The organism is Neisseria subflava, assembly GCF_003044645.1.
Taxonomy (GTDB): domain Bacteria; phylum Pseudomonadota; class Gammaproteobacteria; order Burkholderiales; family Neisseriaceae; genus Neisseria; species Neisseria subflava_B.
This window is the reverse complement of sequence record NZ_POXL01000005.1, coordinates 172,593-215,850: the sequence shown is the minus strand read 5'-3', so window position 1 is coordinate 215,850 and position 43,258 is coordinate 172,593. Positions and strand designations below refer to the sequence as shown.

The 43,258-nt window shown below is 49.4% G+C and carries 43 protein-coding genes, 2 tRNA genes and 1 riboswitch; of the genes, 12 read left to right on the top strand and 33 right to left on the bottom strand.

Annotated elements, in window-relative coordinates; genetic code table 11:
- The 15 genes from DBY97_RS07350 to DBY97_RS07290 form a co-directional block, all read right to left on the bottom strand.
- The coding region (locus tag DBY97_RS07350) for an ESPR-type extended signal peptide-containing protein (protein WP_283120753.1) at positions 1-2,854 on the bottom strand (2,854 nt) is incomplete at its 3' end.
- A 765-nt stretch (positions 2,855-3,619) separates the two neighbouring features.
- A complete protein-coding gene (locus DBY97_RS11560) occupies positions 3,620-3,748 on the bottom strand; it encodes a hypothetical protein (protein ID WP_263340635.1) in 129 nt (42 codons plus the stop codon).
- Between the two features lie 24 nt (positions 3,749-3,772).
- Positions 3,773-3,901 carry a hypothetical protein gene (locus tag DBY97_RS11555; RefSeq protein ID WP_263340632.1) on the bottom strand — a complete coding sequence of 43 codons (129 nt, stop codon included), beginning with the start codon at positions 3,899-3,901 and terminating at the stop codon, positions 3,773-3,775.
- Positions 3,902-3,993: 92 nt separating this feature from the next.
- Positions 3,994-4,509 carry an SMI1/KNR4 family protein gene (locus DBY97_RS07345; protein WP_107857951.1) on the bottom strand — a complete coding sequence of 172 codons (516 nt, stop codon included), beginning with the start codon at positions 4,507-4,509 and terminating at the stop codon, positions 3,994-3,996.
- A gap of 73 nt (positions 4,510-4,582) precedes the next feature.
- Complete coding sequence (gene purH, locus DBY97_RS07340; protein WP_107857950.1) at positions 4,583-6,163, bottom strand: bifunctional phosphoribosylaminoimidazolecarboxamide formyltransferase/IMP cyclohydrolase; 1,581 nt, start codon at positions 6,161-6,163, stop codon at positions 4,583-4,585.
- Between the two features lie 163 nt (positions 6,164-6,326).
- Positions 6,327-7,496 (bottom strand): chloride channel protein, encoded by a 1,170-nt coding sequence (locus tag DBY97_RS07335; RefSeq protein ID WP_199900747.1) that lies wholly within the window; start codon positions 7,494-7,496, stop codon positions 6,327-6,329.
- Between the two features lie 108 nt (positions 7,497-7,604).
- A complete protein-coding gene (locus tag DBY97_RS07330; RefSeq protein ID WP_107857949.1) occupies positions 7,605-8,423 on the bottom strand; it encodes a hypothetical protein in 819 nt (272 codons plus the stop codon).
- A gap of 65 nt (positions 8,424-8,488) precedes the next feature.
- A complete protein-coding gene (locus DBY97_RS07325) occupies positions 8,489-9,364 on the bottom strand; it encodes a DMT family transporter (protein ID WP_036491959.1) in 876 nt (291 codons plus the stop codon).
- Positions 9,365-9,440: 76 nt separating this feature from the next.
- Entirely contained in the window at positions 9,441-10,175 is a 735-nt protein-coding gene (locus tag DBY97_RS07320) for a glutamine amidotransferase-related protein (protein ID WP_107857948.1), read from the bottom strand.
- A gap of 43 nt (positions 10,176-10,218) precedes the next feature.
- Complete coding sequence (locus DBY97_RS07315; protein ID WP_003684241.1) at positions 10,219-10,458, bottom strand: Fis family transcriptional regulator; 240 nt, start codon at positions 10,456-10,458, stop codon at positions 10,219-10,221.
- 274 nt (positions 10,459-10,732) lie between these two features.
- Complete coding sequence (locus tag DBY97_RS07310) at positions 10,733-11,104, bottom strand: toxin (RefSeq protein WP_107857963.1); 372 nt, start codon at positions 11,102-11,104, stop codon at positions 10,733-10,735.
- Between the two features lie 43 nt (positions 11,105-11,147).
- Entirely contained in the window at positions 11,148-12,152 is a 1,005-nt protein-coding gene (dusB, locus tag DBY97_RS07305) for a tRNA dihydrouridine synthase DusB (RefSeq protein WP_107857947.1), read from the bottom strand.
- A 131-nt stretch (positions 12,153-12,283) separates the two neighbouring features.
- On the bottom strand, positions 12,284-12,934 hold the full coding sequence (locus tag DBY97_RS07300) for a site-2 protease family protein (protein WP_107857946.1): 651 nt from the start codon (positions 12,932-12,934) through the stop codon (positions 12,284-12,286).
- Between the two features lie 375 nt (positions 12,935-13,309).
- Entirely contained in the window at positions 13,310-14,728 is a 1,419-nt protein-coding gene (gene glnA, locus DBY97_RS07295; RefSeq protein WP_070608563.1) for a type I glutamate--ammonia ligase, read from the bottom strand.
- 238 nt (positions 14,729-14,966) lie between these two features.
- Positions 14,967-15,356, bottom strand: a complete 390-nt coding sequence (locus tag DBY97_RS07290; RefSeq protein WP_107857962.1) for a surface-adhesin E family protein — start codon at positions 15,354-15,356, stop codon at positions 14,967-14,969.
- A gap of 170 nt (positions 15,357-15,526) precedes the next feature.
- Here DBY97_RS07290 and aroE point away from each other — a divergent pair, with 170 nt between their 5' ends.
- Together aroE and mtgA are read left to right on the top strand one after the other, a co-directional pair.
- Positions 15,527-16,336: a shikimate dehydrogenase gene (gene aroE, locus DBY97_RS07280; protein ID WP_107857945.1), complete on the top strand. Its 810-nt coding sequence runs from the start codon at positions 15,527-15,529 to the stop codon at positions 16,334-16,336.
- A gap of 2 nt (positions 16,337-16,338) precedes the next feature.
- Entirely contained in the window at positions 16,339-17,040 is a 702-nt protein-coding gene (mtgA, locus tag DBY97_RS07275; RefSeq protein WP_003684244.1) for a monofunctional biosynthetic peptidoglycan transglycosylase, read from the top strand.
- A 39-nt stretch (positions 17,041-17,079) separates the two neighbouring features.
- Here the strand turns inward: mtgA and pncB are convergent, their stop codons facing one another.
- Both pncB and DBY97_RS07265 read right to left on the bottom strand, forming a co-directional pair.
- A complete protein-coding gene (gene pncB / locus DBY97_RS07270) occupies positions 17,080-18,300 on the bottom strand; it encodes a nicotinate phosphoribosyltransferase (protein WP_070712162.1) in 1,221 nt (406 codons plus the stop codon).
- Between the two features lie 92 nt (positions 18,301-18,392).
- The gene (locus tag DBY97_RS07265) at positions 18,393-19,688 is read right to left on the bottom strand and encodes a M23 family metallopeptidase (protein WP_107723691.1); all 1,296 of its coding nucleotides are present in this window, start codon (positions 19,686-19,688) and stop codon (positions 18,393-18,395) included.
- Between the two features lie 362 nt (positions 19,689-20,050).
- Here DBY97_RS07265 and DBY97_RS07260 point away from each other — a divergent pair, with 362 nt between their 5' ends.
- Positions 20,051-21,031 (top strand): hypothetical protein, encoded by a 981-nt coding sequence (locus DBY97_RS07260; protein WP_107857944.1) that lies wholly within the window; start codon positions 20,051-20,053, stop codon positions 21,029-21,031.
- 6 nt (positions 21,032-21,037) lie between these two features.
- Here DBY97_RS07260 and rfaQ read toward each other — a convergent pair whose 3' ends face one another.
- Positions 21,038-22,120, bottom strand: a complete 1,083-nt coding sequence (rfaQ, locus tag DBY97_RS07255; protein WP_107857943.1) for a putative lipopolysaccharide heptosyltransferase III — start codon at positions 22,118-22,120, stop codon at positions 21,038-21,040.
- 147 nt (positions 22,121-22,267) lie between these two features.
- Positions 22,268-22,312: riboswitch (PreQ1 riboswitch) on the top strand.
- A 3-nt stretch (positions 22,313-22,315) separates the two neighbouring features.
- Here rfaQ and queF point away from each other — a divergent pair.
- A complete protein-coding gene (gene queF / locus DBY97_RS07250) occupies positions 22,316-22,789 on the top strand; it encodes a preQ(1) synthase (RefSeq protein ID WP_003748427.1) in 474 nt (157 codons plus the stop codon).
- 100 nt (positions 22,790-22,889) lie between these two features.
- Positions 22,890-23,567, top strand: a complete 678-nt coding sequence (locus DBY97_RS07245) for a 7-cyano-7-deazaguanine/7-aminomethyl-7-deazaguanine transporter (RefSeq protein WP_107857942.1) — start codon at positions 22,890-22,892, stop codon at positions 23,565-23,567.
- A 68-nt stretch (positions 23,568-23,635) separates the two neighbouring features.
- Here the strand turns inward: DBY97_RS07245 and ubiM are convergent, their stop codons facing one another.
- The 3 genes from ubiM to rplU all read right to left on the bottom strand — a co-directional run bounded on the left by ubiM (position 23,636) and on the right by rplU (position 25,704).
- Positions 23,636-24,820, bottom strand: a complete 1,185-nt coding sequence (gene ubiM / locus DBY97_RS07240) for a 5-demethoxyubiquinol-8 5-hydroxylase UbiM (RefSeq protein ID WP_107857941.1) — start codon at positions 24,818-24,820, stop codon at positions 23,636-23,638.
- Between the two features lie 275 nt (positions 24,821-25,095).
- Complete coding sequence (gene rpmA, locus DBY97_RS07235) at positions 25,096-25,368, bottom strand: 50S ribosomal protein L27 (RefSeq protein WP_002212328.1); 273 nt, start codon at positions 25,366-25,368, stop codon at positions 25,096-25,098.
- 27 nt (positions 25,369-25,395) lie between these two features.
- Positions 25,396-25,704, bottom strand: a complete 309-nt coding sequence (gene rplU, locus DBY97_RS07230) for a 50S ribosomal protein L21 (protein ID WP_002216394.1) — start codon at positions 25,702-25,704, stop codon at positions 25,396-25,398.
- Between the two features lie 263 nt (positions 25,705-25,967).
- On the opposite strand from rplU, the gene ispB reads away from it, so the two are divergent.
- From ispB to DBY97_RS07215, 3 genes are all read left to right on the top strand, one after another.
- Positions 25,968-26,942 carry an octaprenyl diphosphate synthase gene (gene ispB, locus DBY97_RS07225; protein ID WP_107857940.1) on the top strand — a complete coding sequence of 325 codons (975 nt, stop codon included), beginning with the start codon at positions 25,968-25,970 and terminating at the stop codon, positions 26,940-26,942.
- Positions 26,943-26,946: 4 nt separating this feature from the next.
- Positions 26,947-27,393, top strand: coding sequence for a DUF441 domain-containing protein (locus tag DBY97_RS07220; protein WP_107857939.1), 447 nt, complete (start codon positions 26,947-26,949; stop codon positions 27,391-27,393).
- 18 nt (positions 27,394-27,411) lie between these two features.
- Positions 27,412-27,486 (top strand) — tRNA-Arg (locus DBY97_RS07215).
- A gap of 102 nt (positions 27,487-27,588) precedes the next feature.
- Here the strand turns inward: DBY97_RS07215 and DBY97_RS07210 are convergent.
- The gene (locus DBY97_RS07210) at positions 27,589-28,746 is read right to left on the bottom strand and encodes an NnrS family protein (protein WP_107857938.1); all 1,158 of its coding nucleotides are present in this window, start codon (positions 28,744-28,746) and stop codon (positions 27,589-27,591) included.
- A gap of 86 nt (positions 28,747-28,832) precedes the next feature.
- Complete coding sequence (locus DBY97_RS07205; RefSeq protein WP_049321982.1) at positions 28,833-29,213, bottom strand: hemerythrin domain-containing protein; 381 nt, start codon at positions 29,211-29,213, stop codon at positions 28,833-28,835.
- A 146-nt stretch (positions 29,214-29,359) separates the two neighbouring features.
- On the opposite strand from DBY97_RS07205, the gene DBY97_RS07200 reads away from it, so the two are divergent.
- Positions 29,360-29,818: an RrF2 family transcriptional regulator gene (locus tag DBY97_RS07200; RefSeq protein ID WP_004518811.1), complete on the top strand. Its 459-nt coding sequence runs from the start codon at positions 29,360-29,362 to the stop codon at positions 29,816-29,818.
- Between the two features lie 598 nt (positions 29,819-30,416).
- On the opposite strand, the gene DBY97_RS07190 is transcribed toward DBY97_RS07200, so the two are convergent.
- The 8 genes from DBY97_RS07190 to DBY97_RS07155 all read right to left on the bottom strand — a co-directional run bounded on the left by DBY97_RS07190 (position 30,417) and on the right by DBY97_RS07155 (position 37,132).
- Positions 30,417-30,492, bottom strand: a tRNA-Ile gene (locus DBY97_RS07190).
- A gap of 93 nt (positions 30,493-30,585) precedes the next feature.
- Entirely contained in the window at positions 30,586-31,440 is an 855-nt protein-coding gene (folP, locus tag DBY97_RS07185; protein ID WP_107857936.1) for a dihydropteroate synthase, read from the bottom strand.
- A gap of 83 nt (positions 31,441-31,523) precedes the next feature.
- Positions 31,524-33,185 carry an electron transfer flavoprotein-ubiquinone oxidoreductase gene (locus tag DBY97_RS07180; protein ID WP_107857935.1) on the bottom strand — a complete coding sequence of 554 codons (1,662 nt, stop codon included), beginning with the start codon at positions 33,183-33,185 and terminating at the stop codon, positions 31,524-31,526.
- 132 nt (positions 33,186-33,317) lie between these two features.
- Positions 33,318-33,755: an ExbD/TolR family protein gene (locus DBY97_RS07175; protein WP_003686804.1), complete on the bottom strand. Its 438-nt coding sequence runs from the start codon at positions 33,753-33,755 to the stop codon at positions 33,318-33,320.
- Between the two features lie 3 nt (positions 33,756-33,758).
- Positions 33,759-34,418, bottom strand: a complete 660-nt coding sequence (locus tag DBY97_RS07170) for a MotA/TolQ/ExbB proton channel family protein (protein ID WP_049332314.1) — start codon at positions 34,416-34,418, stop codon at positions 33,759-33,761.
- A gap of 106 nt (positions 34,419-34,524) precedes the next feature.
- On the bottom strand, positions 34,525-35,454 hold the full coding sequence (locus DBY97_RS07165; protein WP_107857934.1) for an energy transducer TonB: 930 nt from the start codon (positions 35,452-35,454) through the stop codon (positions 34,525-34,527).
- A gap of 351 nt (positions 35,455-35,805) precedes the next feature.
- On the bottom strand, positions 35,806-36,702 hold the full coding sequence (locus DBY97_RS07160; protein WP_107857933.1) for a tyrosine recombinase XerC: 897 nt from the start codon (positions 36,700-36,702) through the stop codon (positions 35,806-35,808).
- Between the two features lies 1 nt (position 36,703).
- Positions 36,704-37,132, bottom strand: coding sequence for an acyl-CoA thioesterase (locus DBY97_RS07155; protein ID WP_107857932.1), 429 nt, complete (start codon positions 37,130-37,132; stop codon positions 36,704-36,706).
- Between the two features lie 150 nt (positions 37,133-37,282).
- Between DBY97_RS07155 and fba the strand changes: the two genes are divergently transcribed.
- Together fba and DBY97_RS07145 are read left to right on the top strand one after the other, a co-directional pair.
- A complete protein-coding gene (fba, locus tag DBY97_RS07150) occupies positions 37,283-38,347 on the top strand; it encodes a class II fructose-bisphosphate aldolase (RefSeq protein ID WP_003686828.1) in 1,065 nt (354 codons plus the stop codon).
- Between the two features lie 128 nt (positions 38,348-38,475).
- A complete protein-coding gene (locus DBY97_RS07145; RefSeq protein WP_107857931.1) occupies positions 38,476-39,405 on the top strand; it encodes a glycosyltransferase family 2 protein in 930 nt (309 codons plus the stop codon).
- A gap of 64 nt (positions 39,406-39,469) precedes the next feature.
- Here the strand turns inward: DBY97_RS07145 and DBY97_RS07140 are convergent, their stop codons facing one another.
- Entirely contained in the window at positions 39,470-41,146 is a 1,677-nt protein-coding gene (locus tag DBY97_RS07140) for a formate--tetrahydrofolate ligase (protein ID WP_070829886.1), read from the bottom strand.
- Between the two features lie 178 nt (positions 41,147-41,324).
- Here DBY97_RS07140 and DBY97_RS07130 point away from each other — a divergent pair, with 178 nt between their 5' ends.
- Positions 41,325-41,756: an EamA family transporter gene (locus DBY97_RS07130; protein WP_003680126.1), complete on the top strand. Its 432-nt coding sequence runs from the start codon at positions 41,325-41,327 to the stop codon at positions 41,754-41,756.
- 71 nt (positions 41,757-41,827) lie between these two features.
- On the opposite strand, the gene DBY97_RS07125 is transcribed toward DBY97_RS07130, so the two are convergent.
- Entirely contained in the window at positions 41,828-42,970 is a 1,143-nt protein-coding gene (locus tag DBY97_RS07125) for an extracellular solute-binding protein (RefSeq protein ID WP_049321971.1), read from the bottom strand.
- Between the last annotated feature and the right edge of the window lie 288 nt (positions 42,971-43,258).

The window sequence follows — 43,258 nt, the reverse complement described above, 5'->3', positions numbered from 1 at the left end:
TAGCGCCGGCTGCACCAGTATCACCTTTGTCGCCTTTAGCGCCGGCTGCACCAGTATCACCTTTGTCGCCTTTAGCGCCGGCTACACCAGTATCACCTTTGTCGCCTTTAGCGCCGGCTGCACCAGTGTCACCTTTATCGCCTTTAGCGCCGGCTGCACCAGTGTCACCTTTATCGCCTTTGTCGCCTTTAGCACCGGCTGCGCCAGTGTCACCTTTGTCGCCTTTAGCGCCGGCTGCACCAGTATCACCTTTGTCGCCTTTAGCGCCGGCTGCACCAGTATCACCTTTGTCGCCTTTAGCGCCGGCTGCACCAGTATCACCTTTGTCGCCTTTAGCGCCGGCTACACCAGTATCACCTTTGTCGCCTTTAGCGCCGGCTGCACCAGTATCACCTTTGTCGCCTTTAGCGCCGGCTGCACCAGTATCGCCTTTGTCGCCTTTAGCGCCGGCTGCACCAGTATCACCTTTGTCGCCTTTAGCGCCGGCTGCGCCAGTAGCACCGTCTTTACCATCTTTACCGTTTTTACCGTCTTTAACGATGGTAGTAGTCACTGAGCCTTCATTTTGATCAGTAATAGTGATGGTATGGGTACCGTTTTCGTCATCATCTTCAACTTCAATAGTGTAGTTGCTGCCGTTTTGGCCAGCAGGACCGGTATCGCCTTTAGCACCAGTTGCACCAGTATCGCCTTTAGGACCGGTTGCACCAGTATCGCCTTTAGGGCCAGTCGCACCAGTTGCGCCGGAAGCACCAGTAGAACCGCCACCGATTACGCTCAGGGTGTACTCGTTAGTGCCGTTTGAGGTCATTGTCAAACCGTTACCAGCGATCAGTTTCAGAGTGTTATTGGCATTTGATTTAGGATCGTATTTGTAAGTACCTTCAGCTGGTGAGCTACCGCTGCCATTGTGGCCTGTGAATACAAACGGATTCAGGTTTTCGATGCGGTTTGCTACGGCAAACAATTGAGAGCCGTTGATTGCATCGGTAGAAGTTGAAGAGATACGACCTGCAGCAACGTTTTGAATTTGACGTTCGTTACCTGCAGAGCCTACAGACAATACTGCGCCGTTATTTAAACCGCTGGTTGCGCCTGCGAAGCCGCCGTAAGTGTAGTTGCCAACAGTAGCGCTGTTAGTAGGTGCGAATGCGCTGGTTGTAGAGCCGTTACCCAGGGCTACGCTGTTTTCGATAGTAGATTTAGCTTCTGTGCCCAAAGCCAGAGTGTTTTGAGCTGTTGCTTGAGCGTTGTTACCCAAAGCAGTTGCAAACTTGCCGTTGGCTTGAGAAAGGCGACCCAATGCGATTGCTTGTTCGGAGGTAGCTTGGCTTTGTACACCCAAAGCTACTGCGTATTTGCCAGTTGCTTGAGCAGCAGGACCGAATGCAGAAGCAGAAGTACCATTGGCTACAGAGCCACGACCGATTGCTACGTCAGAACCTTGTTTGGCTTGAGCGTCGCCACCCAATGCTACCGCGCCGTTTGCCAGAGCTTGAGAACGTTGGCCGATGGCAGTTGCCACGATACCGGTTGCTTGAGCTTCAGTACCGATTGCCATTGCTGAACCGGCGTTGTTTACTGTACCTTCAGCATTAGCACCAGTAGAAGTACCATTGGCTGTCGCACCATAACCTACTGCAACGTCAGCAGTTTTAGAAGCATTTGATTTAGAACCTACTGCAATAGAGTTATTACCATTGGCTTTAGCAGCAGTACCTGCTTTATTACCAAAATTACCATCCATCGCACCGCCAATAGCTACAGAATTTTCACCTGTTGCTTGAGCAGATGCACCACCGGCAAATGAGCCTGCGCCATTCGCTTGAGACAACACGCCGATAGCGGTACTACGTGCAGCAGTTGATTCAGCATAAGCACCGATACCAATTGCATTATCGCCTCTAGAAGCTGTTTTTGTACCGACAGCAATGGAGTTATTGTTAGCCGCAGTAGCAGTTTGACCCACGGCAATAGAGTTAGACTCAGCAGCAGTAGCGTTAGAACCTACAGCAACTGCAGCTTCTTTATTGGCTTGCGCATATGGACCAACCGCAACTGTCAGATTACCTTCTGCTTTTGTATATGAACCAACGCCGATAGCTTGAATACCTGACGCATTTGCGCTAGTACCTGCTGCAATCGCGTGGTCTTGTTTTGCTACGCTATCTTTACCGACAGCAATCGCATTGGTCCAAGCGCCATGAGCGTTATTACCAATCGCGATAGAATCTTGATGTGAAGCATCTGCATGCGTACCCACTGCAACAGCCGCAGCACTTGCATGAGAATTATCACCGATAGCGGTTGCAAATTGTGCGTCAGCAGTTGCACGGTTACCGTATGCACTTGCGGAGTCTTGAGTAGCAGTCGCACGGTTACCTACTGCAGTCGCACGAATTTGAGTTGCTTGGGCTACGTTACCAATTGCAATAGAAGCTTCACCACTTGCAATAGAGCTTACACCGATTGCAGTTGAAGCACCTTTGGTTGCTTGGTTGTTGTTACCTACAGCCAATGCAGAGTTTGCGGTCGCAGTATTATTAGCACCGATCGCAGTTGTACCCCACTCATTATTAGTTGTGTTTTGATAGCCTACAACAATAGAGTTTTGGCCAACGTTGTTACTTCCGTTATAAGTGCCATTTGGAGAAATATTAACTGCAGAATTTCCAAGATCCACTCCAGCTTGAGCAGCGCCTGAAGCCATCAAGGCATCTGCCGCTGCAACTGCAGCAGCTACGGCTTTACGCTTATCGGAAGCGGATTTTTTGCCGTGTGCATGGCTGATTTCGGAAACCGCGGTCCATGTCTGGGTCGCGTGATTCCAAATAACTTTAAAGACTTTATTCATATCGATTTTCCTGTAAGGGGTTTGATTTCTTTTGGGACGTGTTGCTCGGCTGTAAACCGCCTGTCCACACATTTGCCGCATTTCAGAGTTTCCCCTTTATGCGGTTTCATGCCGTAATCTCCTGTATGCAATTCCCGTGCCAAAAGTCCACACTCGGCCGAATAACAGCTAAAAGCCTGTTTTATGGGATTTTATGCTGATACATTTTGGGAAGCTTGTGAAGTTTGGGAAACGATGTGCCGTTTTTTGTCAGCTTGTTTCTTAACAAGTCACTTTTTGTCAGCTTCTTTCAATGCATTCGGAATCCTTGTCCAAATTTTATATGCGTTTGGTTTCGTAAATCAACTCTTCCGATAAAGTGTTACTTTTTCGGCCTCAACGGTCATGCCCGTTAAATTTACTTGTTGCTTTTTTTAAACGGCTTTTCTAGCTATTTGATTTTACTTTTTTATTCTCAAACAATAATGATTACTAAATAATATATGATTTGAATAGTTTCTCTAGTGATAGATTTAAATATGGGCTTTTATTTAGAGAATTAATGAAATTTGTATTGAAGATCGGCTTGAAACGTGTAACGGGTTTGTATCGCCTGTTTCAGACGGCCTTTGACGTTTCCTAACATATAAATAGTGAACAAATGATACGAATTTATGCGCTATTAAGCCGATGGACAGCGTTAAAAAGGCAAGTGTAAAACTTGCCTTTACGTTTGGGAGTTGTTTGTTCTCTATTGTAGAAAACTGTGTTGTTTTTCAGACGGCCTTACCAACGGAATGTTTGGGTTACGCCTGCGGAAGCGCCGTTGTTGCCGGCATAGCCATAGCCGCCGGTATGGCTGGAGGCGCAGGCGGTGAGTGTGGCGAGGGTAATGATGAGGAGAATGTGTTTCATGTTCTTTCTCTGAATGGGTTGGCTTTAGACTTGAGCGGCGTTGTGTTGCTGCATGAATCGGACGAGCTGGGGCTTGGTTGCTTTGTCCTGATTTGCAGTTAGGCCGCTAAATTGTTTGATGATTAAAGAAGGCCGTCTGAAAACGGGTTTCATGATATTGAAACTTTGTTTTCAGACGGCCTTTATTTTATATCAGCTTATCGGTAACAGGAATATTTGAAATCCTAACTACTTATCCGCTCTACTTACTCGTCTGCAGTCAAACGACGGACAAAATCAGCAAAGCTGTCGGCAATATATTCTTCATGAAAATTATCCAAATAAATATTGATAACCGATGGCTCACCATCGGCATTTATGTTGCGGTAATCCAGCGCAAAAAATCCGTGCCCGCTATCTTCTTCGGCAAAGTAAACGCCAATATGCGGCAATGCGTGATTTTTGGAATCCTCCAAAAAACGGCTACCCATTTGACCGCACAAGGCATTATTATTCGCAAAACCAATACCATATATACCACGAACGATTAGCTCGCATTCATATCCATCCATATCGGTATAACGAAAAAAACAACGTTTCAAACTACCGCCGTTTTTCTGGCGCATCAAAGCGATATAGTCGATGGGCAGAGAATAGCCCAGCTCCTCTTCCACGCGTGCAATAATCTCATCCGTAAGCGGCGTATCCCCTTCAAAACCTTCGTCATAGTTAACAAAAAGATTAGCAGCAAAATCTGCCAACTCAGCTTGGCTAAAAGACATGACTTATCCCATTTATTAAAACTTAGGCCGTCTGAAATCGGTTTTCAGACGGCCCTTATTTTATATCAGCTTATCAGTGGCGGAAATGGCGGATGCCGGTTACGACCATGGCGATGCCGTGTTCGTCCGCTGCGTCAAAGACTTCTTGGTCGCGCATGGAGCCTGCGGGATGGATGATGGCTTTGATGCCCTGTTCGGCAATGACATCTACGCCGTCGCGGAATGGGAAGAAGGCATCGGAAGCGGCACATGCGCCGTTGAGGTCGAGATTGGCATCTTGCGCTTTGCGGGCGGCGATGCGGGTGCTGTCCACGCGGCTCATTTGGCCTGCGCCGATGCCGTAGGTTTGACCGCCTTTGCCGAAGACGATGGCGTTGGATTTGACGTATTTGGCGACGTTCCAAACAAACATCAGGTCGTTCCATTCTTGCTCGGTCGGTTGGCGTTTGGAGACGACTTTCAAATCGGCGCGGTTGAGGCGGTGGATGTCGGGGGTTTGTACCAACAGTCCGCCGCCGACGCGTTTGAGTTCAAAGCGGTTGGCTCCTGCTTCGAGCGGCACTTCCAATACGCGCACGTTTTTCTTGGCGGCGGCGATTTCGAGTGCTTCGGCGGTGAACTTCGGCGCCATGAGGACTTCCATAAATTGGTTGTCGGTAATTTGTTTGACGGTTTCGCCGTCCACTTCGCGGTTGAAGGCGATGATGCCGCCGAATGCGCTGGTGGTATCGGTGGAGTAGGCAAGTTTGTAGGCATCCAAGGTATTGGATGCGATGGCTACGCCGCACGGATTGGCGTGTTTCACGATCACGCAGGCCGGCGCGTCAAAGGATTTGACGGCTTCCCATGCGGCATCGGCATCGGCGATGTTGTTGTACGACAATTCTTTGCCTTGCAGCTGTTTGTAGGCGGAAAGGCTGCCTGCGGCGGGGTAAATATCGCGGTAGAACGCGGCGCGTTGGTGCGGATTCTCACCGTAGCGCATGTCTTGCACTTTAATCCAGCTTTGGTTGAACTGGCTTGGAAATTCGCCGATTTGGGGCTGACCGCTTAAGACGTCGTCTGAAAGCGAGGTCAGGTAGTTGGAAATCATACCGTCGTATTGGGCGGTATGGCTGAATGCTTTGCGTGAGAGATTGAAACGGGTTTTGTCGCTCAATGCGCCGTTGTTGGCTTCGAGTTCGGCGGCGATGGCCGGGAAATCGGCGGTGTCGGTAACGATGGCGACGTGTTTCCAGTTTTTCGCGGCAGAACGCACCATGGTCGGGCCGCCGATGTCGATGTTTTCAATCGCGTCTTCCAGTGTGCAGTTTGGTTTGGCGATGGTGGCGGCGAAGGGGTAGAGGTTGACGCACACTAAATCGATATTGCCGATGTCGTGTTCTTCCATCTTGGCGACGTGTTCGTCCAAATCGCGACGGCCGAGGATGCCGCCGTGGATTTTCGGATGCAGGGTTTTCACGCGGCCATCGAGCATTTCGGGAAAACCGGTATAGTCGGCAACTTCGATAACGGGAACGCCTGCATCAGCCAAGAGTTTTGCTGTACCGCCAGTAGAGAGGATTTCAACACCGAGCTTGGTCAGGGTTTGGGCAAATTCGACTGCGCCTGTTTTGTCGGATAGGCTGATCAGGGCGCGTTTGATGGAAGACATTTGGATTTCCTTTGTTGAAGGTTTAATCAGTATGGGATGAATTTTCAGGGCGGTATTATCCGCTATTTTCGCCTTTTTGGCAGTAGGTTTTTATAGACATTGTTGACAATTTTATTGTAAAAGGCCGTCTGAAACTTGGTTTCAGACGGCCTGATGCTTTTGCCTATTTAAATCCCATTTTCTTTGCTACCCATACTGCGCCCGCCATGCCTGTACATAATGGCATGAGTAAGGCAACGGGGGCGTAGGTTAGCTCCAAAATAAAGGCTATGGCTGTCAGGGGCATTTTGAGGGAAACGCCGAGGAAAACGGCGGCGCCGACAACGGCCGCGCTTTCGGAGGACATTTCTGGGAAAACGCTGTTCCACGCGGCGGCAGCTGCAAAGGCAATGGTACTGCCGAGCATCATGGACGGGGTAATCAGGCCGCCGTATGCGCCTGCCGCCAGCGCCATCAAGACGACCAGCCATTTGACGGCGGTCAGCTCAAGGCTGTGTTGCCAGTCGGTCAATCCGCCAAAGGTCAGTTGGTTGCCTGCTTTGCCGTTGCCCAAAATTTCGGGAAACCAAACGGCAATCGCGCCGATGAGTGCAAACATACAGACGGCCAAGGGAATGATTTTGATGTTGTCGCGCTTGATGAAGGGGAATTTTTGGGCGGTGCGCTGGAAAAAGACGGCAGTTGCGCCCAGTATCGGGCCGATGATGGCGGAAAACCAAAGTAATGATGTGTTGATGGAAAGGTTGGTCGGATGATATTGCTGCACGTCGCCCAAGCCGATGCGCGCGACGGCGGTGGCGATGACTGAAGTCAGCAATGCGGCGGCGACGGCTTGCTGCGTCCACAAGCCAAGCATGGCTTCGAGGATGAAAAGTGTGGAGGCGAGCGGCACGTTATACACGGCTGCCAAACCTGCACCCGAGGCGCACGCGATGACCAGCCTTGCGTCGTCTTCGCTCAACCCGAAACGGTTGACGCCTACTGAAGCAAAGGCAGCAGTCATTTCGCGTGGTGCAACTTCGCGGCCGAGCGGCGAGCCCAGCCCGACAGTAATGATTTGCAACAGGGCATGGCTGACGGTTTCAAAAAATGGAAAACCGGCAAGCGGATTTTTAACCACGGCTTTGATACTCGGTTGCGTCCTACCGTAGCGTTTGAGCAACCACCACCCCAAGCCGACCACCACGCCGCAAAAGGCCATTACGCCGATACGCCGCACAGGACTTGCCTGCGCTACGCCCTCTCGGAATGAAACGTATAGGCCGTCTGAACCGTAACCGTAGGCAAGATGTTGAATTGTGTGCATGATTTCGGTTAATACAATGCCGACCATGCCGCCGATAATGCCGGTAATGATGAGGGCGGCCCAGAGTTTATGCGTTTCTTTCACGGGATTTGACTTGAGGTAGTAGTGGTTTGATCAAAGCGTTTTTCGAGGGAACTATTGTCCGCCTAAGGGATAGTTTTTGGGGGCAACGTGGGTTTTGCCGTTATAAGGGAAAATATATTTCTGATTTTTATAATTTTTCTTTCCTGATACGCCGCTGAGTTTTGCAGTCAACGCCCATACGCCGGATACGGCAGGACGGCTTTTGTCAAAAGCAATTTTGGCTTCCAGGCTGGTATATCTGTCTTTGCAGTTTCGTTTTTCACGCCCTTTCAATTCATCGCAATCGCCAAAATATGCGCCGTTATCGTTACCGTTGATAATTAAGCTTTTACGGACACGGTTGCTATTATCGGTAAACAGGAAATTTTCTCCGGTTGTCGTTTCACCCTGACCTGTATAACCTGATTCGACAGTGTAGCCCCAGTTTTGCTCACCCATCTGGACAAACCGCCAATCCTTATTCTCCGGCACATCCCCCCATGCGCCAATTTCATCGCTTCCATGTTGTTTGATTGCCCACTTTCCGTCTGTTTTTTCCAAAACAAACAATTCCGCCAAACCCGAAGAAGCATGCGCATCCTGTTTGACTTTAAGCTTCATATCGTAGGCAAAACCCGTGTACAGCACATAGCGCGTGGCTTTACCGTTGCGCGTTACGGTATGATCGGCAACGGGGTTCATGCAATACATGATATTGTCAGATGCTGTCTCACTGTCTTTCGGCGGCTTGGCGAGCTGGCATTTGTGCGCGGCAAGCGGTCGGTTGTAATACTTGGCAATGACGGCCTGTACGGCGGCTTTATCGTTATCGGGTGCAGCCGACGCCAAGATAGGGCAGGCAAGCAAAAGCAGGGAGATAATGTGTTTCATAGAAATTTTCCCAAAATGTTTTATTGAAAAAAGTACTGCTTACTTCAGGCCGTCTGAAACCGTTTTCAGACGGCCTTTTTGTGTTTGTTGCTGACACGCGCCAACATACCGGCGACAAAAGTGGACGCAATAACGACGGTAATACCCATCGCAGACATAGCACTTAAATGTTCGCCCAAAATTAGCACCGCCATGATAACGCCAATGACAGGCTCAAGCGAAATCAGCAGGCCGGAGACGTTGGCAGGGACTTTGTTCATACCTTTGTTCCACAACAGATAGGCAAGCCAGCTGCAACCGATCCCCATATACAAAATCGACAGCGTACCGCCCCATGACCAGTTGATTTGATAACTGTCTGCCAACACCAGCGAAAACGGCAGACACAACACCGCCGCCACCGCCATGGAAGCCACGGTAAATGCAGGCGCACCGATGCGGGCAATCATCTGCTGGCTCGGTCGTATCACGCCTGCAAAACCCAATCCCGCAAGCAAAATCAGCAAACAGCCGAACCAATCAATCGTACCGCCTTCTTCTGCACCGCCCATTACCATCATGCCCACGCCGGCAAACGCTGCCGCACCGCAAATCCAGTGGTAAATTTTCGCTTTGTCGTTGAAAAAGAAATGACCGACAAAAACCACCAGCAAGGGTTCCAGCCCGACCATGGTAACCGCGCTGGCGGCAGATGTATATTTCAAACCGATAAACTGAAGCATCAAAACGACAACGTAGTTGACAAAGGAAATCCACAACAACGGCTTCCACTCGCTCCGCGGAATCCTACCCAAATGACGGCGGCACGACGGCAGTACCATCAACGCGGCAATCAACAACCGTGCCTCAACCATCAACGCAGGGTCGATCATCTCGTAAGAATACTTGGCAGCGATAAAAGAGCTGCCCCAAATCAGCAGGGCAAGTATTTGATAGAACATGGTCCGACCTTTTAAAAAGGGTTAATCGTTTCTTCTCTATATTTATTATTCAGACGGCCTGGAGAGTAAGCCTTTTTTATTTTGTCTTCGTCAGCGAATCCAAAAAGTCGAAGAGTTTGACATTCATTTCACTGAAATCCGCCGCTTCGATTTTATCCAGATGCTGGACATAAGTTTGGGCTTGGCTTTGTTCGGCCACATTTTCGCGTCCGTCCGCCGCAATCAGCAGCCCGACGGCTTCACGGTCAAACTCCAAATGGGTCTGGAAGGCATAATGTTTGGGCGCAAAACGGATAATCTGGCGCGGACAGCCTTTGCTGGTTGCCAACACAACCGCCTTATCCGTCAAACCGGGCATATCGCCGTGCCAATGGCCGGTATTCAGGGTTTTGCCCAACAGGGAAACATGGGCATCCGCCAAACCTTCCGCCGTCAGCTCAATCGGATAAATGCCGATTTCACGCTCAGGGCTGCGTGTGTGGCGCGCGCCGTAGGCAACGGATAAAAGCTGCGCACCCAAACACACGCCGACAATATATTTATCCGCCGCCATCGCCTGACGCATCAGGCGCAGCTCGGATTCGGGGTCGTAATACGGGAATGCCTGCCTGTCTTCATCAGGCGATTGCGGCCCGCCCATCACAATCAAAAAATCTATATCGTCCACATTGTCAGGCAGGGCTTCACATTCGTACACTTTGGTTGTACTGATGTTATGTCCGCGCCATTGCGCCCATTTCAAATATGCTCCCGGCACTTCAAATACCTCGTGCAAGATGAAATGGATATTTAATTTATTCGGATTTTGCATTGTTATTTCTCCTTCGACCGTCAGGACGGATTGCCCTGCCGTATTACAGCATACCGTGCTGTTGTAATTTTTTACGCAGGGTATTGCGGTTCAAACCCAAAATGACCGCCGCTTTAGACTGGTTGCCGCCGCATTGCTCCATCACGCAGGCAAGCATCGGCTTTTCCACTTGATGCAATACCATATCATACACACCGCAAGGTTCTGTACCATCCAAGTCTTTGAAGTATTGTCGTAAGTTTTGTTCAATACATTGCGCAATGTCAGTCGTCGTTTGATTCATCGTCATGTCTTTCTTTGGATTTGTTTTTAAATGATGAGGCCGTCTGAACATTCAGACGACGTTTATTTGATTTGATTGAATTTACCCTATCCGATTTATATTTATTTTTGATTAACTATCGATTTATTTTGAAATAGATTTCTTTAACTCCTGTTCCCAATCCACATGTTCGAAACGATTGCGCGGAAACATGGAATCAGCTTGATGCTTTTTGACAAACAATTGTTTTAACAACTTAAACATAGGGCTTCCTGAAACCATCTCCTCACGCAACCTACTCCCCAAAGCAGGTAATCTTGCCAACCTTTTCTCCGTCCGGTTCGATTTCCGCTACATGATCTCCATATTTATCATCCCAAAAGAAACGCCCGTTTTCCTCATACCAAGGCTTACCCAGTACATACCAAGCCTTGTCTAAACTGTCACCGGGGCGGATGGTTTCGCATGTTGCTCTACTCTTAAACGCACTCATCACGCAAGCATCATGTTGACGGCAATCGGGATTCATGCACCTGCCTTTGTCTTCATTCCAATAGCGATTCATTAATTTACAAGCTATCAGATTGTAGTCATAAGCGTAAATGCTGAATCCTGTCAGCAACAGCGCGGCTATGCCGAAGCGTTTGAGACGTGGGGTCAATTTCATATTTACTTTCAAAAAGAAAAGGTCGTCTGAAATTCGAAACTCTTTAGCCTTCCCGATAGTGGCATACCCAGCGGTCGGTTTTTTCTGAAAGCGCCTCAAGATAGGCGGCAAGGGTATCGTATTGTGCCGCGGCGCTGTCCAAGCGGTTGATTTCCCAGCGTGTTTGTTCGCCGTCGGGCATTTCGTCGATATACCAGCCTATGTGTTTTCGGGCAATGCGTACGCCGGCAATTTCTCCATAAAATTCATGCATGGCGCGGATGTGGTTCAAAATGGTGAGGTTGCATTCTGCCAAGCTTAAGGCCGGAGGCAAAACGCCGTGTTCGGCGTAATGTTTTAAATCACGGAAAAGCCACGGTCTGCCTTGTGCGCCGCGCCCTATCATGATGCCGTCGGCAGCAGTTTGTTTCAGGACAGCGGCGGCTTTTTGCGGCGAAGTAATATCGCCGTTGACCCAAACGGGGATGTTCAGACGGCCTTTGGTTTCGGCAATCAGTTCGTAACGCGCTTCGCCTTTGTACATCTGCGTACGGGTGCGGCCGTGGATGGCAAGGGCTGCGATGCCTGATTCTTCGGCAATTTTGGCGATGGTCGGCAAGTTTTGATGTTCGTCATGCCAGCCCAAACGGGTTTTGAGGGTAACGGGTACGTCCACCGCGTTGACAACGGCTGCCAAGATTTCGGCAACCAACGGCTCGTTTTGCATCAATGCGCTGCCTGCCTGCACATTGCAGACTTTTTTGGCCGGGCAGCCCATATTGATGTCAATCACCTGCGCGCCCAGGCCGACGTTGTAACGCGCAGCTTCCGCCATCTGTTGCGGATCGCTGCCTGCAATCTGCACGGCTACAACTCCGCCCTCGCCTTCAAAATCGCTGCGGCGCAAGGTTTTTTTGGTATGGCGCAAGCTCGGATCGCTGGTCAGCATTTCGCATACCGCCCACCCTGCGCCAAACTTGCGGCAAATCCGGCGGAACGGTTTGTCCGTAATGCCTGCCATAGGGGCAAGTGCGATGGGGTTGTCAATGAAATAGCCGCCGATGTGCATGATGTGTGCGCCAAATTGAAAGGGCTGAAATTGTACAATTTTTAAGCAACTTTTCCAATCGTATTTACATGTTGCACAATGAAAAAGGCCGTCTGAAACTGAGTTTCAGACGGCCTTTTCAGCCACAACATTTAAATAAACAGCATGACCACCATCTGCACTGCGGCCTGAATCATTTCGATAATCGGCCAAATCAGTTTGGCCAGCAGGCCGGTAAACAACAGGATCAGGATAATCCATGTGCCGTATGGCTCGATTTTACGGAACTGCATGGACTGCTTGGCGTTAAGGAAGGTATCGATAAAAATACCACCGTCCCAAGGCAAAATCGGAATCAGGCTGAATGCGACCCAAATCGAATTCACCATCACGCCGTAACCGGCCATCTGCGCCAACGGTGCTTGATACGATTCAGGTACATACGCGGCAAGTACGACGACAAAACCCCAAAAGAATGCCAAAATCAGATTGGCTATCGGGCCTGAAATCGACACCCAACGCCACGCGCGGCGCGGATCACGGAAATTGCGCGAATCAATGGGCATAGGACGCGCCCAACCAAACAAAAAACTGCCTATCATCAGACACACCAGCGGCACGACAATCGTACCGACAGGGTCGATGTGCGGCAGCGGATTGAGGATCAAACGCCCAAGCTGCTCGCCGGTATGGTCGCCCCAATACCGCGCCGTATAACCGCGTGCCACTTCGCGCACGGTAATGGCCAACAACACGGGCAATACTGCCAGCAGAAATACGCCTAAATCAAAATTTGCAAACATGGTTTTCCTTATCAAACATGCCGTCTGAAAACAAAAAATATCCTTTCAGACGGCCTGAGGCTTTAATCTTCTTCTGTCTTATCCGAATCGAAAGACTCTTTCAGCTCTTCCCAAGTAATGCCCTTACCTTGCGGATTTAGTTTGAAGACTGGTTCACTATAAAGTAATGGCGAATATCTTTAATAAAAGACCTGTCATGCTGAAATTTAACACGCAGTACCAATTCCATAAAGGTTTTCAAACAGTATGATTCATTGCTTCTCGCAATCATACCCAATTCGAGCACCCCATTTATTTCAAGCCTAAAGGCCGTCTGAAACTTCAAATCCAGTTTCAGACGGCCTTTGATTTCCTATTTAAAATGCCTCAGCTGTTTTACAGGCTGTAATACATTTCAAATTCCAGCGGATGCGGCGCCATGCGGATGCGGCGGACATCTTCCTCTTTAAAGGCGATGTAGCTGTCGATCCAGTCTTTGCTGAACACGCCGCCGCGCAGGAGGAATTCGTGGTCGGCTTTGAGTGCGGCCAGTGCTTCTTCCAAAGAAGCGCAAACGGTCGGCACCAATGCATCTTCTTCCGGTGGCAGGTCGTACAGGTTTTTATCGGCTGGGTCGCCCGGATGGATTTTGTTTTGAATACCGTCCAAACCGGCCATCAACAAAGCGGCAAATGCCAAGTATGGGTTGGCGGTCGGGTCAGGGAAACGCGCTTCGATGCGGCGTGCTTTGCTGCTGTTCACAGACGGAATACGGATGGAAGCGGAACGGTTTTTGGCGGAATATGCCAGTTTGGTCGGCGCTTCAAAGTGCGGCACGAGGCGTTTGTAGGAGTTGGTGGACGGATTGGTAATCGCGTTCAAGGCTTTGGCGTGTTTGATGATGCCGCCGATGTAATAAAGGGCGGTATCGGACAAACCGGCATAGCCGTCGCCTGAGAACAGGTTTTGACCATCTTTCCAAATGGATTGGTGAACGTGCATACCACTGCCGTTGTCGCCCATGATGGGTTTAGGCATGAAGGTGGCGGTTTTACCGAAGTTGTGGGCAACGTTTTGAATCACATATTTCATGTCTTGAGTTTGGTCGGCGCGTTTGACCAAAGTGGCGAAACGGGTGCCGATTTCCATTTGGCTGCCAGTACCGACTTCGGCGTGATGCACTTCCACTTCGATGCCGAGTTCTTCCAAAACATTGACCATGGCAGAACGCAGGTCTTGACCGCAGTCAATCGGCGCAACAGGTGCGTAACCGCCTTTGACGGTCGGGCGGTGGCCGGTGTTTTGACCGTCCAAATGCAGGCCGCTTGACCATGCGCCGCTTTCGGAAGTGATTTCGTAACGGGTTTTGTGCATATCGGTTTCAAATTCTACGCCGTCAAAAACGAAGAATTCAGGCTCGGGGCCGAAATAGGCGGTGTCGCCGATACCGGAAGATTTCAAATAGGCTTCGGCGCGGCGCGCGATAGAACGTGGGTCGCGGTCATAGCCTTGGCCGTCGGCCGGGTCGATAACGTCGCAGGTAAAGACAACAGTGGTATCGTCATAGAAAGGATCAACGAAGGCTGTAGACGCATCGGGACGCAACTGCATATCTGAAGCCTGAATACCTTTCCAACCGCCGATGGACGAACCGTCAAACGCCTGACCGTTTTCGAACCATTCTTCGGGATCGTCGAGAACGATGCGGGCGGGGATGGTAAAGTGGTGCTGCTTGCCTTTGGTATCGGTAAAGCGCAAATCTACGAAGCGGGCTTCGCTTTCTTCAATCAGTTTTACAGCGTCTTTGATGGACATCTTCAGCTCCTGAGGGAATGGGTTTAAGTTGTTATTCTATCACGGTAAGGCCGTCTGAAATACATCAGGGCACCCGTTTTTACGCAATGAAATATAGTTTCAGACTGTTTAATTGTCAACAATATGCTTCGGTTTGTCTATTCCCAAGCGGAATGCCCGCCCTTTTGTCCGAATGCCGACAAAACAGATGCCGTCTGAAAGCAGTTCAGACGGCATCTGTTGTTTGATTTGAAAATGGTCAACGAGGATCGTGGTTGCAGACAAATTTGTACACACTCTCTCCACCCGTACCGGGAATAACATAACTCCATTCGGCATAGGATGGTGTATAAGAACCGATAGGGTTTCCCGATTCGGAATACCACGTTACTGTCAAAGCCCTAAAACGTTTACCACTGCAATCCATTTCTTCCAACGCTTTAGCTGTATTATAAAATTTTCCATTGCTAATCATCTTTTTCGGCTCGGCGTACCTTGTTTCAAACCATGCACTATTGTCCGTACGGCTGTCTGCATCACCAAATATGGTAGTATTGTGACTGTTAATACCTAGCAACACCCAATCTTCCGCCACCGCCGGCGTTGCCAACCCTAATGCAAATACTGCCAAGCACAACATCTTTTTCATGTCCATCCCTTTCGTCCTTATCAACAAAATAAAGTTAAATTGTAAAAAAATGACTTTTTTTTCAAGAAACAAATATTCCATCATGCTACCTGGCAACCGTTTCAGACGGTATCGTTTCCATCTGTACGCCGCCGTTATAAAATAGCCTTCTCGTCTTTTGGAACACGACCATGACTACCCTCCCCCGCTACGCCGTTTTCGGCAACCCCGTCGCCCACAGCAAGTCGCCGCAAATCCATCGGCAATTTGCGCTGCAGGAAGGTGCGGCCATCGAATATGAGCGCATTTGTGCCGACATCGGCGGTTTTACCGAGGCTGTTGCGGCGTTTCGTGCCGAGGGCGGGCAAGGTGCAAATGTAACTGTTCCATTCAAGCAGGAAGCTTTTGCGCTGGCAGACGAGCATTCTGACCGCGCTTTGGCTGCCGGTGCGGTCAATACGCTGGTGTGGTTGGAAGACGGTAGAATACGCGGCGACAACACTGACGGTATCGGTTTGGCCAACGACATCACGCAGGTTAAGAATATTGCCATCGAAGGTAAAACCATTTTGCTTTTGGGCGCAGGCGGCGCGGTGCGCGGCGTGATTCCGGTTTTGAAAGAACACCGCCCTGCCCGTATCGTTATTGCCAACCGTACCCACGCCAAGGCCGAGGAATTGGCGCAGCTTTTCAGCATTGAAGCTGTCCCGATGGCGGATTTGAACGGCGGTTTTGATATCATCATCAACGGCACGTCCGGCGGCTTGAGCGGTCAGCTTCCTGCCGTCAGCCCTGAAATTTTCCGCGACTGCCGCCTTGCCTACGATATGGTTTACGGCGACGCGGCGCAGGCGTTTTTGAACTTTGCCCAAAGCAGCGGCGCTGCTGAAGTTTCAGACGGCCTGGGCATGCTGGTCGGTCAGGCTGCCGCCTCTTACCATATTTGGCGCGGATTTACGCCCGATATCCGCCCTGTTATCGAATACATGAAAGCCCTGTAACCATGTTCCGCATCATCAAATGGCTGATTGCCCTGCCCATCGGCATCTTCATTTTCTTCAACGCTTATGTGTACGGCAACATCATTACCTACCGCGCCGTCGCGCCCAGCAAAACCGCCTTCATGTCCATGCGCATGAGCCAGTTTGCAAAAGAAGGCCGCGATGTCGAGCTAGATTACCGCTGGGTGCCTTACGACCAAATTTCCGTCAACCTCAAAAAAGCCCTGATTGCTTCCGAAGACGCCAACTTTGCCGAACACAGCGGCTTTGACTGGAACGGCATCAAATACGCCATGAAACGCAATAAGCAAAGTGGCGAAGTTAAAGCCGGCGGTTCGACCATCAGCCAGCAGCTGGCGAAAAACCTGTTTCTCAACGAAAGCCGCAGCTACATCCGCAAAGGCGAGGAAGCGGCGATTACGGCAATGATGGAAGCGGTTACAGACAAAGACCGTATTTTTGAGCTGTATCTGAACTCAATTGAATGGCACTACGGCGTATTCGGCGCGGAAGCTGCATCCCAATATTTCTACAAGAAACCTGCCTCCGCCCTCACCCGCCAACAAGCTGCCAAGCTCACGGCACGCGTTCCGGCCCCGCTGTTTTACGCAGACCACCCTAAGAGCAAACGGATGCACAACAAAACCAATATCATCTTACGCCGCATGGGTTCGGCAGAATTGCCCGAAAGCGATATGGATTAATTTAAAAGGCCGTCTGAACATTTCAGACGGCCTTTGTTTTTAGGCTTTCTCTTCCGGCTCCGGTACGTCAAACACTTGGCGCAGGTAAGCGAGGAAGGTGTTGTTGGTGGTCATGGTTTTGCCCGGGGAGTCGGAGAGTTTGGCAACGGATTGGCCGTTACACTCGACAAGCTTCAAGACAATGTTCAAAGGCGTGTGTCCCAAGTCGTTGGTCAAGTTGGTACCGATACCGAAACTGGTTTTGAAACGGTCTTTGAAGTATTGGTGCAACGCCCATGAACGCTCAATATCGAGGCCGTCTGAAAAAGTCAGCATTTTGGTGCGGCTGTCGATTTTGAGTTTTTTGTAATGCTCGTAGGCTTTGTCGCCCCAAACATAAGGATCGCCGCTGTCGTGGCGCAGGCCGTCGAAGAGTTTGGCGAAGTACAGGTCGAAGTCGCGCAAGAAGGCATCCATGCCGACCACATCGGTCAGGGCGATACCGAGGTCGCCGCGGTATTCGTGCACCCAGCTTTCCAGCGCGGCTTTTTGGAAATTGCGCAAACGTACGTCCAAGGCTTGAAAGGCTTGGAGGAACTCGTGCGCCATGGTGCCGATGGGTGTGATGCCGAGTTTTTTGGCCAGATAAACGTTGCTGGTACCGCGCACAATATCAGGAGCGGCTTCTAACAAGGTGCGGATAACGTGTTCCTGCCATGCAAGGGTGTAGCGGCGGCGCGTACCGAAATCGGAAATAAGGAACGGCGGATCATTCGGATTTTGAGTGGCCGCGATTTCTTTCAGCTGTTGCGCTTTGGCCTGCAAACGGCGCTCGCCTTCTTCGATGACGGCAGGCGTTTCCAAGCGGCGGAAATAGAGTTCGTTGACGATGGCAAGAATGAAAATCTCGAAGAACATCGCCTGTATCATCGGGCCTTCGATACGGATGTTCAGACGGCCTTGATCGTCAGGGCTAACTTGGACGAAGCGGCGTTGGAGTTGGAAAAGTTCGAGATAATCGACAAAGTCGCTTTTGATAAAGCGCAGGCTGCGCAGATAGTCGAGTTCGTCATGGGTAAAGCGCAGCTGACACAGGGCGTCGAGTTCGCGTTCCAAGTCTTCTTGAATATCGGCCAGCGGATACACCATCTCTTTGTTGCGGCAGCGGAATTCGTAGAGGCTGTGGGTTTGCGGGAATTGGTGCAACACGACTTGCAGCATGGTGAATTTGTACAGGTCGGTATCAAGCAGGGATTGGATAATGGGCTGATGAGCAGACATAAGCTTTCTCTGAGTAAACGTGGGCGTTGAGGTATCGATTTTAATAGGAAAGGCCGTCTGAAAGAAACCTTATTCAGACGGCCTTTATCTTATTAATCCAGCTGCGCTACGGAAACCGGCAAAGAGCGGATGGTAGACAACATCGTGCTGGCATCTTTTTGCTGTTTGCGGAACGCGGCCATATTGGTCGGGGTCAATTTCGGCGTCGGCAAGGCGACGGTAGTCGGGTTGACCGGCTGGCCGTTGACGCGTGCTTCGTAGTGCAGGTGCGGGCCGGTCGAACGGCCGGTTGTACCGACAAAACCAATCACTTCGCCGGCACGGACTCTGCCGTCGGCAGGGCTGAACGCGCTCATGTGGCCATACAGGGTTTCCACACCGTTGGCATGGCGAATCATCACGGTATTGCCGTAGCCACCTTTCCAACCTTTGAAAATCACTTCGCCGTCGGCAGCGGCCTTAATCGGCGTACCGGTCGGCGCGGCATAGTCGATACCGGTGTGCATACGGACAGTATGCAGAACCGGGTGGACACGGTAGCCGAACGGAGAAGAAATGCGCGTGTATGCAACAGGCTCGGTATTAAAGCCTTCTTTTTGTTGCAGGGACTTACCGTTTTGGTCGTAGTAGCTACCGCTTTCTTCATCGCCTTTGCCTTGGCTGTAATAATAGGCTTGGTAGGTTTTGCCGTCTTTAACCACTTCAGCCGCCAAAATATCGCCGACCGCCATTTGCTGACCGCGGAAATACATGCTGTTGTACAAAAGACGCACGGTATCGCCTTCTTTCAAATCGCTCATATTGAATGAGTCGGCAAAGATTTCTTTGAGCTGGATATACACTTCGGAAGGGATTTCGGCACGGAGCATATCGCCGATAGCGGAAGTGCGAATCTGTACGGAGCGCAGGGTCGGCATGGTTTTCATGTCGATTTCGGCATTGGAGATGCGCCATTTGCCCTTAACTTTTTCCAAAGCCACCAAGTTGCGTTCCAATTCTTCATCGGTAAAGAATTGAACGTCGGTCACTTGGCCTGAAGAATCGATGCGGATATTGACGGATTGGTTGGTCCGCAGGTTTTTCATGTCGAGGTTGGCATTGTTTTTCGCCATGATTTGCTTGATGTCTTCTTGATTGACACCCATGCGCGTCAAAACGTCTGCCAAAGAGTCGCCGGCTTGGACGGCTTCTTGCACCCAATAGCTGGATTGATAGGTATTGGTTTCCACATAAACGGCAGGCAGCTCTTCGGAAATACGCTCGACTTTGAAATCGGTCTGTGCTGGTTGAGGGTCGGTAATGGCGTATGCGGTCATGATGCCTGAAGCCGGCAGCAGAAACGCTAAGAGGGTTGCTTTAAATCGAGTGGAATATTTGTTTTTAATCACGCGTTATCCTTAATGGGGCGGTCTGTTTTTGAGGTTTGCAGAATGCCGGCACATCCGGCCTGCCGCGACCGCCTGCTGGTTTAAACAGTTTTGGGGATAAAGGACTTGAAGTCTTTTTTCCGATCTGAAAATCAGGTTTTCATTCGGAATGAATGAGGTCGTGTTTGAGATTGACGTTATTATCAGGGCTATTGTGTTGATTTACACCCTGTTTTTCTGAAATTTACGCCACACATTTTAGCATGACAGCCCGTTTTTTCCAAACCGGCCGTCTGAACGGCTCTTTTTCAGGGTATGAGGGCAAGATTCCGAAACGCATCATTTGTCGCGTAAAATAACGGTTTTCCTATCTGTTTGCGCTTATGAAGCTGACCCTCGCCCTCCCCTCGCTCAACCGCTTTGCCGACGAATCCGTCCCTGAGCTTGCCTTACCTGCTTTTAACCGTCTTTTGCGTTACGGCACATTACACAAAGAAACACTCAGGCCGTCTGAATTTTACGGACGCCATTTGTGGAACGGCAGCCTTATTGCCCAAGTGCAACGTTTACGCCACACAAGCCAAAAACGCACAGCCGCTTTTGCCTCTCCGGTTTGGCAACAAATGGGCATGCACCATGTCAACATTATCAGCGGCGAGTTTATCGGCATCCAAAAAGAGGAGGTGCAACGGTTATGTGTGGATTTGTCGGCGTTTTATCAAGATAAAGATTGGCAATTCGAGCCGCTTTGCGAAAGCATGTGGCTGCTCAGTATGCCGACAACGGAAGATTGGGGAGCGGAATGTGTTTTGGATGTGTGCGGGCAGCCGGAAATGGACGGTCAGGCACACGGCAAAGATGCGGTGTCTTGGTTGGCCATGCAGACGGAAATCCAAATGTTTCTCCACACGCATCCGATTAACCAAGCGCGTGAACAACAAGGATTGCCGGAAATCAACGGTTTGTGGCTGTGGAATGATGCGGACGGTACACAGTCTGCGGATATTGTCGCCTCAGACAGCGTATGGGCGCGTTTTTCGGATACGCCCAAACTCGATGCGCCATACGATTTGAAGGCTTGGTTTGAGATGGTTCAAGAAACAGACAACACGGTTTCAGACGGCCTTATCTTTTTGGACGACTTGGTTTCCACCTTACAAACAGGCGATGTTTGGGCATACAAAGATATTTTGGAAGGCTGGGAAACCCGTTGGTTTGCGCCTTTATGGGACGCACTCGCTTCAGGCCGTCTGAAAACCGTATGCATTGCCACAGACGGCGAAAACGGCGGCACACTGGAAATCGGCCGCCGTTCCAAATGGGCATTTTGGCGCAAAGCTAAAACGTTTAACGGATCGTGGTAAACGGTTTTAAGCCTCCAATGCTTCCAATTTGGTAGAAATTCTATCCCACACATCCTGCAACGGAATCGCTTTCAATAGACGTGTCGGATCGTTGGTATCGATACTGTCGGGGTTGGGTAATTCGGCATAATCGCCGGCATAAATGACTTCAGCCTGTTCGGAATACGGACGCCATTTATCCACCCATGACGCGCCAAACAAAGCGATTTGCGGTTTATCCAAAGCAGCAGCGATATGCATCGGTGCGGAATCGACACCGACAAACAGTTTGGCGCCCTCAATGGCCGCCGCCAATTCACGCAGACTCAAGCATCCGGACAGCACATATACTTTTCTGCCTTCCGGAATATTCAGACGGCCTATAATTTCCTGAAGCATGTATTGCTCGACAGTGTCGGGAGAAGCAGTTAATACGACATTCTGCCCGCTGTTGAGCAGAAGCTGTACGATGGCGGCGTTTTTGCCGTCTTCCCAACATTTGAAATGCCAACGCGCACCCGGGTGCAGTAACACATAATCTTCGCCGCTCCACCCCTGCTCACGCAATTTCTGCCGCATGCTTTCCCTTGCATCTTGTGCCACCCAAAGGCGTACCTTCGCATCGGCCACGTCTTCCGGCTGGATAAGCGGCGCAAGGATATTCAACTGGTTTTCAACGATATGATGGCTGGTATCAAGCTCATGGTTGATAAAATCATGACAGAAACGCCACCAGAAACCGTCGCGCTTGATGCAGTCAAAACCCACGCTGCAACGGGCGCACAGTTTGGCGATTACCGCCGCGCGCCATTGGTCAGACAGATTGAAAGCCCAGTCGTAATCGCGTGCCTTCAGCTTAGACAAAAGGTTTTTCTCACACGCCAACTGCTTGAATACGCCCAGCTTCTTCCAATTTCGATCAATGGTAAAAATCTGCGCAATCTGCGGATTATCGGCAATCAGCTGCTCCGTACCGGCATACACCAGCATATCAATTTCGCAATCGGGGAAACGGGTTTTCAGCGCATCGACCACCGGCGTGCTCAAAAGCACATCGCCATGATGGCGCAATTTGATGATCAGAATACGTTTGGGTTGGGATAAAGACATACGAAACTTTCAGACGGCCTGTTGATTGGCTGCTATTGTAAAGCGGAAAACAGGTTTCATAAAATACAAAACAGGCCGTCTGAAACCTATCCTGCTGATTCATCGCTATAAAATCCGCACAAGCCATGCAATTTATATTACAATCCGCACCCCGTGGTTCGAAAACCTCCCACATTAAAAAACTAAGGAAACCTCATGTCCCGCAACAACGAAGAGCTGCAAGGCATCTCCCTTTTGGGCAACCAGAAAACCCAATACCCGAGCGAATATGCGCCTGAAATTTTGGAAGCGTTCGACAACAAACATCCAGACAACGACTATTTCGTCAAATTCGTCTGCCCCGAGTTCACCAGCCTCTGCCCGATGACCGGCCAGCCCGACTTTGCCACCATCTACATCCGCTACATCCCCCATATCAAAATGGTGGAAAGCAAATCACTGAAACTCTATCTCTTCAGCTTCCGCAACCACGGCGACTTCCATGAAGACTGCGTCAACATCATCATGAAAGACCTCATCGCCCTGATGGATCCGAAATACATCGAAGTATTCGGCGAATTCACACCGCGTGGCGGCATCGCCATTCATCCGTTTGCCAACTACGGCAAAGCAGGCACAGAGTTTGAAGCTTTGGCACGCAAACGCCTGTTTGAGCACGATGCACAATAATCCCGTTCAGACGGCCTAACGCCCTTTTCATTGCAAGACTTTTTCTATTGCACAGTCTCGCAAGGCTTCATGCCGTCTGAAAAACTTCCGAAAGATTCCCATGTACGAATTTACTGCCGCACAGCAGAAGAAAGCGCTCTTCTGGCTGGTACTGTTCCATATTTTTATTATTGCCGCCAGCAACTATCTGGTGCAGTTCCCCTTTCAAATTTTCGGTATCTTTACCACTTGGGGCGCATTCTCCTTCCCCTTTATCTTCCTCGCTACCGACCTGACCGTGCGCATTTTCGGCGCACCATTGGCGAGACGGATTATTTTTTGGGTGATGCTCCCGGCCCTTCTGCTCTCTTACGTCTTCTCCGTCCTCTTTCATGACGGCAACTGGACAGGCTGGGCATCTTTGGCCGAGTTTAACACCTTCGTCGGCCGCATCGCATTGGCCAGCTTTTCCGCCTATGCACTCGGGCAAATCCTCGATATTTTCGTGTTCAACAGATTACGCCGTCTGAAATCATGGTGGGCTGCCCCTACTGCTTCCACCGTGGTCGGCAACGCTTTGGACACGCTGGTGTTTTTTGCCGTTGCCTTTTACGCGAGCAACGATGAATTTATGGCGGCAAATTGGCAGGGCATCGCATTTGTCGATTATCTGTTCAAACTTGCCATCTGCACCCTCTTCTTCCTGCCCGCCTACGGCATCGTATTGAGCATCTTGACCAAAAAACTGACTTCCTTAAACGTCCGTCAAGAAATGCCCGAATCGGTTTTAGCCAAATAAACAATAGATAAAAAAACAAGGCCGTCTGAAACTTTAATCGTTCAGACGGCCTTTTATGTTTTAAGCAATTAACCGGTCAATTGTTTGGTAATCAGTTTTTTCAGCGGAGGGAAGTTATTGCTTGCACGCAATACCAAACCGCGCAGCAGTTTCGCCGGAGCAGTTTCATTGGTAAAGAGTTTCAGCAACATATTGGTGCCGTGGTAAATCGGATGTGCGTGGAACATATGCTTGGTGCTGTATTTTTCCAGCAGGCTCTTCGCACCAATATCCTGACCGCGTTGCTCGGCTTCGAGAACCAATTTAGCCAAAAGATCGGCACTTGCCAGACCCAAGTTGAAACCGTGCGCAGTCACCGGATGCATACCGACTGCAGCATCACCGATCAACGCACTGCGTTTACCATAGAAACGTTGGGCAATCATACCGACCAAAGGATAATTGTGAATAGTGCTGACCAATTCCATATCGCCCAAACGGCCTTTGAGTTGCTCTTTCACGCTGGCAGCCAACTCTTCCGGCGACATATTTTTAATCGTTTCGGCTTTATCGCTGTCCACCGTAATCACTGTATTGGTCAAGTGTTCTTCCAAAGGCAGTAACGCAATAGTGCGGCCGTAATGGAAGCATTCATATGCAGTATGCAGGTTGGACAGAGTATGCTTCATGCGGCACACAAACATGGTACGGCTGTAATCGTGCATATCGGAAGAAATGCCCAATTGACGGCGCGTTTGCGAGAAGCGGCTATCGGCGGCCAACAACAGACGGCCGGTCAATACTTCGCCGCTTTCCAAAATAACTTGCGCCTCATCGTCAGAAGTTTTGACTTCTTTAACATTGGTGCCGGTCAGAATTTTCACGTTGTCCAATTTGGACACGACTTCATAAGCGGCTTTACGGATGTTGTGATTGGAAATCAAATAGCCCAAGCAGTCCGCAGACTCGCCACGCGCCTGAGTCGGTTGCGGGAAGTGGAGCTGGTAATCGGAATGGCCGTTCAACACTTTGGCATCGCGCAAAGGATAAATTTCGTCTTTTGGAATCAAATCCCACATACCCAATCGCTGCATGATTTCGCGCGACAAGTGTGTCAGTGCGATTTCACGGCCGTCATATGGCGGATTTTGCAACACTTCTAAAGGACTTCTTTCAATCAGGGTTATGTTCAAACCGCTTCCGGCCAACTCTGCGGCAAAACTTAATCCGGCAGGGCCTGCGCCGACGACGAGAATATCACTGTGTAAGCTCATGGGAGGAATTCCTTGTATTCAACTGATACGGATTTTTTCAGACGGCCTTAAGTTTACTGTGTTTAGCTACATGAGGGTAAATCAAAGGCATTTGATAGATTATATAGAAAGAGTCGATAGAATAAAACAAAGACCATCGATTGTAAGCGCGTTTTTACTTTAGCCTTAATATAAATCAAGCTTCAAGACATACGGATTTTATTAAACAGACAAAACAGCCTGACAAACAAAAACCGCATTCCGAAAAGGGAATGCGGCTTTCAATCGTAAAACGATTATTCTTCAGAACCAGTGTAAGGACGGATGCTGACGGTTTTACGGTTCAGCGCGCCTTTGGTTTTGAATTCAACGTAACCGTCGACTTTAGCAAACAAAGTGTGGTCTTTGCCCATGCCTACGTTGTCACCTGCGTGGAATTTAGTACCTCGTTGACGAACGATGATAGAGCCTGCCGGAATCAGCTCGTTGCCGTAGGCTTTAACGCCCAAGCGTTTGGCTTCTGAATCGCGACCGTTGCGGGTGCTACCGCCTGCTTTTTTACTTGCCATTTGTAATACTCCTGAACTTACTTGAAATTAGGCGATTGCCACGATTTCGATTTGGGTGAAATTTTGGCGATGGCCTTGGCGTTTTTGGTAGTGTTTGCGACGACGCATTTTGAAAATACGTACTTTCTCGCCACGACCATGAGCAACGACTTTAGCTGTTACTTTTGCGCCTTCGATAAAAGGTGCGCCTACTTTTACAGATTCGCCGTCAGCAATCATCAAAACTTCAGTCAGTTCGATTTGGCTGTCGAGTTCGGCTGGTATCTGTTCTACTTTCAATTTTTCGCCAACGGAAACTTTGTATTGTTTACCGCCGGTTTTTACGACCGCGTACATACTCAACTCCATGAGAATTAGGTTAACATTCCGCACACCATGTGCGAAACGAGCTATTCTATTTCTATTTGCCTGTTTTGTCAAAATTTATTTTATTTACAAGTGAAAAGGCCGTCTGAAAGATATGTTGCATGCTTTTTAACTGATATAATCACGCGCTGGATTGCTGATATCTTTATGCAACATTATTACCCCGACCGAATGTACGGGTTTAAACAGATTCATTGGAGCCCCCGCTCCATTTTATCAACAGAGAATGTTTTATGCTCGAAAACCTGCCTTACTTCCAACGCCACCTGCCCGATGACCTTGCCAAAGTTAATGCGGTCATCAACCAAGCTGTTCAATCCGATGTTGCGCTGATTTCGCAAATCGGCACATACATCATTAGCGCGGGCGGTAAGCGCCTGCGTCCGATTATTACCATTTTGGCAGGTAAAGCAGTCGGGCATGACGATGAAAAGCTGTACTCGCTGGCAGCGATGGTGGAATTCATCCACACCTCCACCCTCCTGCACGACGATGTCGTCGATGAAAGCGATTTGCGCCGCGGCCGTAAAACCGCAAACAACCTCTTCGGCAACGCGGCGGCTGTTTTGGTCGGCGACTTCCTCTATACACGCGCCTTCCAACTAATGGTCGGCTCCGGCAGCATGCGTATCTTGGAAGTGATGGCAGATGCGACCAACATCATCGCCGAAGGCGAAGTCATGCAGCTGATGAACATCGGCAATACGGATATTACCGAAGAGCAATACGTCCAAGTTATCCAATACAAAACAGCAAAACTGTTTGAAGCGGCTGCACAAGTCGGCGCAATTTTGGGCAAGGCTTCCCCCGAATACGAGCAAGCCTTGAAAGACTACGGCATGTACGTCGGTACGGCTTTCCAAATCATTGACGATGTATTGGACTATTCAGGCGAAACCGAAGAAATCGGCAAAAACGTCGGCGACGATTTAGCAGAAGGCAAACCTACCCTGCCATTGATTTACCTGATGCGAAACGGCTCCGAGCAAGCAGCAAACGATGTGCGCCATGCTTTGGAAAATGCCGACCGCAGCTATTTTGAAAAAATCCACAACTACGTCGTCAACTCCGACGCTTTGCCGTATTCGATTTCCGAGGCGAAAAAAGCCGTCGACAAAGCCATCGCTTCATTGGACGTATTGCCTGACAGCGAAGTCAAAGATGCCATGATCCAACTGGCAAAAGAATCCTTGGCCCGAGTATCTTAATCCGATGAATTTCAGCTTTGTCCCTTTGTTTCTGGTTACGCTGATTTTTTTGGGCGTCGTCAGCAACAACAACTCGATTACGATTTCGGCAGCGGTATTGCTGCTCATGCAGCAGACGGCCTTGTCGCAATATCTTCCCTTGGTGGAAAAACACGGTTTGCATCTGGGCATTATCCTGCTGACCATCGGTGTATTGAGCCCGCTGATTTCCGGTAAAATCCAGATTCCGCCGGTTTCCGAGTTTATCAATTTCAAAATGATTGCCGCCGTCCTTATCGGCATTTTGGTTGCCTGGCTTGCCGGACGCGGCGTTCCATTGATGAGCGAACAGCCTGTTTTGGTAACCGGATTATTAATCGGCACGGTCATCGGCGTTGCCTTTGTCGGCGGCATTCCGGTCGGCCCTTTGATTGCCGCCGGCTTATTGTCTTTTTTTGCCGGAAAGGTTTAAAATCCCCTCCTTTACCGCCTCGCCATAGTTCAACGGATAGAACGTATGCCTCCTAAGCGTAAAATACAGGTTCGATTCCTGTTGGCGAGGCCACAGTTTCAATAAAAGCCTTTCATATTCTGAAAGGCTTTTTTTATTATCAATAATAAAGGCCGTCTGAAACTTTTCAGACGGCCTTCTCATTTCGCCAAACCGTTAACCCGGACGACCATCCGAACGCGGACGGATCAACCAAGGAATATATTTCCATGCGTACAACAGCAAAGAAGCGGCAAACAAAGCGGCGGAGCAACGGATACTGTGCGTATATGCTGTACCGCTCACAAAGGTTGCCAAAACACGGACAACCGTTGCGGCTATCATCAACCAAAAGGCAACAGGAACCACTTTAGGCGGCGGATAAATGGAGTTGCCGGTATGGCCAAGCGCGGTTCGTGCCATCATGCCCAAAGTTAGCACGCCGATACCGCCAACGCCGATAAGGTGCACGCCCAAATTCAGGAAGTTTGAAATCCAATAGGAAAGACCGACCGCAATCAAACCCAAGCCGGTAAACAGATAGCCGGCAAACAAAATCCAAAGCATAGGCTCTTTCAGCACGGCTTTATACCACCAGCGGTACACCTGCACGGTAAAAATCACACCGGCAGCCAGAGCAAACAACGCGGCCAGTCCCGGCAAAATGTTATGCGCCATCAGCATGGCGGTCAGCATAGGCAGCCAAAGCGATGCGTGCGCTACCCATTGAGGGCTGGGAATTTGCGGCACATTCAGGCGCTTGGACGTAAAGAACGAGATAATCCGCATACCGATCAAACCGATAAATCCGGCCACCATAATCAAACCGGATTGCAAACCGGTCATCAGCGCGATGGCATCAAACGGCTGCATTTTCATATGGAACGCGAAATGGGTGCCGCCCAAAACAAAAATAGCGAACACGGCAACATAGTTGCGCTTGTTTTGAGAACGGATTACCGGCAAAGCCATGCATACCGCGCCATACCAGAAAAAGATCGTACCGAATATGCCGCTTGCCGTTACCCCCCAACCGGGGATAAACATACAAATGCGGGCCAACAGCCAAAATGCGGTCAAGCCGGCCAAAGCCTTACCGCGTGTCGGCGGCTGGCCTGTCCAAGTCGCCACGGCCGTCAATAAGAATGCAATGACAACCAATCCGGCATAGCCCCAAATCATTTCATGGGCATGCCAATAAAAACCCGACAACTCAGGCGTTCCCTGAAAGCCGAAGCCCCAAAGCAGTATAGACAATGCGCCATACAAAGCCGCCAACGAATAAAACGGGCGGAAGGCCATTGCCCAAACCGGGTGTTTGAACAAATCGGTCATGGTGGTTCCTTCAATTTTTATATCATCATAAAACAGCAACAGAGGCCGTCTGAAACTTTTCAGACGGCCATCGATTCCCTTCCCTGTTACACATTTTCAGGCAAAGGCAAAAAAGGTTCAATCGCAGGGAAAAGCTCGCGCTCCTCAAAGCGCGCATGATCGCGCAAAGTGACAGCAAACTCCTTATTCCATGATTCATTCATATATTCAGGATGCGCCATCATCGCGCGCAATTTAGCATGATCGCCTTCAAAACGCTGCCGCAACGCAGGGTCAATTTTATCCCAATACGGCGCAAACATGGTTTCCTCTTCCAAAAAATGTGGCTCAAGCTCAATAAAATGAGGATCCAGCTCCGCCTGATGGCTTTGATCGGGCGTACGCAGGAGACGGACGCACAACGACAGCGAGCCATGATGTTCGCGGGAAAGTTCTATTAAGGCAGGATGGCGTTTCAAGGGCTTCATAAGTTCGTTATAATGGTAACAGTTTGTCAAACTGGATTAATTCAAATGTTTCAGATATTATGAAACCCAATCCCACATAAAGTCAAACAGCCCCTCTCCAAGCACTACGCTTTTGACATATAATAAAAATATCTAAAGAGCCAGCCATGTATCTGACCCAACATACCGATTACGGATTGCGCGTATTGGTTTATACCGCCATCAACGACGACACCCTCGTCAATATCGGCACCATTGCCGAGACTTACAATATTTCCAAAAGCCATTTGATGAAAGTGGTTACCTCATTAGTCAAAGGCGGTTTTCTGGTCAGCGTGCGCGGCAAAGGCGGCGGTTTGCGCTTGGCAGACAATCCTGAAAACATCAATATCGGTGCAGTGGTGCGCCATCTTGAGCCGATGCAGGTTGTCGAATGCATGGGTGACAACAACGAATGCCTCATCACCCCTTCCTGCCGACTGACCGGTATCATCACCGGCGCCATCAAAGCCTTCTTCAACCATTTAGATCAATACTCACTGCAAGATCTGCTGGACAAGCCGACTTACGACATACTTTATACACCGCGCATCCCGATTAACGAAATACGCGGAACGGCCGACTAAATCTTCTGGCCGTCTGAAAACAATCCAGCCATACTGAAATGGTATTACTTGAATAATTAAAAATGCCGTCTGAAATGAAGATTTTCAGACGGCATTGGTTTACAAAACACTCTACAGTTAAATAGCTGACTTTCATTCGATAGGTTCATTTTTATGCTAAATATGTCGAATATAAGACAACAGAAAAACCTAAAATAAGAATAATCATAGCAACCGTAAAATTTATTCTTAATATTTTCAGATAAAATTTATTGGAGACTTTTTGCATTCCAAACAGTATCTTGAAAAATTTTAATTGCATACTTCTATGAGTAAATAGATATTCAAAAAAACCTATATCCATCCCTTCTGATTTTAATATTTTATATAGCATTACTAGATTAATTATAATTGCAATAAAATACAAAAATACTAAACAAAACAGAAAATAAGGCAATAACTCCACCAAACTACTCCTTCTTTTTTAAAAAGAATTTTCCCTAAAAAACATATTGGACGACATAACCGAATTGCTATTGTCGACATTATATTCCAATCTTTCGCAAACCAATAAATACAAAAATGCCCGAAGCCAAAAGCCTCGGGCATTTTTAATATTTGGTGGGTCCGGTGGGTTTCGAACCCACGACCAAGGGATTATGAGTCCCCTGCTCTAACCCCTGAGCTACAGACCCGTCAAGAGTAGATGCGGATTATAGCATAACTTGTTTCTTGTTCAAGATACCGGGCCAATGTTTCAGACGGCCTGTTGGTTTTCTATTCGGGTATTATGCCGATATGCCCAATGCTTCCCAAACTTTCAAAGCGTCCGATGTTGCTTTGACATCGTGAACACGGATGATTTGCGCTCCTCTAGCCACTGTGGCCAAAGCGGCTGCGACGCTGCCGTGTACGCGTTTGGCGGCATCTTGTTCGCCTGTCAGCTCGCCAATCATACTTTTACGCGATACGCCGATCAGAAGGGGGAATCCGGTTGCGTCCATCAACTCAGGCAAATGTTTTATCAGTGTGATGTTGTGTTGCAGGTTTTTGCCGAAACAGAAGCCGGGGTCTAGCGTGATACGTTCAGGGGCAATGCCTGCTTGAACGCATTCTGCCGCGCGTGCTTTTAAATAACGCGCGACTTCTTCGACGACATCTTGATATTGCGGATTAAGCTGCATGGTTTTGGGCAAACCCTGCATGTGCATGAGACACACGCCTGTATTAGGCTGTTGCGCCAGCAATGCGACTGCGCCTTCATCACTCAATGCGGCAACGTCGTTGATAATATCGACGCCGCCTTGCGCCAAGGCTTTTTCCATGATTGCCGTGTGGCGCGTGTCCAAGCTGACGGGAACATTCCACTTGGCGACTTCCGCCAAAACCGGCTGTACCCTGGCCCATTCTTCTTCTCCGAGAGAAACATCATCCGAACCCGGGCGCATAGATTCGCCGCCGATATCGAGAATATCCGCACCGTCTTTCAGTAGCTGCTCGGCATGTGCCAATGCTGTTGAGACATTTTGCGAATAGGTGCCGCCATCGGAAAATGAATCGGGGGTTAGATTGACGATGCCCATGATTTTGGGTTTGTCTAAGGCGATTTCAAATCGGCCTGCCTGCCAAATGTGCGTGTTCATAATGCTTCCATTGATGAAATAATAGGATAGAGGCCGTCTGAAACTTTTCAGACGCCTTTAGGTTTTGACTTCAAAACAATAAATTACATTCCGCCGTAATTCGGTCCGCTCGCGCCTTCAGGGCAAATCCAAGTGATGTTTTGCGTCGGGTCTTTGATGTCGCACGTTTTGCAATGAACACAGTTAGCGGCATTAATTTGCAGACGCGGACTGCCGTTTTCTTCGACGATTTCATACACGCCGGCCGGACAATAGCGGGTTTCGGGCGAGGCGTATTCTTTGTAGTTTACGTCTATCATGACTTGCGGATTTTTCAGCACCAAATGGTCGGGCTGGTTTTCTTCGTGCGCAAGGTTGGCAAGGAAAACGCTGCTCAAACGGTCGAAGGTCAACACGCCGTCGGGTTTCGGATAATCAATCGGCTTGCATTCGGCAGCTTTTTTGAGCTGCTCGTTGTCTTTGCCGTGATGTTTCAAAGTCCACGGGGCTTTGCCTCTGAAAATCATTTGGTCGATACCGGTATAGACGGAGCCGAGGTAAACGCCCCATTTGAATGACGGACGGACATTGCGCGCGGCGTAAAGCTCTTGATACAGCCAGCTTTGTTCAAAACGTTGCTGATAATCCACTGCCTCTTTGCCGCTGTCGAAGCTTTCCACTTCTTCAAGGTTTTCCAACAAGGGGAACACGGCTTCTGCGGCGAGCATAGCGGATTTCATCGCAGTATGAATACCTTTGATACGCGGCATATTGAGGAAACCCGCCGCATCGCCGACCAAAACGCCGCCTTTGAACGAGAGTTTCGGCAGGCTTTGCAAACCACCTTCAATCAGCGAACGCGCGCCATAAGCAATGCGGCGGCCGCCTTCGAAGGTTTTGCGGATTTCGGGATGGGTTTTGAAACGTTGGAACTCTTCAAACGGCGACAGATAAGGGTTTTGATAATCCAAGCCGACCACAAAGCCGACAGCGACTTTGTTTTCGTCAAAATGATAAATAAACGAGCCGCCGTAGGTTTTGCTGTCCAACGGCCAGCCTGCGCTGTGCATGACCAAACCGGGCTGATGTTTTTCAGACTGCACTTCCCAAATTTCTTTAATGCCCAAGCCGTAAGTTTGCGGTTCACTGTTTTGGTCAAGCTTGAATTGTTCAATGACTTGCTTGGAAAGCGAGCCGCGACAGCCTTCGGCAAATATGGTTTGCTGCGCCCAAAGCTCCATGCCTGGCTGGAATGAATCGGTCGGTTCGCCGTCTTTTCCCACACCCATATTGCCGGTCGCAATGCCTTTGACCGAACCGTCTTCGTGATACAGCACTTCGGCGGCGGCAAAGCCCGGATAGATTTCCACGCCCAAATTTTCCGCCTGCTCCGCCAGCCAGCGCACGACTTCGCCCAAGCTGGCAATATAGTTCGCATGGTTGTCAAAATTCGGGGTAACCGGCAAGTTGAAGGCTTTTTTCTCGGTCAGGAACAAAACCCTGTCCTTTGTCACTGTACGCGTCAGCGGCGCGCCTTTTTCTTTCCAATCAGGAATCAACTCATTCAAAGAAATCGGATCGATGATGGCACCGGCCAGCGAGTGCGCACCGGCCTCCGAACCCTTCTCCACCACACAAACGCTGATTTCGCGTCCATTCTTTTCGGCAAGCTGCTTGAGTTTGATGGCGGCAGACAAACCCGACGGGCCTGCGCCGACAATCACGACATCGTATTGCATACTGTCGCGCTCGATGGTTTCTGTCATAGTGGTTCCTGTATTGTCATTATTCAATTTAATCCGCTAATTATACAGCCTGGACATATAGTTACCAAATACAACAAAAGGCCGTCTGAAACTTTACTCAAATTTCAGACGGCCTTTACTGTATTCAAAAGATTACTGCGCTTTGGTTTCCGTTACAAAACCGATTTTGCTGATACCGGCTTCGCGCGCCGCTTGCAGGGCTTGGTTGACGTAATCGTATTCAACCGCTTTATCCGCCGCAATCGCCACAATCACATCTTCGTTTTTCGCTTTGGCTTCTTTCAGCTTGGCAGTTACCGTTGCCAAATCCACTTTGGTATCGGAATCGCCGCCAACGACATAAGCACCACTGGCATCAATACTCAAACGCAAAGGATCTTTAGGCTGCTGCTTATCCTCTTTCGCCGCTTTTTCCGAAGCAGTCGGCAACTCCAAAGGAATCGAGTGGGTCAGCACCGGCATGGTAATCATAAATACAATCAGCAACACCAGCATCACGTCCACCAAAGGTGTCACGTTGATATCCGACATCGGCGCATCATCGCCGGAATTCATTGATCCGAAAGCCATGGTTTAATCCTTTTGGTTCAGAAGGCGGACATGCAGGTCATGTGCAAATGCGTCCATATCTTGCGCGATGGTTTTTGTACCACGATTGAGGAAGTTGTATGCCAATACAGCCGGAATCGCTACAAACAGGCCGACGGCAGTCGATACCAAAGCCTCACCAATCGGACCGGCTACCGCAGCAATGCTCATTTGACCGCTTTCGCTGATGCCGATCAGGGCATGGTAAATACCCCAAACAGTACCCAACAGGCCGATAAACGGAGCGGTTGCGCCGATAGAGGCCAAAGCAGTCATACCGTAGTCGAACTGACGCATGGTTTGGGACATGCTGTTGCGGATGTGAACAACCAAGTATTCGTTCAAAGGCAATTCGTCAATCAGCGATTTGCTTGTCGTTTGACGGTAGTTTTGGTATGCGCGCAGAGACTCATCGGCAACATTGCTCATTGGTGCTTCTACCGCTTTGGCTTTCTGTACAGCATCGGCCAGAGTAAACGCATTCAGCATCAACTCTTTTACCTGAGCATTGCCTTTTTTCGCTTTGCGGTATTTGATGCAGCGGATCACGATAACGCTCCACGTTACCACACTCATCAACAACATCAGGACAAATACACCAATCAGTACCACATCACCTGATTTGAAAACTAAACTTAAATCCATAATTTTTCCAAGTTAAAAATAAAATTAAAATTTCTATCGGGTCATTTAAAATAAATCATTTCCCAACAGCATATATTTTCTAATCAATCAGCTTAGGCCTAGATACTTATTCGAGCGTGAATTTGACAGGTACTTTAAATTCAGTCCAAACGCTTGCATGACAGCTACCATCTTTAACGGCTTTACGCGCTGCATTATCCAGACGACTATAACCACTTGATTTATTCACACTAATTGAATCCACTTTACCGCCGGGACCAACCAAGACTTTCAAAACAACCAAGCCCTCTTCACCATTTTCAGTGGACAGTGAAGGATACGGAGGTCTTGGAATATGGCAGGTTCCTTTTGCAGGATTGCCTTTACTGCTGCCGGCACCTGTACCGCTGCCACCTCCGCCACCACCGGTACCGGAGCCATGTTCGCCTTTCGCACCGCCGCTGCCGGATCCGCTGCCTTCGCCACGGCCGCTGCCTGCACCTTTCGTACCGCCGCCGTTGCCTTTTCCTTCTCCGCCCAAGGCTTTACCTTCTCCGTTGCCTTTACCGTTTTCAGCAGTATTCGGCCCGGTTTTGCTGCCTGAGTATTCAGATGCTTTGGGAGACGGTTTAGGTTCTGCCTTCGGCTCTGGTTTTGGTTCAGGTTTTGGCTCGGGCTTCGGCTCAGGTTTGGGTTCCGGCTTAGGCTCAGGCTTAGGTTTCTCGATAGGTTTCGGTTTTTCCTTTTGCTGCACGATATCCGCTTTTTCTTTTTTCGTTACCACAGGTTTGATAACAGGTTTGGGCGGCTCGACAGGCTTAGGTTTGGGTTTCGGCTTGGGTTTCGGTTGTTCTGGGGTAGGCTCGGGGGCTGCAGGTGCGCCTTCGCCCTCAGGACTACCGTCGCCACCGCCGAAATCGCCTAAATCGACAAATTCAATATTCGCCATTTCGACAGGAGGCGGTTTGTGCGCGTGCCATAAAAGTGCAACCAAGCCGACGTGAATCAACGCAACGGAAGTCACGACGGCTGGAGTTAAAATTCGTTTTTTATCCATAATTCCGTTATGTTAATAGCAACAATTCCCGTTTGCAAGTCGTTTTACAGTCAAAATAAGCATTAATGCTTATAGAGAAAGTTTATAGACCTGCTGTTTTAAAGGCTGCATATCATAATATGATATTAGCTCTCATTACTAATATTATCAAACAAAAGGTAGTTTTAAAAGATAATCGGTAAGACAAAACAGCCTATTCTTCCGGCGTTTATGCTATCCGCACATTAAACCAATATCGAAACCTCATCAGACCGATAAAAATTCAAATGGTTTCAAATCATCTATATTTTTTATCCATAAAACATCAGGCCGTCTGAAAACATTCTTTCAGACGGCCTGATTCAAACAAAATCATTTTTTCCGTTTCGCCCTTGGGTGTGCTTCATCATAAACACGCGCCAAATGGTCAAAATCCAGCTTCGTATAAACTTGCGTAGCAGAAAGGTTGCTGTGCCCCAACAATTCCTGCACAGCACGGATATCGCCCGATGCCTGCAAAAGATGGGTTGCATAGCTGTGGCGCATCATGTGCGGCGAGATATGGCTGGCACTGCCCACGCGCACTGCCCACGCCTGCAGGCGTTTTTGGATTTGACGTTGCCCCAGCCTGCCGCCGTTCTTATTAATAAACAAGGCCTGCTCGCCCTCTTTGGCAATACGCACCGCCAAATAATCGCGCAATGCCGCAATGCTTTTAGCCACCAAAGGCACTTGCCGCTGCTTGCCGCCTTTACCCTTCACACTGACCCAGCCTTCGTCCAAAACGATACCGTCCAGATTCAAACCTTGTATCTCGCTCAGGCGTAATCCGCTGCCATACATCAATTCAAACATGGCCTTATCGCGTACGTCCAACTCGTCATCAACAGGCGCATGGTCAAGAATATGGTTTAAAGGTTCTTGCGGCAGCGCTTTGGGCAGACGCTCGGGCAGGCGCGGCGCTTTCATATTAAATGTCGGGTCGCTTTCCATGACTTCTATCTGCACCAGCCAACTGCAATACTGCCGCCATACCGACAATTTCCGCGCCAAGCTGCTTTCGCTCAAGCCCTTTTGCGACAGCTTTTTCAATACCGCCACAAAATCACGGCGCGTCGGCAGGCCGTTTTCCAGATTAACGGGCAACAGGCGCATCAATTCACTCAAATCGCGCCGATAAGCGGAAACGGTATGCTCCGACTTGCCTTGTTGCAGCAAGGTTTTCAGATAGCGTTCAAAATGGAGTGCAAAATTGTTTGATTCCTCCATTTCAGACGGCCTCCAATGCTGCTTTCAAGGCCGAAGGCAGACGACAGACACGCTGCTTGCCATAATCGAAACACACCATGCCCGTCTGCACTTTCGCCAGCACAAGGCCGTCTGAAATCCTGCGGATACAGTACAACAAAGAAAAGCCCACACCGGCCACGCCTGCCGCCCCCATTTCCACCGACAGCTCATCGCCATGATGACCTTGCACCAAATACTGCACCGCCGCATCCGCCATAATCAGGCCTGCCCCTCCGGCATCCATTTCACTCCAACCCAGCTTCGCCAGCCAACGCATCCTCACTTCATGGCACAAACGCAACACAGCATCGTTCGCCAGATGGCCGCCATAGTTCACATCGCCCACCTGTACCGTCAAGGCCGTCTGAAACAAAGGCTTATCACACTCGGCCACCGAAATCCTATCCATTTTGCACACCCGTTTTCAATACTACGCCATTATAAACCGAGACCCTGTTCGTTAATATATAAAAACAATGTAGCAGCTTGTAGTTTTTCATAGCAAAAAACATTATAATTTATCGGATAAATTTACCCTTCACTACTTCAGGAGCTCCTCATGGCACTCGTATCCATGCGCCAATTATTGGACCATGCTGCCGAAAACAGCTACGGTCTGCCCGCATTCAACGTTAACAACCTCGAACAAATGCGCGCCATCATGGAGGCGGCCGACCAAGTCAACGCCCCCGTTATCGTTCAAGCATCCGCAGGCGCACGCAAATACGCAGGTGCCCCATTCCTGCGCCATCTGATTTTGGCCGCAGTCGAAGAATTCCCGCACATCCCTGTCGTGATGCACCAAGACCACGGCGCATCTCCTGATGTGTGCCAACGCTCTATCCAACTGGGCTTCTCATCCGTGATGATGGACGGCTCGCTGATGGAAGACGGCAAAACCCCTTCTTCTTACGAATACAACGTCAACGCCACCCGTACCGTCGTTAACTTCTCCCACGCTTGCGGCGTGTCCGTTGAAGGCGAAATCGGCGTATTGGGCAACCTCGAAACCGGCGAAGCCGGCGAGGAAGACGGCGTCGGCGCAGTGGGCAAACTTTCCCACGACCAAATGCTGACCAGCGTTGAAGATGCCGTACGTTTCGTTAAAGATACCGGCGTTGACGCATTGGCTATTGCCGTCGGCACCAGCCACGGCGCATACAAATTCACTCGTCCGCCCACAGGCGACGTATTGCGTATCGACCGCATCAAAGAAATCCACCAAGCCCTGCCTAATACCCACATCGTGATGCACGGCTCCAGCTCCGTTCCGCAAGAATGGCTGAAAGTCATCAACGAACACGGCGGCAAAATCGGTGAAACCTACGGCGTACCCGTAGAAGAAATCGTCGAAGGCATCAAACACGGCGTGCGCAAAGTCAACATCGATACCGACTTGCGCCTCGCCTCTACCGGTGCCATCCGCCGCTTCATGGCAGAAAACCCATCCGAATTCGACCCGCGCAAATACTTGAGCAAAACCGTCGAAGCCATGAAACAAATCTGTCTTGACCGCTACCTCGCATTCGGTTGCGAAGGCCAAGCCGACAAAATCAAACCGATTTCTTTGGAAAAAATGGCAACCAAATACGCCAAAGGCGAATTGAACCAAATCGTTAAATAATCCGTATCTCGGATTCACACTAAGGCCGTCTGAAAACTTGAAAATAAGGTTTCAGACGGCCTTAGCTTTTGGGAAATTTATAGTAAAATCTTCCACCGACTACACATCAAAACACATCGAAAGCAAACATGAAACTCGCCGTTATTTTGCCGGCCTATTGTGCCGAAGCTTATTTGCCCGAATGCTTGGATTCGGTATTGAATCAAACATTCCGTGACTTTTTCGTCATCGCCATCAACGATGCTTCAACAGACAAAACCGGCGAAATCCTCGAGGCTTACGCAACTAAAGATTCACGTTTGCAGGTTTTCCACCTTCCGGAAAACAGGGGCGAGCCGTTTGCCTGCCAATTTGCCATGGATATGCTCAAAGACGTAAAGGTCGAATATGTGGCACGAATGGACGCAGACGATATTTGCGCCTTGGATCGTTTTGAAAAACAGATTCAGTTTTTAGACAGCCATCCCGAAATCGATATTGTCGGCAGCCAAGCCACCATCTTTTTCGACGACCAAACCGGAAGAGAACCCGTTTTAAGCGATCTGCCCCTGCTCGACAAAGACATTAAAGCCTTTCTCTCCTTTGCCGCTCAAAACATGTTCAACCCCACCACCATGTGGCGGCACGATAGCATTAAAAACCTCGGGATAAACTACACCGCGACAGAGACTGCGCCCGATTTCCATATGTGGGTGCAATGCGCCCTACATGGCAAAACCTTTGCCAACCTGCCCGAGTCTTTGTTGTCTTACAGGATACACACAAATCAAGAAAGCAAAAAAAGAGACAAAATCAACAGATCCGTCCAATACACCATGGAGTTGTGGATAAGTCATCTCTTCCCTGATTTGAACGCGACGGAAGTAACGCTCTTAAGCCGCATCTTGTACGAAAAGCAACTGCGCTTGACCACCGAAGAGCTGAAAACCATTTTTGCCGCTTATGACAGAATCAGTAAGGACCGCAGCATTTCTTTGTTTGGCGAAGACCGCAATACGATGTTCGACATGATAGACAATTTCTTCAATTTCTTAAAAAGCCGGTTGAAATTCACTTAAATTATAAAAGGCCGTCTGAAACCTCGTTTCAGACGGCCTTTATCTATTTCAAAATCAATCTAAATCAGAACAAGCCGTGAATCACGCCTTCTGCGTCCACATCAATTTTCTCGGCAGCCGGAACTTTCGGCAGACCCGGCATCTTCATCATATTGCCGCACAAGGCAACAATGAAGCCCGCACCAGAAGAAACGGTAATGCCGCGCACGGTAATGCGGAAGCCTTCAGGGCAGCCCAAAAGTTTGGCGTTGTCGCTCAAAGAATATTGGGTTTTCGCCATGCAGACCGGCATTTTGTCCAAGCCCAGTTTTTCCAGTGAAGCGATTTCGGCAGACGCTTCCGCGCTGAAATCAACATCTTCCGCACCATACACTTTTTGGGCAATCGCACGGATTTTGTCTTTAATGCTCAACTCAACATCGTAGGCAAACTTGAAGTTATTCGGTTGGTTTTCGATGGCGTTGACGACTTTGTGCGCCAAGTCTGCACCACCCGCGCCGCCTTTGCCCCATACTTCGGTCAGAGAAACTTCAACTCCGTGTTCCGCACAGGCTTTTTCAATCATGGCCAATTCTGCATCGGAGTCGGACACGAAGCGGTTGATGGCAACCACCACAGGCAGGCCAAATACGTTTTTCAGGTTGGAAATGTGTTTCAGCAGATTAGGCAGGCCTTTTGCCAACGCTTCGAGGTTTTCTTCTCCGAGGTTGGCACGCTCCACGCCGCCGTTGTATTTCAAAGCGCGGACAGTAGCCACGACAACAGCCGCATCTGGTTTCAAATCAGCCAGACGGCATTTGATGTCGCAGAATTTTTCCGCGCCCAAATCCGCGCCGAAGCCTGCTTCGGTTACGGCGTAATCGGCAAGGTGTTTCGCCAGTCGAGTGGCAGTTACAGAGTTACAGCCGTGGGCGATGTTGGCGAACGGGCCGCCGTGTACAAAGGCCGGAGTGCCTTCGATGGTTTGTACCAAGTTAGGCTTAATCGCATCTTTAAGCAATGCCGCCATCGCGCCATTCGCTTTCAAATCTTTGGCATAAACAGGGCTGCCATCTTTGGCGTAGGCAACAAGGATGTTACCCAAACGCTCTTTCAAATCGCTGATGTCTTTGGCAAGACAGAATACCGCCATCACTTCAGAGGCAACGGTAATGTCAAAACCATCGGGACGCATCACGCCGTCAACAGGTTTGCCCATACCATCGATGATGTTGCGCAACTGGCGGTCGTTCATATCGACCACGCGACGCCACAGCACGCGTTTCGGATCGATGTTCAACTCATTGCCTTGATAGATATGGTTATCGAGCATGGCGGCAAGCAAGTTATTCGCCGCACCGATAGCGTGAAAGTCGCCGGTGAAGTGCAGGTTGATGTCTTCCATCGGCAAAACTTGGGCATAGCCGCCGCCTGCCGCGCCGCCTTTAACACCAAACACCGGCCCCAAAGAAGGCTCGCGCAGGGCGATAACAGAGTCTTTACCGATATGGCGCAATGCATCCGCCAAACCGATGGTTACAGTGGTTTTACCCTCACCCGCAGGAGTCGGATTAATGGCGGTAACCAAAATCAGACGGCCTTGTTTTTGCGGCAGCTTGAATGCTTCGGCAGGATTGATTTTGGCTTTGTAATGACCATAGGGCTCGATGTTGTCAACGTTTAAACCCAGCTTGGCGGCAATTTCACCAATCGGGCGCATGGTGGAAGACTGGGCAATTTCAGCATCGGTTTTGAAACTCATGATTTTCCTTTATTGAGAGAGGGAAAGGCCGTCTGAAACAATATAATAAAGACGGCTGGAAGAAAAAGAATATTAGTTCTATTATAGCGTTTTCCAAAGACAAACCGCAGTGAAAATTTCGATATTTCATCAACAAGCGGATTCATATTGTCAACAATTTGAAACAAAGGAATAAAACATGAGCAGCAACGCATGGCTGTTTTGGGCATTGGCATCGGCAGGCTTCGCCTCATTGACCGCTATTTTCGCCAAAATGGGTTTACAGGGTATAGATTCAGATTTCGCCACCTTTATCCGCACCTTGGTCATCCTCGCCGCTTTGGTATTGTTTTTAACCTACACCGGCAAATGGCAGGGCGTGAACGGCTTTACCGGCCGCAACTGGACATTCCTCATCCTATCCGGCCTCGCTACCGGAGCATCTTGGCTTGCCTACTTCAAAGCCCTGCAACTGGGCAACGCCTCGCAAGTCGCACCCGTCGACAAATTCAGCCTGGTCTTGGTCGCCCTGATGGCCGTCGTTTTCTTAGACGAACGTCCAAGCACACAGGAATGGATAGGCTTAGGCTTGGTAACCGCAGGCGTATTGACTTTGGCTTTGAAACGATAAAGATTGGGATATCAAAAAAAGGCCGTCTGAAAAATTTCAGACGGCCTTCGTTTCAACCAATCAGCTCAATATTAATTTGAACCGACTTTGATTTTTTGCCACAAGTTAACAGACAGTTTTTTCGCATCTGCGCTCATTTGAGGCATGACGAAACCGTCTTTCATGTCTTGTTCGTTCGGGAAAATAGAACGAGTGTTCACCAGCTCTGCAGGCATTTTTTCGCGTGCAGGTTTGCTGGCAGGTGCGAAGGTTACGGCGATACCGTTTTTCGCAGCCACTTCGGGATCAAGTGTGTAGTTGATGTATTTGTGGGCATTGACGATGTTTTTCGCATCGGCCGGAATCAGCCAAGATTCAATCCAGAAGCCCATGCCTTTCGGCGTCAACACTTCAATGCCGACGTTGTTTTTCACTTCTTCGGAACGCGCTTTGGCCAAGTTCAAATCGCCGCCGTTACCTGCCGCCAAGCAGATATCGCCGCGCGCCAATTCGTCAATGATGGAAGGGCTGAAACGTTTTACATCAGGACGGATAGACTTCAACACTTCCGCCGCCGCTTTCAAATCTTCAGGATTCGAGCCTTTAGGATCTTTACCCAAGTAGTTCAACAAGATTGGGAACATTTCACTCGGGGTATCCCACAAAGCGATGCCGCAAGATTTCAGCTTGTTGGTGTATTCCGGTTTGAACAGCAAATCCCAGCCGTTTTCAGGCAGTTTGCCGCCCAAAAGCTCCTTGCCCTTCGCCGTAATCGCAATCGTATTCACACCTGAGAAGTATGGAACGGCGTATTGATTGCCCGGGTCGGCGGTTTCCAACATCTTCAGCAATTCAGGGTCGATGTTTTTGTAGTTCGGAATCAGATCCTTATTGATTTTTTGGTACGCACCTGCCTCAATTTGACGTGGCAGGAAGGCAATACCGGGCACAACCAAGTCATAGCCGGATTTACCGGTCAGCATTTTGGCTTCCAGCGTTTCGTTGTTTTCATACAAATCGTAAGTCAGCTTCAAATTGTTGGCTTTTTTAAAGTCTTCGACTGTACTTTCGTCAACGTAGTTTGACCAGTTGTAGATATTCAAAGTATCGGTAGCGGCTGCTTCGGCATTGGCAGCAGGCGCGCTGCCTGCTTGAGGTTGCTCGGCTTTTTTCTCGCCACCGCCGCACGCGGCCAAAGACAATGCGGCCAACACGGCTAATACAGATTTTTTCATACGGGCAGATTCCTGATGAAAGAGTGGTTAATGTCAATAAATAAGAAACCCTGCACCCCATAAACACCCCGGCGCAGAGTTCGGCTATTGTAATGGAAACGTAAGCAAACGAAAAGCAATATCCATCTGATTTTTATTGAAATAAGGCAAAGCAACATCATCTTTTTCCCAAAAGCGTTGCACCGGCTGTCGTTTTTGGGCAAAATACGGCTGATTTGCGCGCGTTTATAGAGAAAAAGCTTGCATATAAGGAAATCTGTCTTTAAAATTGCGCGTTTACAGAATTTA

Excerpts from the sequence above, each read along its gene's own strand:
- DBY97_RS07175 (WP_003686804.1), bottom strand. The coding sequence starts at position 33,755 with ATGGCTTTCGGATCAATGAATTCCGGCGATGATGCGCCGATGTCGGAT.
- DBY97_RS07180 (WP_107857935.1), bottom strand. The coding sequence starts at position 33,185 with ATGACAGAAACCATCGAGCGCGACAGTATGCAATACGATGTCGTGATT.
- DBY97_RS07320 (WP_107857948.1), bottom strand. The coding sequence starts at position 10,175 with ATGCAAAATCCGAATAAATTAAATATCCATTTCATCTTGCACGAGGTA.
- DBY97_RS07260 (WP_107857944.1), top strand. The coding sequence starts at position 20,051 with ATGAAGCTGACCCTCGCCCTCCCCTCGCTCAACCGCTTTGCCGACGAA.
- DBY97_RS07210 (WP_107857938.1), bottom strand. The coding sequence starts at position 28,746 with ATGACCGATTTGTTCAAACACCCGGTTTGGGCAATGGCCTTCCGCCCG.
- pncB (WP_070712162.1), bottom strand. The coding sequence starts at position 18,300 with ATGTCTGCTCATCAGCCCATTATCCAATCCCTGCTTGATACCGACCTG.
- ispB (WP_107857940.1), top strand. The coding sequence starts at position 25,968 with ATGCTCGAAAACCTGCCTTACTTCCAACGCCACCTGCCCGATGACCTT.
- DBY97_RS07155 (WP_107857932.1), bottom strand. The coding sequence starts at position 37,132 with ATGGATAGGATTTCGGTGGCCGAGTGTGATAAGCCTTTGTTTCAGACG.
- DBY97_RS11560 (WP_263340635.1), bottom strand. The coding sequence starts at position 3,748 with ATGAAACACATTCTCCTCATCATTACCCTCGCCACACTCACCGCCTGC.
- DBY97_RS07165 (WP_107857934.1), bottom strand. The coding sequence starts at position 35,454 with ATGGATAAAAAACGAATTTTAACTCCAGCCGTCGTGACTTCCGTTGCG.
- DBY97_RS07300 (WP_107857946.1), bottom strand. The coding sequence starts at position 12,934 with ATGTTTGCAAATTTTGATTTAGGCGTATTTCTGCTGGCAGTATTGCCC.
- DBY97_RS07130 (WP_003680126.1), top strand. The coding sequence starts at position 41,325 with ATGAGCAGCAACGCATGGCTGTTTTGGGCATTGGCATCGGCAGGCTTC.
- DBY97_RS07310 (WP_107857963.1), bottom strand. The coding sequence starts at position 11,104 with ATGAAATTGACCCCACGTCTCAAACGCTTCGGCATAGCCGCGCTGTTG.
- DBY97_RS07140 (WP_070829886.1), bottom strand. The coding sequence starts at position 41,146 with ATGAGTTTCAAAACCGATGCTGAAATTGCCCAGTCTTCCACCATGCGC.
- DBY97_RS07200 (WP_004518811.1), top strand. The coding sequence starts at position 29,360 with ATGTATCTGACCCAACATACCGATTACGGATTGCGCGTATTGGTTTAT.
- DBY97_RS07245 (WP_107857942.1), top strand. The coding sequence starts at position 22,890 with ATGTACGAATTTACTGCCGCACAGCAGAAGAAAGCGCTCTTCTGGCTG.
- DBY97_RS07345 (WP_107857951.1), bottom strand. The coding sequence starts at position 4,509 with ATGTCTTTTAGCCAAGCTGAGTTGGCAGATTTTGCTGCTAATCTTTTT.
- DBY97_RS07325 (WP_036491959.1), bottom strand. The coding sequence starts at position 9,364 with ATGTTCTATCAAATACTTGCCCTGCTGATTTGGGGCAGCTCTTTTATC.
- DBY97_RS07205 (WP_049321982.1), bottom strand. The coding sequence starts at position 29,213 with ATGAAGCCCTTGAAACGCCATCCTGCCTTAATAGAACTTTCCCGCGAA.
- ubiM (WP_107857941.1), bottom strand. The coding sequence starts at position 24,820 with ATGAGCTTACACAGTGATATTCTCGTCGTCGGCGCAGGCCCTGCCGGA.
- DBY97_RS07145 (WP_107857931.1), top strand. The coding sequence starts at position 38,476 with ATGAAACTCGCCGTTATTTTGCCGGCCTATTGTGCCGAAGCTTATTTG.
- DBY97_RS07290 (WP_107857962.1), bottom strand. The coding sequence starts at position 15,356 with ATGAAAAAGATGTTGTGCTTGGCAGTATTTGCATTAGGGTTGGCAACG.
- mtgA (WP_003684244.1), top strand. The coding sequence starts at position 16,339 with ATGTTCCGCATCATCAAATGGCTGATTGCCCTGCCCATCGGCATCTTC.
- DBY97_RS07220 (WP_107857939.1), top strand. The coding sequence starts at position 26,947 with ATGAATTTCAGCTTTGTCCCTTTGTTTCTGGTTACGCTGATTTTTTTG.
- purH (WP_107857950.1), bottom strand. The coding sequence starts at position 6,163 with ATGTCTTCCATCAAACGCGCCCTGATCAGCCTATCCGACAAAACAGGC.
- DBY97_RS07335 (WP_199900747.1), bottom strand. The coding sequence starts at position 7,496 with ATGGTCGGCATTGTATTAACCGAAATCATGCACACAATTCAACATCTT.
- DBY97_RS07125 (WP_049321971.1), bottom strand. The coding sequence starts at position 42,970 with ATGAAAAAATCTGTATTAGCCGTGTTGGCCGCATTGTCTTTGGCCGCG.
- glnA (WP_070608563.1), bottom strand. The coding sequence starts at position 14,728 with ATGTCCATCAAAGACGCTGTAAAACTGATTGAAGAAAGCGAAGCCCGC.
- folP (WP_107857936.1), bottom strand. The coding sequence starts at position 31,440 with ATGAACACGCACATTTGGCAGGCAGGCCGATTTGAAATCGCCTTAGAC.
- dusB (WP_107857947.1), bottom strand. The coding sequence starts at position 12,152 with ATGCACATCGGCGGCTATTTCATTGACAACCCCATCGCACTTGCCCCT.
- queF (WP_003748427.1), top strand. The coding sequence starts at position 22,316 with ATGTCCCGCAACAACGAAGAGCTGCAAGGCATCTCCCTTTTGGGCAAC.
- rplU (WP_002216394.1), bottom strand. The coding sequence starts at position 25,704 with ATGTACGCGGTCGTAAAAACCGGCGGTAAACAATACAAAGTTTCCGTT.
- fba (WP_003686828.1), top strand. The coding sequence starts at position 37,283 with ATGGCACTCGTATCCATGCGCCAATTATTGGACCATGCTGCCGAAAAC.
- rpmA (WP_002212328.1), bottom strand. The coding sequence starts at position 25,368 with ATGGCAAGTAAAAAAGCAGGCGGTAGCACCCGCAACGGTCGCGATTCA.
- DBY97_RS07330 (WP_107857949.1), bottom strand. The coding sequence starts at position 8,423 with ATGAAACACATTATCTCCCTGCTTTTGCTTGCCTGCCCTATCTTGGCG.
- DBY97_RS07315 (WP_003684241.1), bottom strand. The coding sequence starts at position 10,458 with ATGAATCAAACGACGACTGACATTGCGCAATGTATTGAACAAAACTTA.
- aroE (WP_107857945.1), top strand. The coding sequence starts at position 15,527 with ATGACTACCCTCCCCCGCTACGCCGTTTTCGGCAACCCCGTCGCCCAC.
- rfaQ (WP_107857943.1), bottom strand. The coding sequence starts at position 22,120 with ATGTCTTTATCCCAACCCAAACGTATTCTGATCATCAAATTGCGCCAT.
- DBY97_RS11555 (WP_263340632.1), bottom strand. The coding sequence starts at position 3,901 with ATGAAACCCGTTTTCAGACGGCCTTCTTTAATCATCAAACAATTTAGC.
- DBY97_RS07160 (WP_107857933.1), bottom strand. The coding sequence starts at position 36,702 with ATGGAGGAATCAAACAATTTTGCACTCCATTTTGAACGCTATCTGAAA.
- DBY97_RS07170 (WP_049332314.1), bottom strand. The coding sequence starts at position 34,418 with ATGGATTTAAGTTTAGTTTTCAAATCAGGTGATGTGGTACTGATTGGT.